The organism is Actinacidiphila alni (assembly GCF_900112845.1).
GTDB classification, from domain to species: domain Bacteria; phylum Actinomycetota; class Actinomycetes; order Streptomycetales; family Streptomycetaceae; genus Actinacidiphila; species Actinacidiphila alni.
In genome coordinates this window covers 170,667-225,873 of record NZ_FONG01000005.1, presented here as the reverse complement: position 1 = coordinate 225,873, position 55,207 = coordinate 170,667, and the positions used below count along the sequence as shown (strand labels likewise).

Annotated in this window: 63 protein-coding genes and 1 tRNA gene (2 of these 64 only partly in view); 8 read left to right on the top strand and 56 right to left on the bottom strand. The window is 69.4% G+C overall.

Annotation, left to right across the window (positions count from 1 at the left end; translation table 11 throughout):
• Both BM076_RS10910 and BM076_RS10905 read right to left on the bottom strand, forming a co-directional pair.
• A protein-coding gene (locus BM076_RS10910; protein ID WP_093713238.1) for an NAD(P)H-hydrate dehydratase crosses the window boundary here: on the bottom strand, positions 1-389 show its 5' portion. Its footprint begins 1,057 nt before the window's first position; the window shows 389 of its 1,446 coding nt (coding positions 1-389); it begins with the start codon at positions 387-389; its stop codon lies beyond the left edge, outside the window.
• 84 nt (positions 390-473) lie between these two features.
• Positions 474-842 (bottom strand): holo-ACP synthase, encoded by a 369-nt coding sequence (locus BM076_RS10905; protein WP_093713237.1) that lies wholly within the window; start codon positions 840-842, stop codon positions 474-476.
• A 134-nt stretch (positions 843-976) separates the two neighbouring features.
• Here BM076_RS10905 and coaA point away from each other — a divergent pair, with 134 nt between their 5' ends.
• Together coaA and BM076_RS10895 are read left to right on the top strand one after the other, a co-directional pair.
• The gene (coaA, locus tag BM076_RS10900; RefSeq protein ID WP_093713236.1) at positions 977-1,954 is read left to right on the top strand and encodes a type I pantothenate kinase; all 978 of its coding nucleotides are present in this window, start codon (positions 977-979) and stop codon (positions 1,952-1,954) included.
• A 42-nt stretch (positions 1,955-1,996) separates the two neighbouring features.
• Positions 1,997-2,932, top strand: coding sequence for a DUF389 domain-containing protein (locus BM076_RS10895; protein ID WP_093713235.1), 936 nt, complete (start codon positions 1,997-1,999; stop codon positions 2,930-2,932).
• Between the two features lie 63 nt (positions 2,933-2,995).
• Here BM076_RS10895 and glmM read toward each other — a convergent pair whose 3' ends face one another.
• The 4 genes from glmM to BM076_RS10875 all read right to left on the bottom strand — a co-directional run bounded on the left by glmM (position 2,996) and on the right by BM076_RS10875 (position 7,512).
• Positions 2,996-4,354, bottom strand: a complete 1,359-nt coding sequence (gene glmM / locus BM076_RS10890) for a phosphoglucosamine mutase (protein ID WP_093713234.1) — start codon at positions 4,352-4,354, stop codon at positions 2,996-2,998.
• Positions 4,355-4,605: 251 nt separating this feature from the next.
• Positions 4,606-5,121: a 30S ribosomal protein S9 gene (rpsI, locus tag BM076_RS10885; RefSeq protein WP_093713233.1), complete on the bottom strand. Its 516-nt coding sequence runs from the start codon at positions 5,119-5,121 to the stop codon at positions 4,606-4,608.
• 40 nt (positions 5,122-5,161) lie between these two features.
• A complete protein-coding gene (gene rplM / locus BM076_RS10880; RefSeq protein WP_093713232.1) occupies positions 5,162-5,605 on the bottom strand; it encodes a 50S ribosomal protein L13 in 444 nt (147 codons plus the stop codon).
• Positions 5,606-5,889: 284 nt separating this feature from the next.
• The gene (locus BM076_RS10875) at positions 5,890-7,512 is read right to left on the bottom strand and encodes an ABC-F family ATP-binding cassette domain-containing protein (RefSeq protein ID WP_177246402.1); all 1,623 of its coding nucleotides are present in this window, start codon (positions 7,510-7,512) and stop codon (positions 5,890-5,892) included.
• Between the two features lie 179 nt (positions 7,513-7,691).
• On the opposite strand from BM076_RS10875, the gene BM076_RS36550 reads away from it, so the two are divergent.
• Entirely contained in the window at positions 7,692-9,176 is a 1,485-nt protein-coding gene (locus tag BM076_RS36550) for a hypothetical protein (RefSeq protein WP_177246401.1), read from the top strand.
• Between the two features lie 3 nt (positions 9,177-9,179).
• On the opposite strand, the gene truA is transcribed toward BM076_RS36550, so the two are convergent.
• The 34 genes from truA to BM076_RS10695 all read right to left on the bottom strand — a co-directional run bounded on the left by truA (position 9,180) and on the right by BM076_RS10695 (position 29,084).
• On the bottom strand, positions 9,180-10,031 hold the full coding sequence (gene truA, locus BM076_RS10865) for a tRNA pseudouridine(38-40) synthase TruA (protein ID WP_177246400.1): 852 nt from the start codon (positions 10,029-10,031) through the stop codon (positions 9,180-9,182).
• A gap of 91 nt (positions 10,032-10,122) precedes the next feature.
• Positions 10,123-10,680 (bottom strand): 50S ribosomal protein L17, encoded by a 558-nt coding sequence (rplQ, locus tag BM076_RS10860; RefSeq protein WP_093713230.1) that lies wholly within the window; start codon positions 10,678-10,680, stop codon positions 10,123-10,125.
• A gap of 175 nt (positions 10,681-10,855) precedes the next feature.
• On the bottom strand, positions 10,856-11,878 hold the full coding sequence (locus BM076_RS10855; RefSeq protein ID WP_033177813.1) for a DNA-directed RNA polymerase subunit alpha: 1,023 nt from the start codon (positions 11,876-11,878) through the stop codon (positions 10,856-10,858).
• Positions 11,879-12,009: 131 nt separating this feature from the next.
• The gene (gene rpsD / locus BM076_RS10850) at positions 12,010-12,636 is read right to left on the bottom strand and encodes a 30S ribosomal protein S4 (RefSeq protein WP_093713229.1); all 627 of its coding nucleotides are present in this window, start codon (positions 12,634-12,636) and stop codon (positions 12,010-12,012) included.
• Between the two features lie 27 nt (positions 12,637-12,663).
• On the bottom strand, positions 12,664-13,068 hold the full coding sequence (gene rpsK / locus BM076_RS10845; protein WP_006376016.1) for a 30S ribosomal protein S11: 405 nt from the start codon (positions 13,066-13,068) through the stop codon (positions 12,664-12,666).
• A gap of 68 nt (positions 13,069-13,136) precedes the next feature.
• On the bottom strand, positions 13,137-13,517 hold the full coding sequence (rpsM, locus tag BM076_RS10840; protein ID WP_093713228.1) for a 30S ribosomal protein S13: 381 nt from the start codon (positions 13,515-13,517) through the stop codon (positions 13,137-13,139).
• Between the two features lie 197 nt (positions 13,518-13,714).
• Positions 13,715-13,828 (bottom strand): 50S ribosomal protein L36, encoded by a 114-nt coding sequence (rpmJ, locus tag BM076_RS10835; RefSeq protein ID WP_003956441.1) that lies wholly within the window; start codon positions 13,826-13,828, stop codon positions 13,715-13,717.
• Between the two features lie 38 nt (positions 13,829-13,866).
• Positions 13,867-14,088 carry a translation initiation factor IF-1 gene (gene infA, locus BM076_RS10830; protein ID WP_003956442.1) on the bottom strand — a complete coding sequence of 74 codons (222 nt, stop codon included), beginning with the start codon at positions 14,086-14,088 and terminating at the stop codon, positions 13,867-13,869.
• Positions 14,089-14,253: 165 nt separating this feature from the next.
• On the bottom strand, positions 14,254-15,090 hold the full coding sequence (map, locus tag BM076_RS10825) for a type I methionyl aminopeptidase (protein ID WP_093713227.1): 837 nt from the start codon (positions 15,088-15,090) through the stop codon (positions 14,254-14,256).
• Positions 15,091-15,194: 104 nt separating this feature from the next.
• Entirely contained in the window at positions 15,195-15,851 is a 657-nt protein-coding gene (locus BM076_RS10820) for an adenylate kinase (RefSeq protein ID WP_093713226.1), read from the bottom strand.
• Complete coding sequence (secY, locus tag BM076_RS10815) at positions 15,851-17,167, bottom strand: preprotein translocase subunit SecY (protein ID WP_093713225.1); 1,317 nt, start codon at positions 17,165-17,167, stop codon at positions 15,851-15,853. The genes BM076_RS10820 and secY overlap by 1 nt, the downstream gene beginning before the upstream one ends.
• A 203-nt stretch (positions 17,168-17,370) precedes the next feature.
• Complete coding sequence (rplO, locus tag BM076_RS10810; protein WP_093713224.1) at positions 17,371-17,826, bottom strand: 50S ribosomal protein L15; 456 nt, start codon at positions 17,824-17,826, stop codon at positions 17,371-17,373.
• Positions 17,827-17,828: 2 nt separating this feature from the next.
• Positions 17,829-18,011 carry a 50S ribosomal protein L30 gene (gene rpmD, locus BM076_RS10805; RefSeq protein WP_093713223.1) on the bottom strand — a complete coding sequence of 61 codons (183 nt, stop codon included), beginning with the start codon at positions 18,009-18,011 and terminating at the stop codon, positions 17,829-17,831.
• Complete coding sequence (gene rpsE, locus BM076_RS10800) at positions 18,011-18,616, bottom strand: 30S ribosomal protein S5 (protein ID WP_093713222.1); 606 nt, start codon at positions 18,614-18,616, stop codon at positions 18,011-18,013. Before rpsE ends, rpmD begins: the two co-directional genes overlap by 1 nt.
• Positions 18,617-18,658: 42 nt before the next feature.
• On the bottom strand, positions 18,659-19,042 hold the full coding sequence (gene rplR, locus BM076_RS10795) for a 50S ribosomal protein L18 (RefSeq protein WP_093713221.1): 384 nt from the start codon (positions 19,040-19,042) through the stop codon (positions 18,659-18,661).
• 2 nt (positions 19,043-19,044) lie between these two features.
• Positions 19,045-19,584 (bottom strand): 50S ribosomal protein L6, encoded by a 540-nt coding sequence (gene rplF / locus BM076_RS10790; RefSeq protein ID WP_093713220.1) that lies wholly within the window; start codon positions 19,582-19,584, stop codon positions 19,045-19,047.
• Positions 19,585-19,605: 21 nt separating this feature from the next.
• Positions 19,606-20,004 (bottom strand): 30S ribosomal protein S8, encoded by a 399-nt coding sequence (gene rpsH, locus BM076_RS10785; protein ID WP_093713219.1) that lies wholly within the window; start codon positions 20,002-20,004, stop codon positions 19,606-19,608.
• Between the two features lie 231 nt (positions 20,005-20,235).
• Positions 20,236-20,421 (bottom strand): type Z 30S ribosomal protein S14, encoded by a 186-nt coding sequence (locus BM076_RS10775; RefSeq protein ID WP_093713218.1) that lies wholly within the window; start codon positions 20,419-20,421, stop codon positions 20,236-20,238.
• A gap of 3 nt (positions 20,422-20,424) precedes the next feature.
• Complete coding sequence (rplE, locus tag BM076_RS10770; RefSeq protein ID WP_093713217.1) at positions 20,425-20,985, bottom strand: 50S ribosomal protein L5; 561 nt, start codon at positions 20,983-20,985, stop codon at positions 20,425-20,427.
• Positions 20,985-21,308: a 50S ribosomal protein L24 gene (rplX, locus tag BM076_RS10765; protein ID WP_093713216.1), complete on the bottom strand. Its 324-nt coding sequence runs from the start codon at positions 21,306-21,308 to the stop codon at positions 20,985-20,987. Before rplX ends, rplE begins: the two co-directional genes overlap by 1 nt.
• Positions 21,309-21,311: 3 nt before the next feature.
• Positions 21,312-21,680, bottom strand: a complete 369-nt coding sequence (gene rplN / locus BM076_RS10760) for a 50S ribosomal protein L14 (RefSeq protein WP_031524788.1) — start codon at positions 21,678-21,680, stop codon at positions 21,312-21,314.
• Between the two features lie 104 nt (positions 21,681-21,784).
• On the bottom strand, positions 21,785-22,072 hold the full coding sequence (gene rpsQ, locus BM076_RS10755) for a 30S ribosomal protein S17 (RefSeq protein ID WP_093713215.1): 288 nt from the start codon (positions 22,070-22,072) through the stop codon (positions 21,785-21,787).
• Positions 22,072-22,305: a 50S ribosomal protein L29 gene (rpmC, locus tag BM076_RS10750; protein WP_093713214.1), complete on the bottom strand. Its 234-nt coding sequence runs from the start codon at positions 22,303-22,305 to the stop codon at positions 22,072-22,074. The genes rpsQ and rpmC overlap by 1 nt, the downstream gene beginning before the upstream one ends.
• Positions 22,305-22,724 (bottom strand): 50S ribosomal protein L16, encoded by a 420-nt coding sequence (rplP, locus tag BM076_RS10745; RefSeq protein WP_093713213.1) that lies wholly within the window; start codon positions 22,722-22,724, stop codon positions 22,305-22,307. Before rplP ends, rpmC begins: the two co-directional genes overlap by 1 nt.
• A gap of 6 nt (positions 22,725-22,730) precedes the next feature.
• The gene (gene rpsC, locus BM076_RS10740) at positions 22,731-23,564 is read right to left on the bottom strand and encodes a 30S ribosomal protein S3 (protein WP_093713212.1); all 834 of its coding nucleotides are present in this window, start codon (positions 23,562-23,564) and stop codon (positions 22,731-22,733) included.
• Entirely contained in the window at positions 23,564-23,911 is a 348-nt protein-coding gene (gene rplV / locus BM076_RS10735; protein WP_093713211.1) for a 50S ribosomal protein L22, read from the bottom strand. Before rplV ends, rpsC begins: the two co-directional genes overlap by 1 nt.
• Positions 23,912-23,956: 45 nt before the next feature.
• Positions 23,957-24,238, bottom strand: coding sequence for a 30S ribosomal protein S19 (gene rpsS, locus BM076_RS10730; protein ID WP_014178772.1), 282 nt, complete (start codon positions 24,236-24,238; stop codon positions 23,957-23,959).
• 12 nt (positions 24,239-24,250) lie between these two features.
• Entirely contained in the window at positions 24,251-25,087 is an 837-nt protein-coding gene (rplB, locus tag BM076_RS10725; protein ID WP_093713210.1) for a 50S ribosomal protein L2, read from the bottom strand.
• 47 nt (positions 25,088-25,134) lie between these two features.
• A complete protein-coding gene (gene rplW / locus BM076_RS10720) occupies positions 25,135-25,476 on the bottom strand; it encodes a 50S ribosomal protein L23 (protein ID WP_093713209.1) in 342 nt (113 codons plus the stop codon).
• Positions 25,476-26,153: a 50S ribosomal protein L4 gene (gene rplD, locus BM076_RS10715; protein ID WP_093713208.1), complete on the bottom strand. Its 678-nt coding sequence runs from the start codon at positions 26,151-26,153 to the stop codon at positions 25,476-25,478. The genes rplW and rplD overlap by 1 nt, the downstream gene beginning before the upstream one ends.
• Positions 26,154-26,158: 5 nt before the next feature.
• On the bottom strand, positions 26,159-26,803 hold the full coding sequence (gene rplC, locus BM076_RS10710; RefSeq protein WP_093713207.1) for a 50S ribosomal protein L3: 645 nt from the start codon (positions 26,801-26,803) through the stop codon (positions 26,159-26,161).
• A 13-nt stretch (positions 26,804-26,816) separates the two neighbouring features.
• Entirely contained in the window at positions 26,817-27,125 is a 309-nt protein-coding gene (rpsJ, locus tag BM076_RS10705) for a 30S ribosomal protein S10 (protein WP_014144312.1), read from the bottom strand.
• A 426-nt stretch (positions 27,126-27,551) separates the two neighbouring features.
• Positions 27,552-28,721 (bottom strand): hypothetical protein, encoded by a 1,170-nt coding sequence (locus BM076_RS10700; RefSeq protein WP_143120550.1) that lies wholly within the window; start codon positions 28,719-28,721, stop codon positions 27,552-27,554.
• 141 nt (positions 28,722-28,862) lie between these two features.
• The gene (locus BM076_RS10695; RefSeq protein ID WP_093713205.1) at positions 28,863-29,084 is read right to left on the bottom strand and encodes a hypothetical protein; all 222 of its coding nucleotides are present in this window, start codon (positions 29,082-29,084) and stop codon (positions 28,863-28,865) included.
• A 202-nt stretch (positions 29,085-29,286) separates the two neighbouring features.
• Between BM076_RS10695 and BM076_RS10690 the strand changes: the two genes are divergently transcribed.
• From BM076_RS10690 to BM076_RS10680, 3 genes are all read left to right on the top strand, one after another.
• Complete coding sequence (locus tag BM076_RS10690) at positions 29,287-29,991, top strand: ABC transporter ATP-binding protein (protein ID WP_093713204.1); 705 nt, start codon at positions 29,287-29,289, stop codon at positions 29,989-29,991.
• Positions 29,988-31,853 (top strand): hypothetical protein, encoded by a 1,866-nt coding sequence (locus BM076_RS10685; protein WP_093713203.1) that lies wholly within the window; start codon positions 29,988-29,990, stop codon positions 31,851-31,853. Before BM076_RS10690 ends, BM076_RS10685 begins: the two co-directional genes overlap by 4 nt.
• Positions 31,854-32,260: 407 nt before the next feature.
• Positions 32,261-33,913, top strand: coding sequence for a PIG-L family deacetylase (locus BM076_RS10680; RefSeq protein ID WP_093713202.1), 1,653 nt, complete (start codon positions 32,261-32,263; stop codon positions 33,911-33,913).
• 117 nt (positions 33,914-34,030) lie between these two features.
• Here the strand turns inward: BM076_RS10680 and tuf are convergent, their stop codons facing one another.
• The 14 genes from tuf to BM076_RS10605 form a co-directional block, all read right to left on the bottom strand.
• Positions 34,031-35,224: an elongation factor Tu gene (gene tuf / locus BM076_RS10675; RefSeq protein WP_093713201.1), complete on the bottom strand. Its 1,194-nt coding sequence runs from the start codon at positions 35,222-35,224 to the stop codon at positions 34,031-34,033.
• Positions 35,225-35,305: 81 nt separating this feature from the next.
• Positions 35,306-37,435 carry an elongation factor G gene (fusA, locus tag BM076_RS10670; protein WP_093713200.1) on the bottom strand — a complete coding sequence of 710 codons (2,130 nt, stop codon included), beginning with the start codon at positions 37,433-37,435 and terminating at the stop codon, positions 35,306-35,308.
• 39 nt (positions 37,436-37,474) lie between these two features.
• Positions 37,475-37,945, bottom strand: a complete 471-nt coding sequence (rpsG, locus tag BM076_RS10665) for a 30S ribosomal protein S7 (RefSeq protein WP_093713199.1) — start codon at positions 37,943-37,945, stop codon at positions 37,475-37,477.
• 2 nt (positions 37,946-37,947) lie between these two features.
• Positions 37,948-38,319 (bottom strand): 30S ribosomal protein S12, encoded by a 372-nt coding sequence (rpsL, locus tag BM076_RS10660; RefSeq protein WP_014144289.1) that lies wholly within the window; start codon positions 38,317-38,319, stop codon positions 37,948-37,950.
• A gap of 261 nt (positions 38,320-38,580) precedes the next feature.
• Positions 38,581-39,072 (bottom strand): DUF1707 and DUF4190 domain-containing protein, encoded by a 492-nt coding sequence (locus BM076_RS10655; protein ID WP_093713198.1) that lies wholly within the window; start codon positions 39,070-39,072, stop codon positions 38,581-38,583.
• Positions 39,073-39,153: 81 nt separating this feature from the next.
• Positions 39,154-43,053, bottom strand: a complete 3,900-nt coding sequence (locus tag BM076_RS10650; RefSeq protein ID WP_093713197.1) for a DNA-directed RNA polymerase subunit beta' — start codon at positions 43,051-43,053, stop codon at positions 39,154-39,156.
• Positions 43,054-43,150: 97 nt separating this feature from the next.
• A complete protein-coding gene (rpoB, locus tag BM076_RS10645; protein ID WP_093713196.1) occupies positions 43,151-46,636 on the bottom strand; it encodes a DNA-directed RNA polymerase subunit beta in 3,486 nt (1,161 codons plus the stop codon).
• A gap of 604 nt (positions 46,637-47,240) precedes the next feature.
• The gene (rplL, locus tag BM076_RS10635) at positions 47,241-47,627 is read right to left on the bottom strand and encodes a 50S ribosomal protein L7/L12 (protein WP_093713195.1); all 387 of its coding nucleotides are present in this window, start codon (positions 47,625-47,627) and stop codon (positions 47,241-47,243) included.
• A gap of 87 nt (positions 47,628-47,714) precedes the next feature.
• Positions 47,715-48,275: a 50S ribosomal protein L10 gene (gene rplJ / locus BM076_RS10630; RefSeq protein WP_093713194.1), complete on the bottom strand. Its 561-nt coding sequence runs from the start codon at positions 48,273-48,275 to the stop codon at positions 47,715-47,717.
• A gap of 333 nt (positions 48,276-48,608) precedes the next feature.
• Positions 48,609-49,334 carry a 50S ribosomal protein L1 gene (gene rplA / locus BM076_RS10625; protein ID WP_093713193.1) on the bottom strand — a complete coding sequence of 242 codons (726 nt, stop codon included), beginning with the start codon at positions 49,332-49,334 and terminating at the stop codon, positions 48,609-48,611.
• A 94-nt stretch (positions 49,335-49,428) separates the two neighbouring features.
• Positions 49,429-49,863, bottom strand: a complete 435-nt coding sequence (gene rplK, locus BM076_RS10620) for a 50S ribosomal protein L11 (RefSeq protein ID WP_093713192.1) — start codon at positions 49,861-49,863, stop codon at positions 49,429-49,431.
• A 163-nt stretch (positions 49,864-50,026) separates the two neighbouring features.
• Positions 50,027-50,875: a transcription termination/antitermination protein NusG gene (nusG, locus tag BM076_RS10615; protein WP_093713191.1), complete on the bottom strand. Its 849-nt coding sequence runs from the start codon at positions 50,873-50,875 to the stop codon at positions 50,027-50,029.
• 77 nt (positions 50,876-50,952) lie between these two features.
• A complete protein-coding gene (secE, locus tag BM076_RS10610) occupies positions 50,953-51,237 on the bottom strand; it encodes a preprotein translocase subunit SecE (RefSeq protein ID WP_093713190.1) in 285 nt (94 codons plus the stop codon).
• A gap of 97 nt (positions 51,238-51,334) precedes the next feature.
• Positions 51,335-51,407, bottom strand: a tRNA-Trp gene (locus tag BM076_RS10605).
• Between the two features lie 244 nt (positions 51,408-51,651).
• On the opposite strand from BM076_RS10605, the gene BM076_RS10600 reads away from it, so the two are divergent.
• On the top strand, positions 51,652-52,890 hold the full coding sequence (locus BM076_RS10600; RefSeq protein ID WP_093713189.1) for a pyridoxal phosphate-dependent aminotransferase: 1,239 nt from the start codon (positions 51,652-51,654) through the stop codon (positions 52,888-52,890).
• 99 nt (positions 52,891-52,989) lie between these two features.
• On the top strand, positions 52,990-54,036 hold the full coding sequence (locus BM076_RS10595; RefSeq protein ID WP_093713188.1) for an adenosine deaminase: 1,047 nt from the start codon (positions 52,990-52,992) through the stop codon (positions 54,034-54,036).
• Here BM076_RS10595 and BM076_RS10590 read toward each other — a convergent pair.
• Together BM076_RS10590 and BM076_RS10585 are read right to left on the bottom strand one after the other, a co-directional pair.
• Positions 54,026-55,093, bottom strand: a complete 1,068-nt coding sequence (locus tag BM076_RS10590) for a UDP-N-acetylmuramate dehydrogenase (RefSeq protein ID WP_093713187.1) — start codon at positions 55,091-55,093, stop codon at positions 54,026-54,028. The genes BM076_RS10595 and BM076_RS10590 overlap by 11 nt on opposite strands.
• Before the next feature lie 28 nt (positions 55,094-55,121).
• Positions 55,122-55,207, bottom strand: partial view of a TetR/AcrR family transcriptional regulator gene (locus BM076_RS10585; protein ID WP_177246399.1) — the 3' portion only. It continues 478 nt past the right edge of the window; the window shows 86 of its 564 coding nt (coding positions 479-564); its start codon lies off the right edge, out of view; its stop codon occupies positions 55,122-55,124.

Below are 55,207 nucleotides of genomic sequence, written 5' to 3'. Positions count from 1 at the left end.
CCGCCCTTGCCGCCGATGCCGACGATCCCGTCGAGCACGAGGTCGGCGCGGCCGATGAGCGCCGCGGCCCGGTCCTCGTCGGCGACGCGTCCCCCGGCGGCGAGCAGCGCGGCGAGGCCGCCGCGGTGGGCGCGTTCGGGGGCGAGCAGGACGGCGGTGACGGCGGCGCCGCGCCCGGCGAGCCGGGCGCCGGCGTAGAGCGCGTCGCCGCCGTTGTCGCCGCTGCCGGCCAGGACGACGACGCGCGCCCCGTAGGTGCGGCCGAGCAGGTCGCGGCAGGCGGCGGCGAGTCCGGCCGCGGCGCGCTGCATGAGCGCGCCTTCGGGCAGCCGGGCCATCAGTTCGCCCTCGGCGGCCCGTACGGTCTCCACTGCGTGCGCGTACCTCATGGGATGTGTCCTCCGGCCGGGTCGTGGGCGGGGCGGACGCCCGGTGTGTGGGTGGCGCCGTGCTGCCCGTACTCCAAGCCTGCCCTACCCCTCGGCGATCACGACGGCCGACGCCACGCCCGCGTCGTGGCTGAGCGAGACGTGCCAGGAGCGGACGCCGAGGGCCGCGGCGCGGGCCGCGACGGTGCCGCTGACCACCAGCCGGGGCTGTCCGGAGGGTTCGGCGATGACCTCGGCGTCGAGCCAGTGCAGGTCGCCGGGGGCACCGAGCGCCTTGGCGAGGGCTTCCTTGGCGGCGAAGCGGGCGGCCAGCGAGGCGATGCCGCGGCGTTCGCCGGTGGGCAGCAGCAGTTCGGCGGGGAGGAAGAGCCGGTCGGCCATGCCGGGGGTGCGGTCCAGGGCGGCGGCGAACCGGTCGATGGCGGCGACGTCGATGCCGACCCCGACGATCACCGGTCGCCGCCTCGTCGGCCGGCGGCGCGCGTCGCTGCGTTCATGGCCGTCAGCTTAGGGCGTACGGCGGTGCGGACCGGGCGTACGGCCGCCCCGCCCGCGCCGCCCGTACGCCCTGCCGGGACAATGGAGGGGTGCCGACCACCCCCACCGCTCCCGCCACGGCGAGCCCGTACGTCGATCTGACCCGGGAGGAGTGGAGCGCGCTGCGCGAGCGCACCCCGCTGCCCCTGACCGCCGGGGAAGTGGAGCGGCTGCGCGGCCTCGGCGACGTCATCGACCTGGACGAGGTGGTGGACGTCTATCTGCCGCTGTCCCGGCTGCTGAATCTGTACGTGGGCGCGCACAGCGGGCTGCGCGGCGCGCTGAACACCTTCCTCGGCGACGCGGGCGGGGGGCACGGCGCGCAGCCGGGGACGCCGTTCGTGATCGGGGTGGCGGGCAGTGTGGCGGTCGGCAAGTCCACGACGGCCCGGCTGCTCCAGGCACTGCTGGCCCGGTGGCCCGAGCACCCGCGGGTGGAGCTGGTCACCACCGACGGCTTCCTGTATCCCAACGCGGAGCTGCACCGCCGCGGCCTGATGTCCCGCAAGGGCTTCCCGGAGTCGTACGACCGGCGGGCGCTGACCCGTTTCGTGGCGGACGTGAAGGCGGGCCGCGACGAGGTGACCGCGCCGGTCTACTCGCACCTGATCTACGACATCGTGCCCGGCGAGACGCTGACGGTGCGCCGCCCGGACATCCTGATCGTGGAGGGCCTGAACGTCCTCCAGCCGGCGCTGCCCGGCAAGGACGGCCGCACCCGGATCGGCCTGGCCGACCACTTCGACTTCAGCGTGTACGTGGACGCCCGGACCGAGGACATCGAGCAGTGGTACCTCGGGCGGTTCAGGAAGCTGCGCGAGACCGCGTTCCAGGACCCGCACTCGTACTTCCGCAAGTACACCCAGGTCTCCGAGGAGGAGGCCCTCGACTACGCCCGCCTGATGTGGCGCACCGTCAACCGCCCCAATTTGCAGCAGAATGTGCTGCCGACACGCAGCCGCGCCACCCTGGTCCTCCGCAAGGGCCCGCGCCACAAGGTCCAGCGGCTGTCACTGCGCAAGCTGTGACCCCGCCCGGGGTCGCCCGACCCCGACGACGGGAGCCACCCCGTGCTGCACCTGCGGATGATCGTGCCGGCCGACCGCACCGAGGAGGTCACCCGGCTGGTCTGCTCGACCGTGGGCGCCACGCATCTGACGGTGCTGCGCGGCGCCGCGTACGACCCGCTCGGCGACGTGGTGACCTGTGACGTGGCACGGGAGGCGGCGGACGGGCTGCTGACGGGGCTGCGGGGGCTGGGCGTGGCGGACGCCGGTTCGATCGCGGTGGAGAACATCGATCTGACGCTGTCGACCAGCGCCGACAAGGCGGAGGACGACGCGCCGGGCGAGGGCGCGGACGCGGTGCTGTGGGAGTCGCTGGTCGAGGAGACCCACGAGGAGTCGACGCTCACCATCACCTATCTGGCGTTCCTGACGGTGGCCACGATGCTCGCCGCGTACGGCGTGATGCTGGACAGCTCGATCCTGATCGTGGGGGCGATGGTGGTCGGCCCGGAGTTCGGTCCGCTGGCGGGGATCTGTACGGGGCTGGTACGGCGGCGGCGCGGCCTGGTGGCGCGGTCGTCGGTGGCGCTGCTGATCGGTTTCCCGGTGGCGATGCTGCTGACCGGCGGGTTCAGCGCGCTGATGAGCGTGTTCGGGCTGTTCACGCAGGGGCGGTTCGACGCGCCGCATCCGGCGACGCAGTTCATCTGGCAGCCGAGCTGGGACTCGTTCGTGGTGGCGTTCCTGGCCGGGATCGCGGGGATCCTGTCGCTGACCTCGTCCAAGTCCGGTGCGCTGGTCGGGGTGGCGATCTCGGTGACGACGGTGCCGGCGGCGGCCAACGCGGCGCTGGCGATCAGCTACGCGGACTGGGGCGAGGCGTGGGGCTCCACGGTGCAGCTGGTGGTCAACCTGGCGGGGATCGCGGTGGCGGGCACGCTGACGCTGCTCGCCCAGAAGTGGCTCTGGGCGAAGCAGCGGCGGACGGTCTCGATCTGACGCGACGTCACCGCCCGTACGGCGTCGGCCCCTTGACCGGGAACCGGCGCCGTGTCAGGAGGCTCAGCCCAAAGTGGACTTGACCACGTCGGCCAGCCGGCTCGCGACCGCGCGGGCGTGGTCGATGTCGGCGGCCTCGACCATGACGCGCACCAGTGGCTCGGTGCCGGAGGGGCGGAGCAGGACGCGGCCGGTGGTGCCGAGTTCGGTCTCGGCGTCGGCGACGGCGGCCAGCAGTTCCGGGGTGGTGGCGACGCGGCTCTTGTCGACGTCGGGGACGTTGACGAGGACCTGCGGCAGCCGCCGCATCACGCCGGCGAGGTCGGCCAGCGAGCGGCCGGTGGCGGCGACGCGGGCGGCCAGCAGCAGGCCGGTGAGGGTGCCGTCTCCGGTGGTGGCGTGGTCGAGGACGATGACGTGTCCTGACTGCTCGCCGCCGAGCGCGTAGCCGCGCTCCTTCATCGACTCCAACACATAGCGGTCGCCGACCGCGGTCTGCACCAGCTCGATGCCTTCGCGTTCCATCGCCAGCTTGAAGCCGAGGTTGGACATCACGGTGCCGACGACGGTGTTCTGCCGCAGCGCGCCGCGCTCGCGCAGGGCGAGGGCGAGGATCGCCAGGATCTGGTCGCCGTCGACCTCCTCGCCGGCCGCGTCCACGGCCAGGCAGCGGTCGGCGTCGCCGTCGTGCGCGATGCCGAGGTCGGCGCCGTGCTCGACGACGGCGGCCTTGAGCAGGCCGAGGTGGGTGGAGCCGCAGCCGTCGTTGATGTTGAGGCCGTCGGGCTGGGCGCCGATGGTGATCACTTCGGCGCCGGCCCGGGAGAACGCCTCGGGCGAGACGTGGGAGGCGGCGCCGTGCGCCTCGTCCAGCACGATCTTCAGGCCGTCGAGCCGGTTGGGCAGGACGCCGATGAGGTGGGCGACGTACTGGTCGAAGCCCTCGTCGTAGTCGCGGACCCGCCCGACGCCGCCGCCGGTGGGGCGCTGCCAGGGGGCGCCGGTGCGGTGCTCGGCGTAGACCTCCTCGATCCGCTCCTCCAGCTCGTCGTCGAGCTTGTGGCCGCCGCGGGCCAGGATCTTGATCCCGTTGTCCGGCATCGCGTTGTGGCTGGCGGACAGCATCACGCCGAGGTCGGCACCCAGCGCGCCGGTGAGATACGCCACCGCCGGGGTGGGCAGCACACCGACCCGCAGGACGTCCACGCCCGCGCTGGCGAGGCCCGCCACGACGGCGGCCTCCAGGAATTCGCCCGAGGCCCGCGGATCGCGTCCGACGACCGCCACCGGCCGGTGTCCGGCGAAGGTGCCGGCTTCGCCGAGCACGTGCGCCGCCGCGACCGAAAGGCCCAGAGCCAGCTCGGCGGTGAGGTCGGCGTTCGCCATACCCCGCACCCCGTCGGTGCCGAAGAGTCGTCCCACTGTTTTCCTCCGATGATCCGTGCGGTCGTGCGGGTGCGCGATGGTGCGGTGCGCGAGACCGTGGGGTCGCGCGATGGCGCGGTGGTGCGGCCGGGCGAGGGTGGTGGTGCGGCTCAGTGCCCGGCGCCCAGTGTCATATCAACAGACATTTGCGCCGATTCCCAGTAATGCGAACGCCTCGGAGGCACAAGAGTGTCTCCGAGGCGTTCGATGCGCCCGGCGCGGCATTGGTTCCCGCGCCGTAGGGCGTTTTAGCGCTTGCTGAACTGCGGCGCCTTGCGGGCCTTCTTCAGACCGGCCTTCTTCCGCTCGACCGCGCGGTCGTCACGGGTCAGGAAGCCGGCCTTCTTCAGCGGGCCGCGGTTGTTGTCCACGTCCGCCTCGTTGAGCGCGCGGGCGACGCCCAGGCGCAGCGCACCGGCCTGGCCGGAGATGCCGCCGCCGCTGATGCGGGCCACGACGTCGTACCGGTTGTCCAGTTCGAGCACCTTGAAGGGCTCGTTGACTTCCTGCTGGTGCACCTTGTTCGGGAAGTAGCCCTCGAGGGTGCGGCCGTTGATCTTCCACTTCCCGGTGCCCGGAACGATCCGGACGCGGGCGATGGACTGCTTGCGGCGGCCGGTGCCGGCGGCCGGCTGCGGGTCGCCGAAGCGCGAGGCGAGCGACTCGGAGGTGTACTCCGACTCGGGGGTCTCGGACTCGAAGGTCGTGATCTCGTCGAAGGTCTCTTCGCCCTCGACGGGGGTCTCGGCAGTGGTCTCAGCCACGATTCTCCTCAGATTTCTTTCTGGTAGCTGGTGGCCGGGACTACTGCGCGACCTGGGTGATCTCGAACGGCACCGGCTGCTGAGCGCCGTGCGGGTGCTGGTCGCCCGCGTAGACCTTCAGCTTGCCGAGCATCTGACGGCCCAGGGAGTTCTTCGGGAGCATGCCCTTGATGGCCTTCTCGACAGCCTTCTCCGGGCTCTTGGCGAGCAGCTCGTCGTAGCGCACGGAGCGCAGACCGCCCGGGTACCCGGAGTGGCGGTAGGCCATCTTCTGGGTCTTCTTGTTGCCCGACAGGTGCACCTTGTCGGCGTTGATGATGATGACGAAATCGCCGGTGTCGACGTGCGGGGCGTAGATGGGCTTGTGCTTGCCCCGCAGGAGGGTCGCGGCCTGGGTCGCCAGACGGCCCAGGACCACGTCCTGCGCGTCGATTACGTGCCACTGGCGGGTGACATCGCCGGGCTTGGGGCTGAACGTACGCACGGTCGCCTTCGCTTCTTCAGTGATGGTGTCTCCGCGGGCCCGTGGGAGGGCCGGGAGACGGGTCCTTGTACAAGGCCACCCGGACGATCAGACCAGCCCTGGCGGCACCCGGGGACGCAACCCGTCTGCCTGCCGCTGGTCATCGGCCCGGTGGACCGGCGTAAGGGCCCCTCACGTGAGATGGAGCAAGCCAATACGCATAACGACATCGAAGAATACCCGGGCGCCCCCGTACGGGTCAAAACGCCGTCGGTCCCGACCCCGGGCCCGCCCTGCCCCGCCGGTCAGCGTTCGCGCTCCACCCGCCGCTCGTCCCACACCGGCTCGGACGTCTCCCGGACCAGACCGTCGCTGCCGAAGACCAGATAGCGGTCGAAGGTGCGGGCGAACCAGCGGTCGTGGGTGACGGCGAGCACCGTCCCGTCGTACGACTCCAGGCCCTCCTGGAGGGCCTCGGCGCTCTCCAGGTCCAGGTTGTCGGTCGGTTCGTCGAGCAGCAGCGCGGTCGTGCCCGCCAGTTCCATCAGCAGGATCTGGAAGCGGGCCTGCTGGCCGCCGGACAGCTTGTCGAAGGGCTGGTCGCCCTGCCGCTCCAGTTCGTAGCGGCGCAGCACCGACATGGCGCGGCCCCGGTCGCGGGCGTGCTCGGTCCACAGGATGTCCACCAGGGTGCGGCCGAGCAGTTCGGGGTGCGCGTGCGTCTGCGCGAAGTGCCCGGGCACCACCCGGGCGCCGAGCTTGTACGTGCCGGTGTGCGCCACGCCCGTGTCGCCCGCCAGCAGCCGCAGGAAGTGCGACTTGCCGGAGCCGTTGGAGCCGAGGACCGCGACCCGCTCGCCGTAGAAGACCTCCAGGTCGAACGGCTTCATCAGGCCGGTCAGTTCCAGTTTCTCGCAGGTCACGGCGCGTACGCCGGTACGGCCGCCCTTGAGCCGCATCTTGATGTCCTGCTCGCGCGGCGGTTCCTGCGGGGCGCCGGCGACCTCGAACCGCTTCAGCCGGGTCTGCGCCGCGTGGTAGCGGGAGGCCATGTCGGGGCTGTTGGCGGCCTGCTGGCGCAGCCGCAGCACCATCGCCTTGAGCTTGGCGTGCTCCTCGTCCCAGCGCCGGCGCAGCTCCTCGAAGCGGGCGAAGCGTTCCTTGCGGGCCTCGTGGAAGGTGCCGAAGCCGCCGCCGTGCACCCACACCGTGGAGCCGGCCGGCCCGGTCTCGACGGCGACGATCTTCTGCGCACTGCGGGCCAGCAGCTCCCGGTCGTGGCTGACGAACAGCACCGTCTTGCGGGTCTGCTCCAGCTGCTCCTCCAGCCAGCGCTTGCCGGGCACGTCCAGATAGTTGTCCGGCTCGTCCAGCAGCAGCGTCTCGTCCGGGCCGCGCAGCAGCGCCTCCAGTACGAGCCTCTTCTGCTCGCCGCCGGAGAGCGTCTTGACCTCGCGCCACTGCGCCCGCTCGTACGGCACACCGAGCGCGGCCGTCGTGCACATGTCCCACAGGGTCTCGGCCTCGTAGCCGCGGGCCTCGGCCCATTCGGCGAGCGCGTGCGCGTACGCCATCTGCGCGGGCTCGTCGTCCTGCGCCATGATCGCCAGCTCGGCCGCGTCGACCGCCTTGGCGGCGGCCTGGATCCGCGGGTGCGCCACCGATACCAGCAGGTCGCGTACGGTCCGGTCGTCGCGGACGCTGCCGACGAACTGGCGCATCACGCCGAGGCCGCCGCTGACCGTGACGGTGCCGCCGTGCGGGGCGATCTCGCCGGAGATCAGCCGCAGCAGCGTCGTCTTGCCCGCGCCGTTGGCGCCGACCAGGGCGACGACCGCGCCGTCGCCGACCCGGAACGAGACGTCGCCGAGCAGCGCCCGCCCGTCCGGCAGGTAGTACTCGAGGTGCGCCGCTTCCACATGTCCCATGACCTGGATTCTCCCTGTGCGGGGCGATCCGCCCCAACCTGTTTTCCCGCGGTCCGGCATCCGGACCACCGCGCCCGGCCGGGGCCCGGATCCGGTCTGACCTGGTGCGGGCCCGGCCCGGCCCGGTGGCCCGATGATCGGAATATGTACGGGGCCGGACCGGCAATATGATGCGCGGCATGACTGATGGGCCCGGGCAGCAGCCGCAGCCTCCACAGGAACCCCCCACGAGCGCCCCCGAGGGCGAGCGCGAGGTCCTTGAGGGACGTGTCATCCCGTCCCGTTCGCAGCCGCGCCACGCCGCCGCGCAGCCGCCACAGCCTCCGCGGCAGCAGTCGCCGTACGACGCGGCGCCGGGCGCGATGCCGTCGCCCGCGACGGCGGACGACCCGCGGCGCCCGTTCCGCCAGGACGCCGGCTCCGACGTCGGCTCCGGAGGCAGCGCGCCGCAGGCGCCGTCCGCGGGCCCGGCCTGGTCTCCGCCGGCGCAGGGCGAGCAGGGCGCGTACCAGATCCGGCCCGGCGTCCCGGAGCGGCCCGCGCCGCAACCGCACCCGTCGCTGCCGCCGGGGGGCGCCGCTCCCCAAAGTCCGCAGGCCCCAACCGGACAAGCCCCCGGACAAGCCCCGGCCGGGCAGGCCGCGCCCGCGGGCCCCGGTACGGCACCCGCAGCCACCGCGAGCCCCGCCGCCGGCCCCACCGCCCCCGCGGCCCCCGGCCGGGACGACGCGCCCCAAGGCGCGCCCGGCATGGGCACCCACCGCCAGCCCTTCCCCCGCCGGCCGCGCCAGCAGGCCGGCGGCGCGCACAGCGCGAGCCGGGCGGGCGGGCGTCCGCCCGGCGCCGGGCAGGGCCCGGAGACCTCGGCCGGCACCCCCGACTGGAACGCGCTCGCCGACGAGCAGACCGCGCGCGGCGCCCGCCGCCGCAAGCTGATGCTGCTCGGCGGCGGCATCCTGGCCGTCGTGGTGATCGCGGGCGCGGTCGCCGCGGCCGTCGTGAAGTCCGGCGGCTCCGACGACGACAAGTCGATCGCCGGGCCGAGCTCGTCGGCCTCGGCCACCGGCACACCGTCGCCACTGCCGCCCACCCCGACGTTCTCCTCGGTCGCTCCCCCGCCGCCGCCCAATCCGCTGGACTTCATCTCCACGGCGGCCAAGGACACCGCGCCGATCAATCCGACGGCCTTCTTCCCGTCCCTGATCCTCAAGGCCAAAACCGCACAGTACGACCGGGTCACCACCGCGATGACCGACCAGTGCGACACCGGCGCCCGCAGCGACCTCGCGACAGCGCTCAAGGCCGACGGCTGCAAGCAGCTGGTCCGCGCGACCTTCACCCGCGGCGGTGTCGCCGTCACGGTCGGCGTCGCCGTCTTCGACGACGCGGCGCACGCGGTGAAGGTGCAGAAGACCGCCCACTACCTGGCCCCGCTCTACGGCGGCGGCGTCAAGGACTTCTGCCGCGGCGTCTCCTGCCAGATGACGTCCAACGCGGTCGGCCGCTACGCCTACTTCACCATCGCCGGCTTCAAGAACGGCAAGACCCTCACGAAGGCCGACAAGACCGCCCGCCAGGCGGCCAACGACGCCTCCGACTACGCCTTCCAGCGCATCATCCAGCGCGGCCGCGACGCCGCCGCGAAGTCCACGGCGACGCCGTAAGGATCACTCGGCAGGGACGCACGGCAGCGACCTTTTGTTGCGGGCCTCCTCCGCGCGGGCGGCCAGGAGGTGGTCGGCGGGGTAGCCGACCTCCTCCAGGGTGAGGCCGTGGGGGCGCAGGACCTTGACGGCGGAGTGGCGTTCGCGGCCGGCCAGGACTTCCGCGGGGAAGCCGGGCGGGCGGTGGCCGTCGCCGACCAGGATCATCGCGCCGATCAGGGCCCGCACCATGTTGTGGCAGAAGGCGTCGGCCCGCACGGTCGCGACCGCGAGCCCGTCGGCGGTGCGCTCCCAGCGCAGGTCGAGCAGGGTGCGGATGGTCGTGGCGCCCTCGCGCTTCTTGCAGTAGGCCGCGAAGTCGTGCTCGCCGAGCAGGAGTTCGGCCGCCGCGTTCATCCGGTCCACGTCCACCGGGCGGTCGTGCCACAGCACATGGCCGCGCAGCAGCGGGTCGACACCGCCGGGGTGGTCGCCGACCCGGTACGCGTACCGCCGCCAGACCGCCGAGAAGCGCGCGTTGAAGCCGGGCGGGGCCTGCGACACCTGCCACACCCGTACGTCCCAGGGCAGCCGTCCGGCCAGCCGGCGGCGCAGATTGCCGCCCTCGGCGGCCCACACGTCGGCCGGCAGGTCCACGTGCGCCACCTGGCCGCGCGCGTGCACCCCCGCGTCGGTGCGCCCGGCGACGGTCAGTTCCACCGGCTCGCTCATCCGCAGCACCGTGGGGATCGCCGCCTCCAGCTCGCCCTGCACGGTCCGCCGGGTGCGCTGCTTGGCCCACCCGGAGAAGTCGGCACCGTCATAGGCCAGATCGAGCCGTACCCGTACGAGCCCGGCCGGCACCTCGTCGCTCACCCGCATACTCCCTGTCAGAACGGCTGGAACAGCGGAACGGGCCCGCACCCCCGAGGGGGTACGGGCCCGTCCGTCGGTCGTCGGAACGCGCTCAGGCGTCCTTGGACTCCCCGGACTCCTCGTCCGCGGCGGGAGCGGCGTCCTCGACCGCGTCCTCCGCGGCCTCGGGCTTCGCGTCCTCGACGGGCTCGGCGTCCTTCTTGAGGTCGGCCAGGGCCTCGTCACCGGCGCGCTCCTTGGCGGAACGCTTGGTGGCGGCCTCGGCCTCGCCCGTGGCCTGCTGGGCCACGGTCAGCGCCTCGACCAGCTCGATGACGGCCATCGGCGCGTTGTCGCCGCGGCGGTTGCCGACCTTGGTGATGCGGGTGTAGCCACCCGGGCGGTTCTCGTACCGCGGCGCGATCTCGGTGAAGAGCGTGTGGACGACGCTCTTGTCCGTGATCGTCTGAAGAACCTGGCGACGGTTGTGGATGTCGCCCTTCTTCGCCTTGGTGATCAGCCGCTCCGCGACCGGACGCAGCCGGCGCGCCTTGGCCTCGGTGGTCTTGATCCGGCCGTGCTCGAAGAGCGACTTCGCGAGGTTCGCGAGGAGCAGCTTCTCGTGCGCGGCACCGCCGCCGAGACGGGCACCCTTTGCGGGCTGAGGCATGGTCTTTCTCCTTCTCCGCTGCACCGGCCGTGTCAGGTACCGGTGTCAGTGCGAACTGGCGGGTGCCAGCTCGATGGGGTCCGGGGCTTCGCCCCGGAACCTCCCCGGCCCGTCGGGGCCGGAGAGGCGTCCGGCGCGGGCCGGGACCGTCGGCCCCGATCCGCGCTGGAAGCGATCAGTACTGCTCGGTCTCCACGAAACCGGCGTCCACGTCGTCGTCGGCGCCGAAGGCGTCGGCGGCGGCGGTGGGGTCGAATCCGGGCGGGCTGTCCTTGAGGGCCAGGCCCATGCCGGCCAGCTTCGCCTTGACCTCGTCGATCGACTTCGCACCGAAGTTGCGGATGTCGAGCAGGTCGGCCTCGGAGCGGGCGACGAGCTCACCCACGGAGTGGATGCCCTCGCGCTTGAGGCAGTTGTAGGAGCGGACGGTGAGTTCCAGCTCCTCGATCGGCAGCGCCAGGTCCGCGGCCAGGGCGGCGTCCGTCGGGGACGGGCCCATGTCGATGCCCTCGGCGTCGACGTTCAGCTCGCGGGCCAGGCCGAACAGCTCGACCAGGGTCTTGCCCGCGGACGCCATGGCGTCGCGCGGCCGCATGGCCTGCTTGGTCTCGACGTCGACGATCAGCTTGTCGAAGTCGGTGCGCTGCTCGACACGGGTCGCCTCGACCTTGTAGGTGACCTTGAGCACCGGGCTGTAGATGGAGTCGACCGGGATACGGCCGATCTCCTGGCCCTGCTGCTTGTTCTGCACCGCGGAGACGTAGCCGCGACCGCGCTCGACGGTCAGCTCCATCTCCAGCTTGCCCTTGGCGTTCAGCGTCGCCAGGACCAGGTCGGGGTTGTGCACCTCGACACCGGCCGGGGGCGCGATGTCGGCGGCGGTGACGACACCCGGGCCCTGCTTGCGCAGGTACATCACGACCGGCTCGTCGTGCTCCGAGGAGACGACGAGCTGCTTGATGTTGAGGATGACGTCGGTCACGTCCTCCTTGACGCCCGGCACGGTGGTGAACTCGTGCAGGACACCGTCGACCCGGATGCTGGTGACAGCGGCACCGGGGATCGAGGAGAGGAGCGTACGGCGGAGGGAGTTGCCGAGGGTGTAGCCGAAGCCCGGCTCCAGCGGCTCGATCACGAACCGGGAGCGGAATTCGTCGACGACCTCTTCGGTCAACGAGGGACGCTGAGCGATCAGCATGAGTGTCGGTCCTTCTTTCGTGGGCGCCCGCTATTTGACGCCCCCTGTACTACGAGGGTACGGGCGGACCGCCGGTTTCCCGGCGGACCGCCCGACATCGACCGCAGTCGTACCCGCGAGTAAGCGGTCGCTTACTTCGAGTACAGCTCGACGATGAGCTGCTCCTGCACCTGGGTGTCGATCACCTGGCGCTCGGGCAGGCTGTGCACGAGGATCCGCAGCTTGCCCGCGTTGGCTTCCAGCCACGCCGGCACGGTCTTGTCGCCGGCCTCGCCCTGGGCCACCGCGAACGGGGTCAGGTTGCGGGACGACTCGCGGACCTCGACGATGTCGCTCACGGCCACGCGGGCCGACGGGATGTCGGTCTTGCGGCCGTTGACGGTGATGTGTCCGTGACGGACCAGCTGACGGGCGTGGTCGCGGGACTTGGCGAAGCCGGCCCGGTACACCACGTTGTCGAGACGGGTCTCAAGGATGCGCAGAAGGTTCTCACCGGTCTTGCCGGTCTTCTGGTTCGCTTCCTTGTAGTAGTTCACGAACTGCTTCTCGAGGACACCGTAGATCCGCGCGCACTTCTGCTTCTCACGCAGCTGAAGCAGGTACTCGCTGTCCTTGGTGCGCCCGCGTCCGTGCTCACCCGGGGGGTAAGGACGGATCTCGATCGGGCACTTCGCGCTCTCGCACTTGCTCCCCTTGAGGAAGAGCTTCTGCTTCTCCCGACGGCAACGCTTGCAGTCGGCCCCGGTGTAACGCGCCATATGTCTCGTGTCTCCTGTTGTCGCGGGTCAGACGCGGCGGCGCTTGGGCGGGCGGCAGCCGTTGTGCGGGGTCGGGGTGACGTCCTGGATCGAGCCGACCTCGAGGCCGGTGGCCTGGAGGGAGCGGATCGCGGTCTCCCGGCCGGAGCCGGGACCCTTCACGAAGACGTCCACCTTGCGCATGCCGTGCTCCTGCGCGCGGCGGGCGGCCGACTCGGCGGCCATCTGCGCGGCGAAGGGGGTGGACTTGCGCGAGCCCTTGAAGCCGACGTGGCCGGCGGAGGCCCAGGAGATCACGTTGCCCGCGGGGTCGGTGATCGAGACGATCGTGTTGTTGAACGTGCTCTTGATGTGGGCGTGCCCGTGAGCGACGTTCTTCTTTTCCTTGCGGCGCACCTTCTTGGCTGCGCCCTGACGGCCCTTAGGAGGCATGTGTCAATTTCTCCCGGTGGAGGTGGTCGGTCCTACAGCGAAGACCGCTGATGAGCGTCCGCTGAGGACTACTTCTTGCCCGGCTTCTTCTTACCGGCGATGGCGCGACGCGGACCCTTGCGGGTACGGGCGTTGGTGTGAGTGCGCTGACCGTGGACCGGCAGGCCACGACGGTGGCGCAGGCCCTGGTAGCAGCCGATCTCGACCTTGCGGCGGATGTCGGCCTGAACCTCGCGACGGAGGTCACCCTCGGTCTTGAAGTTCGCGTCCACGTACTCGCGGAGCTTGACGAGGTCTTCCTCGGCAAGGTCGCGGACGCGGGTGTCGGGGTTCACACCGGTTTCCTTCAGCACCTGCTTCGAGAGCGAGCGGCCGATGCCGAAGACGTAGGTGAGGGCGATCTCCACGCGCTTCTCGCGCGGGAGGTCAACGCCTGAAAGGCGTGCCATTTTCTTGGCTCCTGATGGTTTCGGAGGTCTTCCGCAGTGCCGGATCCCGCCCGCCGACCGTTCCGTGCCGGAACAGTGGTACGTCCGGGTCTCCGGCCTCCGCCGGAGGTGTCGTCACCTTGAAGCAGGAGACGGGCACTGCGTATGTACTGATGTGCGTCGCGCGAAGTTCTGCGGATGCAGGGGGTCGGCGTGCGTCAGCCCTGGCGCTGCTTGTGGCGCAGGTTGTCGCAGATGACCATGACCCGGCCGTGACGGCGGATCACCTTGCACTTGTCGCAGATCTTCTTGACGCTCGGCTTGACCTTCATGAGGTGAGGTTCTCCGGGTCTTGAGATCTACTCGGTTGCTACTTGTATCGGTAGACGATCCGTCCGCGCGTCAGGTCGTAGGGAGACAGCTCCACCACGACCCGGTCATCCGGGAGGATACGGATGTAGTGCATCCGCATCTTGCCGCTGATGTGCGCGAGGACCTTGTGACCGTTCTGCAGCTCCACCTTGAACATCGCGTTCGGCAGAGACTCGATCACGGTGCCCTCGATTTCGATGGCGCCTTGCTTTTTGGCCATGTCCTGCTTTCGGGATCGGCTACCTTGGTCGACCCCCGGACATGCCAAAGGACACGCGGGAGCCGACGTGTCAGTCTACGTCACGCCACCCGGAAAGACGAATCAGGGATGTATGCCCGGCCCCGAAGATCATTAAGCCACGGCACATACGTACGCCCCGCGCCCTCAACCCAGCGGATCGGGGGCGGCCGTCACGCCGTATTCCGCCAGCTTCGCCTTGCCGCCGTCCTCGGCGGTGAGGACCAGGGGGCCCTGGTCGGTGAGGGCGATGGAGTGCTCCCAGTGGGAGGACCAGGAGCCGTCGTCGGACTTGACCGTCCACTCGTCCTCGAGGACGTGGGTGCGCGGGGTGCCGAGGGTCACCATGGGCTCGATGGCCAGGCAGACGCCGGGGACCAGCTTGATGCCCCGGCCGCGCTTCTTGGTGACGTAGTTCAGCAGGTGCGGGTCCATGTGCATCTCGGTGCCGATGCCGTGGCCGCCGTAGTCCTCGACGATGCCGTACTTGCCGGAGGCGGGCCGCGGCTGGCGGCGGATGTAGCCCTCGATCGCCCGGGAGATGTCCTCCAGGCGGTTGCCCTTGCGGAAGGCGGCGATCCCCGCCCACATGGACTCCTCGGTGACCCGGCTCAGCTCGACCAGCTCCGGCGCGTGCCCGCCGCCCACGAAGCAGGTGAAGGCCGCGTCGCCGTGCCAGCCGTCCACGATGGCGCCGGCGTCGATGGAGATGATGTCGCCGTCCTTGAGGACCGTCTCCCGGTCCGGGATGCCGTGCACCACCACGTCGTTGACCGACGTGCAGATGTTGCCGGGGAAGCCGCCGTAGCCGAGGAAGTTGGGCTTGGCACCGTGGTCCGCGATCACCTTCGCGGCGACCTCGTCGAGGTCCTTGGTCGTCGCCCCGGGCACCGCCGCGGCACGGGTCGCCCGATGGATCGCCGCCACGACCAGCCCGGCCTCACGCATCTTGGCGATCTGATCGGGGGTCTTGATCTCCACCATCGCGGCTGGCGCCTTCCTCGTGTCGCGGTTGTACCTGTTCAACCATACGGCCGTGGTGCCCGTCGGGGCACCACGGCCGTATGCCGTGCTCAGTGGGGCGCGGGCTACGCGTTGCCCGCCCGCAGGGCGTCCATCGCCCGCTGGGTGACCTCGGCCACCGGGCCGAGCGCCGAGATCGTCACCACAAGGTCCTGCTGCTTGTAGTAGTCGATGATCGGCTCGGTCTCGCGGTGGTAGACCTCCAGGCGGGTCCGCACCTTGTCCTCCGCGTCGTCGCTGCGCTGGTACAGCTCGCCGCCGCACTCGTCGCAGACGCCCTCGGTCTTGGGCTGCTTGTACTCGACGTGGAAGACGTGCGCGCTGTTGTTGCGGCAGACCCGGCGGCCGGCGATCCGCTTGACGACCTCGTCCTCGGGGACCTCCAGGTCCAGCACGCCGTCGAGCGCGATGCCGTGCCGGGCGAGGTAGGTGTCCAGCGCCCGCGCCTGGAACTCGTTGCGCGGGAAGCCGTCGAGCAGGAAGCCGTCGGTGGCGTCGGCCTGGTCCAGGCGGTCCTCGGCCATGCCGATGGTGACCTCGTCCGGGACCAGATTGCCGGCGTCCATGTACGCCTTCGCCTGCTTGCCCAGGTCGGTCCCCTGGCTGATGTTGGCGCGGAACAGGTCGCCCGTGGAGATGTGCGGGATCGACAGGTTCTTGGCGAGGAACGCGGCCTGCGTACCCTTGCCGGCGCCGGGGGGCCCGACCAGGACGATTCGCATCAGCGGAGGAACCCTTCGTAGTTACGCTGCTGGAGCTGGCTCTCGATCTGCTTCACCGTCTCGAGACCGACACCCACGATGATGAGGATGCTCGTACCGCCCAGCGGGAAGCTGCCGTTGCTCCCGTTGAAGACCGCGATGGCGACCGTCGGCACGAGAGCGATGAGACCCAGATACAGCGATCCCGGCCACGTGATGCGGTTCAGCACGTAACTCAGGTACTCCGCGGTGGGGCGGCCGGCCCGGATACCCGGGATGAAGCCACCATACTTCTTCATATTATCCGCCACTTCCTCGGGGTTAAACGAGATAGCGACGTAGAAGAAGGCGAAGAACACGATCAGCAGGAAGTAGGCGGCCATGTAGATCGGGTGGTCGCCCTTGGTCATGTTGCGGCTGATCCACTGCGCCCAGCCCGCGGTCGAACCGGAGAACTGGACGATCAGCGCCGGGATGTAGAGCAGCGACGACGCGAAGATGACCGGGATCACACCCGCCTGATTGACCTTCAGCGGGATGTACGTCGACGTGCCGCCGTACGACCGGCGGCCGATCATGCGCTTCGCGTACTGCACCGGGATGCGGCGCTGGGCCTGTTCCACGAAGACCACCAGGCCGACCATCGCGAGGCCGACGGCGATCACCGCGAGGAACTCCACCCAGCCGCCGGCGATCTTGCCGGAGACCTTGATCGCCCACAGCGAGCCGGGGAAGCCGGCCGCGATGGCGACGAACATCAGGATCGACATGCCGTTGCCGATGCCCTTGTCGGTGATCAGCTCACCGAGCCACATGATCATCACGGTGCCGGCGGTCATGGTGGTGACCATCGTCACGGTGGTGAAGATCGACTGGTTCGGCACGATGTCGAACTTGTTCTGGCAGCTGGAGAAGAGGCTGCCGGAACGGGCGGTGGCCACCAGGCCGGTGCCCTGCAGGACCGCCAGCGCGACGGTCAGGTAGCGGGTGTACTGCGTGATCTTCGTCGTGCCCGCCTGGCCCTCCTTCTTGAGGGCCTCCAGACGCGGGATCACCACGGTCAGCAGCTGCAGGATGATGCTCGCCGTGATGTACGGCATGATCCCGAGCGCGAAGATCGTGAGCTGGAGCAGAGCGCCGCCGCTGAACATGTTCACCAGGCCGAAGAGGCTGTTGCTGCTCTTCGTGTCCTTGATGCACTGGTTGACCACCGAGTAGTCGATCCCCGGCACCGGCACGTGCGCGCCGAGTCGGTAGATCACCACGATGCCCAACGTGAACAGCAGCTTCTTCCGCAGGTCGGGCGTCCTGAACGCCCGTGCGAACGCGGTGAGCACGGTGCCTCCTGCACCCCCCGCGCACGGCGGAAGGACGGTCTGATGAGGTGCTGACTGAATACTTGGCCGTACGGGAACCTTGGCCACCCTACCCGCGAGGCAGGCTCCCTAGGAATGACCAATCGGCCAAGGAAATACACAGGAAAGAACGACCGGGGATGCCCCTAGGTGCTGGGCATCCCCGGTCGGGTGTGACATGGGACTCAGATGAGTTCGGTCACGGTACCGCCGGCGGCGGTGATCTTCTGCTGGGCGGACCCGGAAACCGCGTCCACGGTCACCTGGAGCGCCACGGTCACCTCGCCGGTGCCGAGCACCTTGACGAGCTGGTTCTTGCGCACCGCGCCCTTGGCGACCAGATCGGCCACCGTGACCTCGCCACCCTCGGGGTAGAGGGCCGCGAGCTTGTCCAGGTTGACGACCTGGTACTCGGTGCGGAACGGGTTCTTGAAGCCCTTGAGCTTCGGGAGCCGCATGTGGAGGGGCATCTGCCCGCCCTCGAAGCGCTCCGGAACCTGGTAGCGGGCCTTGGTGCCCTTGGTGCCACGACCGGCCGTCTTGCCCTTGGACGCCTCACCACGACCCACGCGGGTCTTGGCGGTCTTGGCGCCCGGAGCCGGACGGAGGTTGTGGATCTTGATCGGGTTGTCGTTACCCATGATCAGTCGACCTCCTCGACCGTGACGAGGTGGCGGACGGTCCGGACCATGCCGCGGATCTCCGGGCGGTCCTCCTTGACCACCACGTCGTTCAGCCGCTTCAGGCCGAGCGAACGCAGGGTGTCACGGTGGTTCTGCTTGCTGCCGATGTAGGACTTGGTCTGGGTGACCTTCAGGCGGGCCATTACGCACCCACCCCGGCACGCGCACGCAGCAGGGCGGCGGGCGCGACGTCCTCGATCGGCAGACCGCGGCGGGCGGCGATCTCCTCGGGGCGCTGCAGCCCCTGGAGCGCGGCCACCGTGGCGTGCACGATGTTGATCGCGTTGTCCGAGCCGAGGCTCTTGGACAGCACGTCGTGGATACCGGCGCACTCCAGGACGGCGCGCACCGGGCCACCGGCGATCACACCGGTACCGGGGGAAGCAGGCTTGAGCAGGACGACGCCCGCGGCCTTCTCGCCCTGGATCGGGTGCGGGATGGTGCCCTGGATACGGGGGACCTTGAAGAAGTGCTTCTTGGCCTCCTCCACACCCTTGGCGATGGCGGCCGGCACCTCCTTGGCCTTGCCGTAGCCGACACCGACGGTGCCGTCACCGTCGCCCACCACGACCAGCGCGGTGAAGCTGAAGCGACGACCACCCTTCACAACCTTGGCGACGCGGTTGATCGCGACGACCCGCTCGACATAGGCGGTCTTCTCGGCCTGCTGGCCGCCGTCCCGCCGGTCCTTACGGTCCCGTCGCTCGCCGCCACCGGCACCGCTTCCGCGGCGCTGGGGTCCAGCCATTGGAATTACCTCTCTTCGTTTTCCGCTAGCTACGGAACCGGATCAGAACTTCAGTCCGGCTTCGCGGGCGGCGTCCGCCAGGGCGGCGATGCGCCCCGCGTACTGGTTGCCGCCACGGTCGAACACGACAGCCTCGACGCCCTTGGCCTTCGCACGCTCGGCCACGAGCTGGCCGACCTGCTTGGCCTTGGCGCTCTTGTCGCCTTCGCCGCCGCGGATGGACGCGTCGAGGGTCGACGCCGACGCGAGCGTGTGGCCCGCGAGGTCGTCGATGACCTGCGCCACGATGCCCCGGTTGGACCGGGTCACGACCAGGCGCGGACGCTCCTGCGTACCGGAGATCCGCTTGCGGACCCGGATGTGCCGGCGCTTGAGCGCCGCACCCTTGTACGCCTTGCCCTTGGCGATCTTCACACCGTATGCCATGGCTACTTACCAGCCTTTCCGACCTTGCGGCGGATGACCTCGCCGGCGTACTTGACGCCCTTGGCCTTGTACGGGTCGGGCTTCCGCAGCTTGCGGATGTTGGCGGCCACCTCGCCGACCTTCTGCTTGTCGATGCCCTCGACGGAGAACTTCGTCGGGGACTCGACCTTGAAGGAGATCCCCTCGGGGGCCTCGACGAGAATGGGGTGGCTGTAGCCCAGCGCGAACTCCAGGTTGGAGCCCTTCGCCTGGACGCGGTAGCCGACACCGCTGATCTCGAGTGCCTTGCTGTAGCCCGCGGTCACGCCGGTGATCATGTTCGCCACCAGCGTGCGGGACAGGCCGTGCAGGGCCTTCGAGACACGCTCGTCGTTGGGACGCGTGACGTGCAGCGTGCCGTCCTCGCCCTTAGCGATCTCGATCGGCGCGGCGATGGTGTGCGACAGGGAACCCTTGGGGCCCTTGACACCGACCGTACGGCCGTCGATGGTGACGTCCACTCCGGCGGGAACCGAGATGGGCAGCTTGCCGATGCGCGACATTGCTCTACCTCGCTTTCCCGGTTACCAGACGTAGGCGAGGACTTCCCCACCCACGCCCTTCTTCTGCGCCTGCTGGCCGGTGAGCAGACCGTGGGACGTGGAGATGATCGCCACGCCCAGGCCGCCGAGCACCTTCGGCAGGTTGGTGGACTTTGCGTAGACCCGCAGGCCCGGCTTGCTGATGCGCTTGATGCCGGCGATCGAGCGCTCGCGGTTCGGGCCGAACTTCAGCTCGAGGACGAGGTTCTTGCCGACCTCGGCGTCCTCGACCTTCCAGCCGGTGATGTAGCCCTCCTGCTGGAGGATCTCCGCGATGTGCGACTTGATCTTGCTGAACGGCATCACGACATCGTCGTGGTACGCCGAGTTCGCGTTACGCAGACGGGTCAGCATGTCTGCGATGGGGTCGGTCATGGTCATGAGTTGGCCCTGGGCCTCTCTCGCCGGGGTTTCCTATCTGTGCCATCCCTCTCCCCGAGAGGTGCTCCGCTCGGTGGCGGGCACGTCGGGACGGGTGCGGCACGGGGACCTACGGCGTAGTAAGTCGAATCGGGCGGCGGGCGCCCAACCCTTCTACCTTACGGTAAAAAGGTCGGGCTCCCGACCGTCCTGATGCTTACCGAGAGTTCCTGGTGGTCCGGTCGCCCGGAACTACCAGGAGCTCTTGGTCACGCCCGGCAGCTCGCCGCGGTGGGCCATCTCACGAAGGCACACACGGCACAGGCCGAACTTGCGGTAGACGGAGTGCGGCCGGCCGCAGCGCTGGCAGCGGTTGTACGCGCGCACAGCGAACTTCGGCTTACGGGCGGACTTGGCAATGAGAGCCTTCTTCGCCACGGCTCACGCCTCCTTGAACGGGAAGCCGAGGTGACGCAGGAGGGCGCGGCCCTCGTCGTCGTTGGTCGCCGTGGTGACCACGGTGATGTCCATACCCCGGACGCGGTCGATCTTGTCCTGGTCGATCTCGTGGAACATGACCTGCTCCGTGAGACCGAAGGTGTAGTTGCCCCGGCCGTCGAACTGCTTCGGCGACAGGCCGCGGAAGTCGCGGATGCGCGGCAGCGCGAGCGACAGCAGCCGGTCCAGGAACTCCCACATGCGGTCACCGCGGAGGGTGACGTGGGCGCCGATCGGCTGGCCCTCACGCAGCTTGAACTGCGCGATGGACTTGCGGGCCTTGGTGACCTGCGGCTTCTGGCCGGTGATCGTGGCGAGGTCGCGGATGGCGCCCTCGATCAGCTTGGAGTCGCGGGCGGCGTCGCCCACACCCATGTTGACCACGATCTTGGTGAGACCGGGGATCTGCATGACGTTCTCGTAGGAGAACTGCTCCTGCAGCTTGCCCGTGATCTCCTCGCGGTAGCGCGTCTTCAGGCGGGGGGCAGTGGTGGTGGCAGTCATCAGATGTCCTCACCGGTCCGCTTGGCGACGCGGATCTTGTTGCCCTCGTCGTCGAACCGGTAGCCGACGCGGGTCACGACCTTCTTGCCGTCCTTCTCAACAACCAGCTGCACGTTGCTGACGTGGATGGGCGCCTCGGTGGTGATGATGCCGCCGGTCTTGGAGCCACGGTCGGTCTGGCCGGCCTTGGTGTGCTTCTTGACCCGGTTGACACCCTCGACGAGGACACGGTCCTGGGCGGGGTAGGCCACGATGACCTTGCCCTGCTTGCCCTTGTCCTTGCCGGTGATGACCTGGACCAGGTCGCCCTTCTTGATCTTCATCGGTTACAGCACCTCCGGCGCGAGCGAGACGATCTTCATGAACTTCTTCTCGCGCAGCTCACGGCCGACGGGGCCGAAGATACGGGTGCCGCGGGGGTCGCCGTCGTTCTTGAGGATGACGGCGGCGTTCTCGTCGAACCGGATGTACGAGCCGTCGGCGCGACGGCGCTCCTTGACGGTCCGGACGATGACCGCCTTGACGACCTCGCCCTTCTTCACGTTGCCACCGGGGATCGCGTCCTTGACGGTGGCGACGATGACGTCACCGATTCCCGCGTAGCGGCGACCCGAGCCACCGAGAACACGGATGCAAAGGATCTCCTTGGCACCAGTGTTGTCGGCGACACGAAGTCGCGACTCCTGCTGGATCACGTCTATCTCCTGATTGTCGCGTCGGTTCCCGGCGGGGCCCGCTCTGTGCGAGCGGGCCGCCGCCGAGCCTGACGGAACGGTCCTGAGGGAGTGCCCTCAGGTGATTACTTGGCCTTCTCGAGGATCTCGACGACGCGCCACCGCTTGGTCGCGGAGGTCGGCCGGGTCTCCATGAGGAGGACCCGGTCGCCGATGCCCGCGGCGTTCTGCTCGTCGTGCGCCTTGAGCTTGTTGGTGCGGCGGATGACCTTGCCGTACAGGGCGTGCTTCACACGGTCCTCGACGGCGACCACGACGGTCTTGTCCATCTTGTCGCTGACCACCAGACCCTCACGGGTCTTGCGGAAGCCGCGCTGCGCTTCGGTCGTCTCAGTCACATTCTTCTCGCTCATCAGGCGCTCTCCACCGTCTCCACCGTCTCGATGCCCAGCTCACGCTCGTGCATCAACGTGTAGATCCGGGCGATGTCCTTGCGGACCACCTTGAGCCGGCTGTTGTTCTCGAGCTGCCCGGTGGCTCCTTGGAAGCGGAGGTTGAACAGCTCCTCCTTCGCCTCGCGCAGCTTGTTGACGAGTTCCTCGTCGCCCAGCTGGCGCAGCTCGGAAGCCTTGGTACCGGCCGCCATTACAGCTCACCTGCCTCGCGCCGCACGATGCGGCACTTCATCGGAAGCTTGTGCGCGGCGCGGGTCAGCGCCTCACGAGCAACCTTCTCGTTCGGGAAAGACAGCTCGAACATCACCCGACCGGGCTTGACGTTCGCGATCCACCACTCGGGAGAACCCTTACCGGAACCCATGCGGGTCTCGGCCGGCTTCTTGGTGAGCGGGCGGTCCGGGTAGATGTTGATCCAGACCTTGCCGCCGCGCTTGATGTGACGGGTGATGGAGATACGAGCGGACTCGATCTGCCGGTTGGTCACGTAGGCGGGCGTGACGGCCTGCAGGCCGTACTCGCCGAACGCCAGCTCCGTGCCGCCCTTGGCCATGCCGTCACGGCCGGGGTGGTGCTGCTTGCGGTGCTTGACCCTGCGGGGGATCAGCATGGTGACTCAGCCTTCCGTTCCGGGGGTCTCCGGCGTCGCCGCCGGGGCCTCAGTCGCGGGAGCGTCGGCGGCCTTGGGGGCCCCGCCGTCGGTCTGCGGACGGCGGCCACGGCCACCGCGCTCGCCACCGCGACGCTGCGGACGCTCGTTGCCGCCGCCGCGGGCCGGGCGGTTGCCGGCGCGGGCCGCGGCGTTGTCGGCGCGGACCTCGGCGATGTTCTTGACGTCGCCCTTGTAGATCCAGACCTTCACACCGATCCGGCCGAAGGTGGTCTTGGCCTCGAAGAAGCCGTAGTCCACGTTGGCGCGCAGGGTGTGCAGCGGGACCCGGCCCTCGCGGTAGAACTCGGAGCGGGACATCTCGGCGCCGCCGAGACGGCCGCCGCACTGGATCTTGATGCCCTTGGCGCCGGCCTTCATGGTGCCCTGCATGCTCTTGCGCATGGCACGGCGGAAGGAGACGCGGGAGGACAGCTGCTCGGCGACGGCCTGGGCCACCAGCTGAGCGTCCATCTCCGGGTTCTTGACCTCGAGGATGTTGAGCTGGACCTGCTTGCCGGTCAGCTTCTCCAGGTCGCCGCGGATACGGTCGGCCTCCGCGCCGCGGCGGCCGATGACGATGCCCGGCCGGGCGGTGTGGATGTCGACGCGGACACGGTCACGGGTGCGCTCGATCTCCACCTTGGAGATGCCCGCCCGCTCCATGCCCTGCGTCATCATCTTGCGGATGGCGACGTCTTCCTTGACGTAGTCCTTGTACAGCTTGTCGGCGTACCACCGGGACTTGAAGTCCGTGGTGATGCCGAGCCGGAACCCGTACGGGTTTACCTTCTGGCCCATTACCGGGTTCCTTCCTTGCTGCTGACGACCACGGTGATGTGGCTGGTCCGCTTGCGGATCCGGTACGCACGGCCCTGGGCGCGCGGCCGGAACCGCTTCAGGGTCGGGCCCTCGTCCACGTACGCCTCGCTGACGAACAGCGACTCGGCGTCGGTGTGGTCGTAGTTGTGCGCGGCGTTGGCGATGGCGCTGTCCAGCACCTTGCCGACCGGCACGCTCGCGGCCTGCGGGGTGAAACGCAGGACCGCCTGAGCCTCCGTGGCGTCCATGCCACGGATGAGGTCCACCACGCGGCGGGCCTTCATGGGCGTGACGCGGATGTACCGCGCCTGGGCCCTGGCTTCCATGGTTGTCCCTTCAGTGTCTGTCTTCGTCGTCACGGTTCAGCCCGCTCAGCGACGCCGCGACTTGCGGTCGTCCTTCTCGTGCCCGCGGAAGGTGCGGGTCGGTGCGAACTCGCCGAGCTTGTGGCCGACCATCGACTCAGTGACGAACACCGGGACGTGCTTACGGCCGTCGTGCACCGCGATCGTGTGACCCAGCATCGCCGGGACGATCATCGAGCGGCGGGACCAGGTCTTGATGACGTTCTTGGTGCCTGCCTCGTTCTGCACGTCCACCTTTTTGATCAGGTGGTCGTCGACGAAGGGCCCCTTCTTGAGACTGCGCGGCATCTACACCCGCTCCTAGCGCTTCTTGTTCGTCTTGCGGCGGCGGACGATGTACTTGTTGCTCGCCTTCTTGGGAGAACGAGTACGACCCTCCTTCTGACCCCACGGGGAGACCGGGTGGCGACCACCGGAGGTCTTGCCCTCACCACCACCGTGCGGGTGGTCCACCGGGTTCATGGCGACACCGCGGACGGTCGGGCGGACGCCCTTCCACCGCATGCGGCCGGCCTTGCCCCAGTTGATGTTCGACTGCTCGGCGTTGCCGACCTCGCCGATCGTGGCGCGGCAGCGGACGTCGACCATCCGGACCTCGCCGGACGGCATGCGAAGGGTGGCCATGGTGCCTTCCTTCGCCAGCAGCTGCACGGAAGCGCCCGCGGAACGGGAGATCTTCGCGCCGCCACCGGGCCGCAGCTCGATCGCGTGGATCGTCGTACCGACCGGGATGTTGCGCAGCGGCAGGTTGTTGCCCGGCTTGATGTCAGCGTTGGGGCCGTTCTCGATCCGGTCGCCCTGCTGGAGCCGCGCGGGGGCGAGGATGTAGCGCTTCTCGCCGTCCGCGTAGTGCAGCAGCGCGATGCGCGCGGTGCGGTTGGGGTCGTACTCGATGTGCGCGACCTTGGCGGGCACGCCGTCCTTGTCATGGCGACGGAAGTCGATGACTCGGTAGGCGCGCTTGTGGCCACCGCCCTGGTGGCGGACGGTCACACGACCGGCGTTGTTACGGCCGCCCTTGCTGTGCAGCGGGCGGACCAGCGACTTCTCCGGCGTGGACCGCGTGATCTCGACAAAGTCGGCGACGCTGGAGCCACGACGGCCCGGAGTCGTCGGCTTGTACTTGCGGATACCCATTTCTCAGTCCTCGGTGAATTCAGGACTTCGACACGATCCGGTCCCCGTTAGGAGACCGGGCCGCCGAAGATGTCGATTCGGTCGCCCTCGGCAAGGGTCACGATGGCGCGCTTGGTGTTGGCACGCTTGCCGAAACCGGTGCGGGTGCGCTTGCGCTTGCCCTGCCGGTTGATCGTGTTGACCCCGATGACCTTGACCTGGAAGACCGCCTCGACGGCCTGCCGGATCTGGGTCTTGTTCGCGCGCGGGTCGACGACGAACGTGTACTTGTTCTCGTCCAGCAGCGCGTAGCTCTTCTCGGACACCACCGGCTTGATCAGCAGGTCACGCGGGTCCGTGTAGGTCTTGCTGGTGACGACCGCGCCGTTGGCGGCAGTTGCCTCGCTCATCAGGCTTCGCTCCCTTCGAGCTCATCCTCGGAGGCAACGGCCTTGCCGGAGGCGGCGGGCCCGGCCACGAAACGCTCGAAGGCGTCCTTGGTGAAGACCACGTCGTCGGAGACGAGCACGTCGTACGTGTTCAGCTGACCGGCCTCCAGGATGTGCACCTGGGGCAGGTTGCGGGCGGACAGCCACGCGGTCTCGTCGGCGCGCTCGACGACCAGGAGCACGTTCTTGCGCTCGCTGATCTTGGCGAGCAGGCTCTTGGCGGCCTTCGTCGACGGCGCGGAGCCCTCGACGACGCCGGAGACGACGTGGATGCGGTTGTGCCGCGCACGGTCGGTCAGGGCACCGCGGAGGGCGGCCTTGACCATCTTCTTCGGGGTGCGCTGCGAGTAGTCGCGCGGCACGGGACCGTGGACGACGCCACCGCCGGCGAACTGCGGGGCGCGGGTCGAACCCTGACGGGCGCGGCCGGTGCCCTTCTGGCGGTACGGCTTGCGGCCACCACCGCGGACCTCGCCACGCGTCTTCACCTTGTGCGTGCCCTGGCGGGCGGCGGCGAGCTGCGCGACGACGACCTGGTGGATCAGCGGGATGCTGACCTTGGCGTCGAAGATCTCGGCCGGGAGCTCTACGGTCCCGGCGGTGTCGCCCGACGGCGACAGGACGTTAATGGTGCTCATATCCTTCAGGCCCCCTTGGCCGCGGTGCGGACCAGGACGAGGCCGCCGTTCGGACCAGGAACCGCGCCCTTGATGAGCAGCAGGCCCTTCTCCGCGTCAACGGCGTGGACGGTCAGGTTCTGGGTGGTGACCCGCTCGTTGCCCATGCGGCCCGCCATGCGCAGGCCCTTGAACACACGGCCCGGGGTGGCGCAGCCACCGATGGAGCCGGGAGAGCGGTGCTTGCGCTGGACACCGTGTCCGGCGCCGAGGCCCTTGAAGTTGTGACGCTTCATGACACCGGCGAAGCCCTTGCCCTTGCTCTTGCCGGTCACGTCGACCTTGATGCCGGCCTCGAACACCTCGGCGGTGATCTCCTGGCCGAGCGCGTACTCCGCGGCGTCCGCGGTGCGCAGCTCCACCAGGTGGCGGCGGGGGGTGACGTCGGCCTTCGCGAAGTGGCCCTTGAGGGGCTTGTTCACCTTGCGCGGGTCGATCTCGCCGAAGGCGAGCTGGACCGACTCGTAGCCGTCGGCGTCGTTCGTACGGACCTGGGTGACGACGTTCGGTCCGGCCTTGACGACAGTGACTGGGACGACACGGTTGTTCTCGTCCCAGACCTGGGTCATGCCGAGCTTCTCGCCCAGGATGCCCTTGATCTGCTTGGTCATCTCTCCGCGCCTCTCAGAGCTTGATCTCGATGTCGACGCCGGCCGGAAGGTCCAGGCGCATCAGCGAGTCAACGGTCTTGGGCGTCGGGTCGAGGATGTCGATCAGGCGCTTGTGCGTGCGCATCTCGAAGTGCTCGCGCGAGTCCTTGTACTTGTGCGGCGACTTGATGACGCAGTACACGTTCTTCTCAGTGGGCAGCGGCACCGGGCCCGCGACCTGCGCACCAGTACGGGTCACCGTCTCGACGATCTTCTTCGCCGAGGAGTCGATGACCTCGTGGTCGTAGGCCTTGAGCCGGATGCGGATCTTCTGTCCCGCCATGGCTACTCCGTAGTCCTTGTCTCATTTACGCTCTGGCATCCGCTACTCCGACCCACGCGGTCGGGCGTGTCGCGCCCCTTCCGTGAATTTCCGCATGCGGAAATCCCTTGGCAGGGGGTTGCGTGGGAGATAACACCCACCGGATGCCTGGCCGGAACCGCACTGACGCTTCCCGGAAGATTCCCGTACGTCCGCCCCAGTGCTGCCCCGAGGGGCAGGTAGGGCGACGAGTACTGTGGGACTCGCTTCCGGTCCCCCCGACGGGAGGCGCGCAGCATCGGCGCTCGACCGAGCAACTTGGACAGTGTGCCATATGGGGCATGGCCGTGGCCAATCGAGCCGGAGAGCTTACCCCTCCGCGTCCGATCGCCAAACCTGGGGCGCGCGGGGGCCGCGTACAGGCTGCCCAATGACCCGCGCGGCGGGCTAGCTGCGGGGGTCGCGGTGCGTGACCCGTCCCGTCTCGTCCGCGGTCAGGGTGGCGTCGCCGTTGCCGTCCCGGACGGTCACCACGATCCGCACGGCCTTGGTCTTCGCATCGCGGGTGACGTCGATCTGCCAGTCGCCGGCGCCGTTCACATGGAGCGTCGTCCTCGCCTCGCGCACCAGCGCGGGCATCTTCTCGTACGGCAGGGTGCTCAGCGGGACCGGCAGCCGGTCCGCGGTCCACTCGGCGGGCGTGGTGCCGCGCGCGGTCATCCGGTGCTCGCTGATCGTGAGGCGGATCGCGGTGGGCGCGCCCGCGGTGACCATCGAGTTCGCGGTCGTCCGCAGCAGCCCGCCGGTCAGGATCGAGCCGCTGACGTCGGCGGTCGTGATGCTGTCGGTGACGGTGGTGGTGGTCGACGACGAGTCCGACGTCGCATCCGACGACGCGGAGACCGAGGGTGCGGGGTGCGCGCCGGAGTCGGCGCCGTCGTCCTTGAACAGGTCGCCGCGGAAGAGGACGACGATCACGGCGGCCCCGGCCAGCAGCCCGAAGAACGCCATCAGGCAGCCGAGCCCGACCTTCTGCGCGGTGTCCTTCTCCCGGGACGACTCCGGCGCCGAGTCGAGCACCGCCTCCGCCCGCCGCCGCGACCACTCGGCGTCCGGCTCGGCGACGAGGGCGACTTCCCACGGTTTGTCGACGCGGTACTCCACCACCACGATCCCGCGCACCTTGTAGTCGGGGATGTCCACCAGATTGATGGTCTCGTCGGTGTTCACCCGGTACGCGGGCCGCTCGTCGGGCGCCACCGTCAGATCGAAGGCGACGGGGATGTCCGCGGATTCGCCGGTGCTGGTGGCGCGCCGGCTCTCGATCATGGCCAGCGCCTTGCGCCGTTCCACGACCGGCTTGTCCGTCCTCCGCTCGAAGACGCCGGTCCCGGCCAGCAGGAACAGCGCCGTGACCCCGGCGCCCGGGCCCCACAGGGCGGGCCTGCCGATGACGAGCCCGCACACCAGGGCGGCGATCGTGGCGCCCAGCAGCAGGCCGAGGATCAGCGACCGCAGCGGGCTGCCGTCGTCCTCGCCGCTGCCGCCGGCCACGGCAGGTTCGGCCGGTGCGTGCTCCGTGTCCCGCGTCTCCCCCGGTCCCCCCATAGCTGTCACACCGGGAATTGTGGCCCGGCCGGGGCACCGGCGGAAGGCGGCCGGGCGTCCTGCGGGTGATCGGGTGTCACAAGGCCGTCACGGCGGTCGCCGGGCCGGGGGCGGGCCTGCCGCCCCCGGTGGCGCACGGTGCCGGTGGGGTCAGTGGGTGTAGAGGTAGAAGTACTGGCCGACGCCCTGGCAGAGGAAGACCGGACCCCACAGGTCGTGGCCCGCGACGCCGGCCGCCTGGCACTGCTCCTGCGTGGTGTAGATGCCCGCCAGGTGCGGGAATTCCTGCGACGCGTGCGCGGAGGTCGCGGCGCCGAGCGGGATCAGGGCGGCGACCGCGGCGGCGGCGAACAGTCCGATGCGTTGTCTCACGTTCCGACTCCTCAAAGTGACAGATTTCCTGACAGACAGTCAGGGACCGTGCGGAGTGGTGCGATTGCGCTCGCATGCTATCGGGATGACGCCCTATAGGTCTATACCAATAGGGCAGTGATGTGGCGCTGATGTGGCGGCGGACGGCACAGCGCGGCGTATTAGGGTCTCGGCATATCCACCCACGGCACGGAGGGCCCGCATGAAGGCGACCAAGGGTGCGGGCGCGCTGCTGCGGCTGCGCAAGGTGAGCCGCAGCTACGGCGAGCGCAAGGCGCTGCTGCCGCTGGACCTGGACCTGGTGCCGGGCGGGTGCACCGCCCTGTTCGGGCACAACGGATCCGGCAAGTCGACGCTGCTGCGGATCGCTGCGGGCCGGGACGCCCCGACGTCCGGCGAGGCGCTGTTCGCGGGCCGCGCGGTCAGCGAGGACGACCCGCAGGTACGCGCCCGGGTCGCGGTCGTCGGCGACGCCGTCGCCTGCTACCCGGACCTCACCGTCCGCGAGCACCTGGAACTGGTCACCGTCGCGCACGCGGTGGACGACGCCGACGCCTGGATCGACCAGGTGCTGGCCGACCGGCGGCTGTCCGACCACGCCGACGCGTTGCCCGGCTCGCTGTCCTCGGGCCAGATGCAGTCGCTGCTGCTCGCCGCCGCCCTCGTCCGGCCGCGCGACCTGCTGATCCTGGACGAGCCGGAACAGCGGCTCGACCCCGACGCCCGGCAGCGCCTGGCCGAACTCCTCGCCGCCGAGAAGGCCGACGGCGTCGCCGTCCTGCTCGCCACCCACCAGACCGACCTCGCCGAGGCCGTCGCCGACCGCATGATCGCCCTGGAGGACGGCCGCGTCATCGCCTCCGGCGCGCCCGCCGCGGTCCTGCGCGAGCTGGGCCTGCGGCCGTGACGCGGGAAACGACGGCGGCGGCCGGCCGCGGCGCCGACCCGGACCGCGATGCCGACGCGGAGGCGGACGCTGTCGCGGGCCTGGACACGGACGCGCGTGCCGTCGCGGACACCGGCCCGGACGCGGACGCGGCTGCGGGCCTGGACACGGACCCGGGCGCGGATCGCGATGACGTCGCGGAGGCGGATTCCGTCGAGGACGCGGACGACGAGGTCTGGAGTGAGGCGGAGGACGACAGGACCGCCGAGACGCTGGCGTGGCTGAGGCGGAAGAGGCGGGCGCACCGCAGGGAGCAGGGGAAGGACCTGGCGGTCCTGCTCTACTGCGTGCTGCTCGGCGTCATCGGCTACGGCAGCGGCCTGGCGGTGCACTTCCTGCGCGAGCTGGAGCACGGCGCCGACTACGCCGGGGTCGGCCGCGATCTGCAACGCGGGCTGCCCGCGCTGTTCACCACCGTCACCGTCGCGCTCGCGCTGCTCGCCGCGCGCGACGCCCTGTGGCGCGGTCCGGTCGTCGTACCGGGGCCGACCGTCGGCTGGCTGCTGACCCAGCCGGTACGGCGGGCCGCGGTGCTGCGCCCGTGGTTCCGGCTGTCGGCCGGCCTCGCGCTGCTGCCCGGCCTGCTGGCCGGAGTCGCGGCCGGCGTCGTCCTGCGGGTCACCGGCCGCGCCGCCATCGGGCCCGCCCTGCTCGGCATGCTCCCGGCCGCGCTGTGCCTGCCGCTGCTCGCCGTCGCGCTCGGCATGGCCGTCGAACGGCGGCCCCGGCTGACCCGCGCCGTCCGGCGGTGGACCGCGCCCGCCGTCCTGCTGCTGGGCGCCCTGGTCGCCCAGAGCGCGCTGGCGGCGGCCGGCCACCGGGCGCGCGTCCTGGAGTGGGCCGAGCTGTGGTCGGGGCCGTGGGGCTGGGCCGCGCAGCCGGTGATCCGCGCGACCGGCGGCTCGGTGCCCGGCTGGCCGGCCGCGGTCGTACTGCTCGCCGCGGCCACCGCGGCGGCCGTGTACCGCGCGTACGGCGACGCCGCCCTGGTGCCGACGGGCCGGCTCAGGGAGCGGGCCGCCACCGCGACCACCGTCTCCTCGGTGATGTGGTCCATGGAACTGCGCGCCGCCAAGCTCGCGATCATGGAGGCGGGCGGTGGCAGCACCGCCCGCGGGCTGCGGCTGCCGCCGCCGCGCGGCCGGCTCGGCCGGCACCTCGTGGTCGAGTGGCGCGACCTGCTGGCCCTGCTGCGGGCGCCCGGCCGGCTCGGCCGGGCCGCCGTGTGGACGGCGTGCGGCACCGCGACCGCCGCGCTCGGCGTGGACCTCGGCGGTGAGCGGCGGGTGGTCGGGCTCGTCGTCGGCCTGCTCTTCGGTTACGCGGCGGTCGGCGCGCTCGCCGAGACGGCGCGGCTGGAGACCGACGACGTGCGCAGGGGCGCCTGGGCGCCCTTCCGCTTCCGCACGCTGATGCTGCGGCACGCCGTCGTGCCCGCTGTGCTCGGCGTCCTCCTCGGCCTGCTGGCCGCGGTGCCGCTCGCCGTCGCGGGTACGCCGGCCGCCCTTCTTCTCGTGCCGCTGTGCGCGCCGCCCTTCACCGCGGCCTCGCTCTTCTCCGCCTGCCGCGGGCCGGCCCGCACCCATCTGCTCTTCCTCGGCGGCAACACCCCGGCGGGCGGGCCGGGCCCGCTTCTGTTCGTCGCCTGGTACGCGGCCGGGCCCCTCATCTCCGTCACGGCCCTCGCTCTCGCCCTCAACGGGCCCCTCCACCACACCTTCTCCGGCTCCGCCGCGGCCCAACTCCTCCTCCTCGCCACCCTCCTCACCGCCTTCCTTCTCCTCCTCACCACCCGCGCCGCCGACCGCCTCATCCGCCCATAAGCCCGCGCCAGCGGAGTAGGGCGCCCCGTCAGGGGCGCGGCCCCTGTACCCGCGCGTGCGGAAGACGTTCACCCTCAGGGGCGCGGGGAACTGCGCGCCCAGCCCGCGCGCGCCTACAGACAAAAACCGCCCCCAGTGGGGCAGACGCTGTTGTTTTTGCGACCACCGGGCCGGTGGGGGCTGAGCGCGCAGTTCCCCGCGCCCCTAACTGAACGCACTCCGCAGGAGGGGACCGTCCTCCGCGGTGGCGAGGCAACCTGATCGCCACGCGTCGGCTCTTACCGGGCGTGAAGGACGATCACACCCCACAACCCCCGTCGCGCCGCGCGCTCCTGGCAACCCTCGGGGCCGCCGCCGCGACACTGAGCGGGTGCACGACGACGGTGCGGACGGCGGCGCCCGAGAGGATGGCGGCGCCGCCCGACCCACTGGCGACGCAGCCGTACGGCGAAATGGGCACCCCTTTGGTGATGCAGGTGCTGGCGCACCCGGACGACGACCTGTTCTTCATGAACCCGGACACCGTCCACTCGCTCCAGGCCGGCACCCCCGTGGTCTCGGTGTACGTGACGGCCGGCGAGTCGACCGGTGTGAACCACGAACCGTTCGGCCCGCGCCACCACCACCGGCACGACCGCGCCGCGTACTCCTCGGCGCGGCACCAGGGCCTGCGGCAGGCGTACGCGACGATGCTCGGCCTGCCGCACTTCACGCCGTGGACGACCGAGGTGCTCGACCTCGGCGGCGGGCTGCGCGCGGAGATGGACGCGCTGCGGCACGGCGACCGCCACGCCCGCCTGGTGTTCCTCCAGGTGTCGATGCACGAGCCCGCGCCGGGCGCGAGCCTGCCGCTGATGTGGTCGCGACCGGGCATCGCGCTGCCGTACGTCGACGCGCGGGACGCGCCCGCCGCCGACGACCGGCACAGCGTCTACACCCACCAGCGGCTGCTGGACGTCCTCGCGGGCCTGATGGAACGCTTCCGGCCGACGGAGATCAGGACCCTCGACCCGGACCCGGACATCCAGGCGCACACCGTCGGCGCCGAGCAGCCCGGCTTCTCCGACCACCGCGACCACACGGCGGCGGCGCTGTTCACCTGGAAGGCGATGGCGCAGTGGGTGTCACGGTCGGCGGCGGGCGCCGCCGGCGTGGTGCCCGCCTTCACCACCACTGCCTACCGCGGCTACTACGCCCACCACTGGCCGTACAACCTGCCGCCCGCCACGGTCGCGCTGAAGGCCCGCTTCCTGTTCCAGTACGGCGGCAACGCGGCCTGGCAGTGCGGCAACAAGGCGGGCTGCGGCGACTACGGCCAGGGCGAGAACGAGCCGCTGGCCAACCGCAAGGGCTGGATCCGCTCCACCCACCGCCGCTATTCGGGCGCGCACCGGATCGTGGCGGGGCCGTACGCGTACGAGGTGCTCGGCAACCGGGCGGTGCGGCGGGCGGAGACCCGGCCGGGCAGCGGGGTGTGGGGCGAACCGCAGGACTTGGGCGGCGGGACGCTCGCGCCGGCCCTGTCGTGCGTGCGCACCCGCGACGGCGAGACCCTGCTGTTCGCGCTGCGCTTCGCGGTCCTGGAGGGGCACGGCGGCCCGAACACCCGGGACATCGTCATGTGGCGCGGCGGCGGCTGGTCCTCGCTCGGCAGCCCGGAGACCGACCAGGACCGTACGCGGCGGACGGGTGTGCCGGTCGCGGTCACCGCGCCGGACGGCAGTGTGCACCTGTTCGCCCGCAACGCCGCCAAGGGTGTCAGCACCCGGGTGCTGACCGCCGGGGTGTGGAGCCCGTGGCGCGATCTCGGCGGCGGCGAGGTCCAGGACGGGCTCGCCGTCGTCACCGACGGGCGCGGCCGTATCCACGTCTTCGGCTCGGGCCACACCACCGTCCACCACTGGACCCAGCCCTCCCCCGCCGCCCCCGTCGCGTACGCCCCGCTGAAGCACCTCCCCACCCCGGGCGACATCCCGACCGCGGCCGGATCCCCAACGGGCACGATCACGCTGACGTATCCCCTCCCCGCAAGTTCGACGGAGTACAGCGCCCGTTTTTAAAGGGGCGCGGGGAACTGCGCGACAAGCCCCCACTCGCCCGCAGCGCAAAGCAAAGGGTGCCCCGTAACGCCGAAGCGTTACGGGGCACCCTTTTGAGGCTCTGCGAGCCGCAGGCGGTTACTTATTGATCTTCGTAACCTGGCCGGCGCCCACCGTCCGGCCACCCTCACGGATGGCGAACTTCAGGCCCTCTTCCATGGCGATCGGCTGGATGAGCTGGACGCTCATGGCCGTGTTGTCGCCCGGCATGACCATCTCGGTGCCCTCGGGGAGGGTCACGACGCCGGTCACGTCCGTGGTGCGGAAGTAGAACTGCGGACGGTAGTTGTTGAAGAAGGGGGTGTGACGGCCACCCTCGTCCTTCGACAGGATGTAGGCCTGGGCCTCGAACTCGGTGTGCGGGGTGACCGAACCGGGCTTGATGATGACCTGGCCGCGCTCGACGTCCTCGCGCTTGATGCCGCGGAGCAGCAGACCGACGTTCTCACCGGCCTGGCCCTCGTCGAGCAGCTTGCGGAACATCTCGATGCCGGTGACCGTGGTGGTGGTCTTCTCCTGCTTGATGCCGATGATGTCAACGGTCTCGTTGACCTTCAGGACACCACGCTCGATGCGGCCGGTGACGACGGTGCCACGACCGGTGATCGTGAAGACGTCCTCGATCGGCATCAGGAACGGCTTGTCGACGTCACGCTCGGGGGTCGGGATGGCCTCGTCGACGGCGTGCATGAGGCCGAGGAGCTTCTCGCCCCACTCCTTGTCGCCCTCGAGCGCCTTGAGCGCGGAGACGCGCACGACCGGCAGGTCGTCGCCCGGGAACTCGTACTCGGAGAGCAGCTCGCGGACCTCGAGCTCGACGAGCTCCAGGATCTCCTCGTCGTCCACCATGTCGGCCTTGTTCAGCGCGACGACGATGTACGGCACGCCGACCTGGCGGGCCAGGAGCACGTGCTCCTTGGTCTGCGGCATCGGGCCGTCGGTCGCGGCGACCACCAGGATGGCGCCGTCCATCTGCGCCGCACCGGTGATCATGTTCTTGATGTAGTCCGCGTGACCGGGGCAGTCGACGTGCGCGTAGTGACGCGACTCGGTCTGGTACTCGACGTGCGCGATGGAGATGGTGATACCGCGCTGGCGCTCCTCGGGAGCCTTGTCGATCTGGTCGAACGCCGAGGCCTCGTTGAGGTTCGGGTACGCGTCGTGCAGCACCTTGGTGATCGCCGCGGTAAGGGTCGTCTTACCGTGGTCGATGTGACCGATGGTGCCGATGTTGACGTGCGGCTTAGTCCGCTCGAACTTCGCCTTCGCCACTGGGGTCCTCCTGGGAGTGGATCTGTACGCCTTGCTTCATCGGCGCCAGGTGATCTTTGCTGGATGCAAGCCTAGAGCGACTTATTCGCCCTTGGCCTTCGCGATGATCTCCTCGGCGACGTTCCGCGGAACCTCGGCGTAGGAGTCGAACTGCATGGAGTAGCTGGCCCGGCCCGAGGTCTTGGACCGGAGGTCGCCGACGTAGCCGAACATCTCCGACAGCGGAACCAGGCCCTTGACGACCCGGGCACCGCTGCGCTCCTCCATGGCCTGGATCTGGCCACGGCGGGAGTTGAGGTCGCCGATGACGTCGCCCATGTAGTCCTCGGGCGTGGTGACCTCGACGGCCATCATCGGTTCGAGGAGCACGGGGCTCGCCTTGCGGGCACCCTCCTTGAACGCCTGCGAACCGGCGATCTTGAACGCCAGCTCGGAGGAGTCGACCTCGTGGTAGCCGCCGTCGATCAGGGTGACGCGGACGCCCACCATCTCGTAGCCGGCCAGGATGCCGAACTTCATGGCCTCCTGCGCACCGGCGTCCACCGACGGGATGTACTCGCGGGGGATGCGGCCACCGGTGACCTTGTTGACGAACTCGTAGGTCGCGTCGCCGCCTTCCAGCGGCTCCAGCATGATCTGCACCTTGGCGAACTGACCGGTACCACCGGTCTGCTTCTTGTGGGTGTAGTCGATGCGCTCGACCGTCTTGCGAATGGTCTCGCGGTACGCGACCTGCGGCTTGCCGACGTTGGCCTCGACCCGGAACTCGCGCCGCATACGGTCGACCAGCACCTCGAGGTGCAGTTCGCCCATACCGCCGATGATGGTCTGGCCGGTCTCCTCGTCCGAGTGAACCTGGAAGGAGGGGTCCTCCTCCGAGAGCCGCTGGATGGCGACACCCAGCTTCTCCTGGTCACCCTTGGACTTGGGCTCGATCGCGACCTGGATCACCGGCGCCGGGAAGTCCATGGACTCCAGGATCACCGGGTTCTTGTCGTCGCACAGCGTCTCACCGGTGGTGGTCTGCTTCAGGCCCATGACGGCGATGATGTCGCCGGCGCCCACCGACTCGATCTCCTCACGCTTGTTCGCGTGCATGCGGTAGATCTTGCCGATGCGCTCCTTCTTGCCCTTGACCGAGTTCAGCACGGCGGAACCCGACTCCAGGCGGCCCGAGTAGACCCGGACGAAGGTGAGCTTGCCCAGGTGGGGGTCGCTCATGATCTTGAACGCGAGACCGGAGAACGGCTCGTCGTCCGACGGCTTGCGCTTGATGATCTCTTCCGCGTTGCCGACGGCGTGGCCCTCGATGGCCTCGACGTCCAGCGGCGACGGAAGGTAGCGCACGACCGCGTCGAGCAGGGGCTGGACGCCCTTGTTCTTGAACGCGGTGCCGCAGAACACGGGGGTGACGGTGACGGAGCCCGCGCCGCCCTTGGAGGCGAGGGTGATCCGGCGGATCGCCGCGATGAGCTGCTCCTGGTCGGGCTCCTGGCCCTCCAGGTACAGCTCCATCATGGCGTCGTCGTGCTCGGCGACGGCTTCGAGCAACTTGCCGCGCCACTCGTCGGCCGCCTCGACGTGGGTGTCGGGGATGTCGACGGTGTCGTACATCTCGCCCTTGGTCGCCTCGGCGGACCAGACCAGCGCCTTCATCTGGACGAGGTCGACCACGCCCTTGAAGTCGGCCTCGGCGCCGATCGGCAGCTGCATGACCAGCGGCACCGCACCGAGGCGGTCCACGATCATGTCGACGCAGCGGTGGAACTCGGCGCCGGTGCGGTCGAGCTTGTTGACGAAGCAGATGCGGGGCACGCCGTAACGGTCGGCCTGACGCCACACCGTCTCGGACTGCGGCTCCACACCGGCGACGCCGTCGAACACCGTGACGGCGCCGTCGAGGACGCGGAGCGAACGCTCCACCTCGACGGTGAAGTCGACGTGACCGGGGGTGTCGATGATGTTGATGGTGTGGTCGACATCATCGAGCGGCCAGTGACAGGTCGTCGCGGCGGACGTGATCGTGATGCCGCGCTCCTGCTCCTGCTCCATCCAGTCCATGGTGGCTGCGCCGTCGTGGACTTCACCGATCTTGTACGAAACACCGGTGTAGAACAGGATCCGCTCGGTGGTCGTCGTCTTGCCCGCGTCGATGTGGGCCATGATCCCGATGTTGCGGACCCTGGCCAGGTCAAGCGAAGTGGTGGCCATGTGGCTCAGTCTTCTCTCGGTTCTCGATGGGGGTGGTGACTACCAGCGGTAGTGCGCGAAGGCCTTGTTGGACTCGGCCATCTTGTGCGTGTCCTCGCGGCGCTTCACGGAAGCACCCAGGCCATTGCTGGCGTCGAGGATCTCGTTCATCAGGCGCTCGGTCATGGTCTTCTCGCGCCGGGCGCGGGAGTAGCCGACCAGCCAGCGCAGCGCCAGCGTGTTCTGACGGCCGGGGCGGACCTCGACCGGGACCTGGTAGGTCGCACCGCCGACGCGGCGGGACTTGACCTCCAGGGTGGGCTTGATGTTCTCCAGCGCGCGCTTGAGCGTGATGACCGGGTCGTTGCCCGACTTCTCACGCAGGCCCTCGAGGGCGCCGTACACGATGCGCTCGGCGGTGGAGCGCTTGCCGTGCAGGAGGATCTTGTTGACGAGGGACGTCACCAGCGGGGAGCCGTAAACCGGGTCGATGATGACCGGGCGCTTCGGGGCGGGGCCCTTACGAGGCATTCTTACTTCTCCTTCTTGGCGCCGTAGCGGCTGCGAGCCTGCTTACGGTTCTTGACGCCCTGCGTGTCGAGCGAACCGCGGATGATCTTGTAGCGAACACCCGGAAGGTCCTTCACACGACCACCGCGCACGAGCACGATCGAGTGCTCCTGCAGGTTGTGGCCCTCACCCGGGATGTAAGCGGTGACCTCGATGCCGCTGGTCAGGCGCACACGGGCGACCTTACGCAGGGCCGAGTTCGGCTTCTTGGGGGTGGTCGTGTACACACGCGTGCAAACGCCACGACGCTGGGGGGAACCCTTCAGCGCGGGCGTCTTGTTCTTCTCGACCTTGTCCTGCCGGCCCTTTCGGACCAGCTGCTGGATCGTAGGCACCGTTTCTCCGGTTTCTGTGTGCCGATCTCGATACATCTAACCTGGGGCCCGACCCACGCGGTCGGGTGTGTCGCGGACCCCACACGTATCCGAACAAACGGAGAAGTGCGTATTTCGGGTGACGCGGCCTCGGTGGCCTCACGCGGTCGCATGGCACGCGCGAGGACCCGGGCACACCCCAGGCACAAGGTCAGAGCGTACCTACCGCATCGGCTGTGGTCAAAACAAATGCAAACGCGCAGATCAGCCGCTTCGGTCCGGTCAGCTGCCGACGGCGCTCAGCACCCAGACCAGGATCCAGAAGGCCAGACCGAGATAGCCGATCACCAGTCCGGCCGTCGCCATCCCGTCGCCCTGGTCGCCGCGCTCCTTGATCTGCTTCTTGGCCACGTGCCCGAGCGCGATGGCGCCGGCCGACCCCAGCCCGAAGCTGAACGAGCCCACCAGCGAGCAGACCAGCGCGCCGATCGCGGCCCCGTTGGTCTTCGGCGGCGGCGGATAACCGTACGGGTACGGCTGCGGATACGGCGGCATCGGCCGCGGCAGCGGCTTGAACGTGGCCGGCACCGGATACGGCTGCGCCGGCCCGGACCGCGGGATGTCCGCGGTCAGCTCGTCCAACTCGCTGTACGTACGCGCCGCGTAGGCCCGGCCGATCCGCTCCTCGTACTCCCCCTGCCGCAAACGGCCCTCGGTGAACGCGTCCTTCAGTACGTTCACCGCACGTTCCCGATCCGCATCCCCGGCCAGCATGCTTCCATAATGCCGCAGAGCGGCCGCCCCCGAGAGGGACGGCCGCTCTGTGACAGCACTGCGACGACGGGACGACGCCGACTAGCCGTTGTACGGGCCGTAGTCGTAGTCCTCCAGCGGGACGGCCTGGCCGGAGCCGGTGCCGAACGGGCTGTAGTCGATGTCGTCGTAGCCGACGGCCGAGTACATCGCGGCCTTGGCCTCCTCGGTCGGCTCCACCCGGATGTTGCGGTAGCGGGCGAGGCCCGTACCGGCCGGGATCAGCTTGCCGATGATGACGTTCTCCTTCAGGCCCAGCAGCGAGTCCGACTTGGCGTGGATCGCCGCGTCGGTCAGCACCCGGGTCGTCTCCTGGAAGGAGGCGGCCGACAGCCAGGACTCCGTGGCCAGCGACGCCTTGGTGATACCCATCAACTGCGGACGGCCGGAGGCCGGGTGACCGCCCTCGGACACCACACGGCGGTTCTCGGTCTCGAACCGGCCGCGCTCGACCAGCTCGCCGGGCAGCAGCTCCGCGTCGCCGGACTCGATGATCGTCACCCGGCGCAGCATCTGCCGGATGATGATCTCGATGTGCTTGTCGTGGATCGACACACCCTGCGAGTTGTAGACCTTCTGCACTTCCTGCACCAGGTGGATCTGCACCTGGCGCTGGCCGAGGATCCGCAGCACGTCGTGCGGGTTGGTGGCACCGAAGGTCAGCTTCTCGCCGACCTCGACGTGGTCGCCCTCGCCCACCATCAGCTTGGCGCGCTTGGAGATCGGGTAGGCGATCTCCTCGGCACCGTCGTCCGGGGTGACGACGAGCTTCTTCGTCTTCTCGGTCTCCTCGATCCGGACCCGGCCGGACGCCTCGGAGATCGGGGCGACACCCTTCGGGACCCGGGCCTCGAACAGCTCGACGACACGCGGCAGACCCTGCGTGATGTCGTCACCGGCCACACCACCGGTGTGGAAGGTACGCATCGTCAGCTGGGTGCCGGGCTCACCGATCGACTGGGCGGCGATGATGCCGACCGCCTCGCCGATGTCGACCAGCTTGCCGGTGGCCAGCGAACGGCCGTAGCAGTACGCGCAGGTGCCGACGGTCGACTCGCAGGTCAGGATCGAACGGGTCTTGACCTCCTCGACGCCGTGCCGCACCAGCTGGTCGATCAGCACGTCACCGAGGTCGACGTTGGCCGGCGCGATGACCTTGCCGTCCACCACGACGTCCTCGGCGAGCATGCGGGCGTAGACGCTGGTCTCGACGTCGTCCGTCTTGCGCAGCGTGCCGTCCGCGGCGCGCTCGGCGATCCGCAGCTTCAGACCGCGCTCGGTGCCGCAGTCCTCCTCGCGGATGATCACGTCCTGCGACACGTCCACCAGACGACGGGTCAGGTAACCCGAGTCGGCGGTGCGCAGCGCGGTGTCGGCCAGACCCTTACGGGCACCGTGGGTGGAGATGAAGTACTCCAGCACGGACAGGCCCTCACGGAAGGACGCCTTGATCGGACGGGCGATCGTCTCGTTCTTGGCGTTCGACACCAGACCTCGCATACCCGCGATCTGACGCATCTGCATCATGTTTCCGCGGGCCCCGGAGTCCACCATCATGAAGATGGGGTTGGTCTTCGGGAAGTTCGCGTTCATCGCCACGGCCACCTCGTTGGTCGCCTTGGTCCAGATCGCGATGAGTTCCTGGGTGCGCTCGTCCTTGGTGATCAGACCGCGCTCGTACTGCTTCTGGACCTTCTCGTCCTGGGCCTCGTACGACGCGATGATCGCCTTCTTGGCCTCCGGCACCACGATGTCGGTGACGGCCACGGTCACGCCGGACCGGGTCGCCCAGTGGAAGCCCGCCGCCTTCAGGTTGTCGAGCGTCGCCGCCACGATCACCTTCGGGTAGCGCTCGGCGAGGTCGTTGACGATCTCGGAGAGCTGCTTCTTGCCGACCGCGTAGTCCACGAACGGGTAGTCCTCGGGCAGCAGCTCGTTGAAGAGCGCCCGGCCCATGGTCGTGCGCAGCCGGAAGCTGTCGCCGACCTGGTACGGCTCCTCGCCCTCCACCGGCTCCGGCGGGGTCCAGCCGCGCGGCGGGACGGTGCCCACCGGGAAGCGGATGTCGACCTTCGCCTGCATGGACAGCTCGCGCGCGTCGAAGGCCATGATGGCCTCGGCGGTCGAACCGAACGCCCGGCCCTCGCCCTTGACCTCGCGCTCCTCGGAGTCCGTGGTCAGGAAGAACAGGCCCAGCACCATGTCCTGGGTCGGCATGGTGACCGGCCGGCCGTCGGCCGGCTTGAGGATGTTGTTCGAGGACAGCATCAGGATGCGGGCCTCGGCCTGCGCCTCCGCGGACAGCGGCAGGTGCACGGCCATCTGGTCGCCGTCGAAGTCCGCGTTGAACGCGGTGCAGACCAGCGGGTGGATCTGGATGGCCTTGCCCTCGACCAGCTGCGGCTCGAAGGCCTGGATGCCCAGGCGGTGCAGGGTCGGCGCGCGGTTCAGCAGCACCGGGTGCTCGGCGATGACCTCTTCGAGCACGTCGTACACGACCGTGCGGCCGCGCTCGACCATGCGCTTGGCCGACTTGATGTTCTGCGCGTGGTTGAGGTCCACCAGGCGCTTCATCACGAACGGCTTGAAGAGCTCCAGCGCCATGGCCTTGGGCAGGCCGCACTGGTGCAGCTTGAGCTGCGGGCCGACGACGATCACCGAACGGGCGGAGTAGTCGACGCGCTTGCCGAGCAGGTTCTGCCGGAAGCGGCCCTGCTTGCCCTTGAGCATGTCGGACAGCGACTTCAGCGGACGGTTGCCGGGGCCCGTGACCGGGCGGCCGCGGCGGCCGTTGTCGAAGAGCGCGTCCACGGCCTCCTGGAGCATGCGCTTCTCGTTGTTCACGATGATCTCGGGGGCACCGAGGTCGAGAAGCCGCTTCAGGCGGTTGTTGCGGTTGATCACGCGGCGGTACAGGTCGTTGAGGTCGGAGGTCGCGAAGCGGCCACCGTCCAGCTGCACCATCGGACGCAGGTCCGGCGGGATCACCGGGACGCAGTCCAGCACCATGCCGTTGGGCTTGTTGGTGGTCTGCAGGAACGCGGAGACGACCTTGAGGCGCTTGAGCGCACGGGTCTTCTTCTGGCCCTTGCCGGTGCGGATGATCTCGCGGAGGCGCTCGGCCTCCTCCTCCAGGTCGAAGGACTCCAGGCGCTTCTGCAGCGCCGCGGCACCCATCGAGCCCTGGAAGTACGTGCCGAAGCGGTCGCGCAGCTCGCGGTAGAGCAGCTCGTCGCCCTCCAGGTCCTGGACCTTGAGGTTCTTGAAGCGCGCCCACACCTCGTCGAGCCGGTCGATCTCGCGCTGCGCGCGGTCGCGCAGCTGCTTCATCTCGCGCTCGGCGCCCTCGCGGACCTTGCGGCGGACGTCGGCCTTGGCGCCTTCGTTCTCCAGCTCGGCCAGGTCGGCTTCCAGCTTCTTCTGCCGGCCCTCGACGTCGGCGTCACGGCGCTGCTCGACCTGCTGGCGCTCGACGGAGACCTGGGCCTCCAGCGACGGCAGGTCGCGGGTGCGGCGCTCGTCGTCCACCCACGTGATCATGTACGCCGCGAAGTAGATGACCTTCTCCAGGTCCTTCGGGGCGAGGTCGAGCAGGTAGCCCAGGCGCGAGGGAACGCCCTTGAAGTACCAGATGTGCGTGACGGGCGCGGCCAGCTCGATGTGGCCCATCCGCTCGCGCCGCACCTTGGCGCGAGTGACCTCGACGCCGCAGCGCTCACAGATGATGCCCTTGAAGCGGACCCGCTTGTACTTGCCGCAGTAGCACTCCCAGTCCCGGGTGGGGCCGAAGATCTTCTCGCAGAAGAGCCCGTCCTTTTCCGGCTTGAGGGTGCGGTAGTTGATGGTCTCCGGCTTCTTCACTTCGCCGTGCGACCAGGTACGAATGTCGTCCGCGGTGGCGAGGCCGATCCGCAGCTCGTCGAAGAAGTTGACGTCGAGCACTGTGTCGTCAATCCCTCTCAGGGTTGATTCTCAAATGGTCTGAACGGGTCGTGGGGGCCGCCCGGCTCCTCTTCCAAGGGGGCCGGGCGGCAACCCGTCAGACCTCTTCGACGCTGCTCGGCTCGCGCCGGGACAGGTCGATACCGAGCTCTTCCGCGGCGCGGAACACGTCCTCGTCGGTGTCCCGCATCTCGATGGACATGCCGTCCGAGGACAGCACCTCCACGTTGAGGCAGAGCGACTGCATTTCCTTGATGAGCACCTTGAAGGACTCGGGAATGCCCGGCTCGGGGATGTTCTCGCCCTTGACGATGGCCTCGTAGACCTTCACGCGGCCGAGCACGTCGTCGGACTTGATGGTGAGCAGCTCTTGGAGGGCGTAGGCAGCGCCGTACGCCTCCAGCGCCCACACCTCCATCTCGCCGAATCGCTGACCGCCGAACTGCGCCTTACCACCGAGCGGCTGCTGGGTGATCATCGAGTACGGGCCGGTGGACCGGGCGTGCAGCTTGTCGTCCACCAGGTGGTGCAGCTTGAGGATGTACATGTAGCCGATCGAGATCGGCTCCGGGAACGGCTCGCCGGAGCGGCCGTCGAAGAGCCGGGCCTTGCCGGACGGCAGGACCATGCGGTCGCCGTCGCGGTTCGGGATCGTCGACTCGAACAGGCCGCGGATCTCGTCCTCGCGGGCGCCGTCGAAGACCGGGGTGGCCACGTTGGTGCCGGGCGCGACCTGGTCGGCGTCGATCGCCTGGAGGCGGCGGGCCCACTCCTCGCCGATGCCGGAGACGTCCCAGCCCTGCTTGGCGAGCCAGCCGAGGTGGATCTCCAGCACCTGTCCCGGGTTCATCCGGGACGGGACGCCGAGCGGGTTGAGGATGATGTCGACCGGGGTGCCGTCCTCGGTGAACGGCATGTCCTCGACGGGCAGGATCTTGGAGATGACGCCCTTGTTGCCGTGCCGGCCGGCCAGCTTGTCGCCGTCGGTGATCTTCCGCTTCTGCGCCACGTACACGCGCACCAGCTGGTTGACACCGGGGGGCAGCTCGTCGCCCTCCTCGCGGTCGAAGACGCGGACGCCGATGACCTTGCCGGTCTCGCCGTGCGGCACCTTCAGCGAGGTGTCACGGACCTCACGGGCCTTCTCGCCGAAGATCGCGCGCAGCAGCCGCTCCTCCGGGGTCAGCTCCGTCTCGCCCTTGGGCGTGACCTTGCCGACCAGGATGTCGCCGGCCACCACGTCGGCGCCGATCCGGATGATCCCGCGCTCGTCGAGGTCGGCGAGGACCTCCTCGGAGACGTTGGGGATGTCCCGGGTGATCTCCTCCGGGCCGAGCTTGGTGTCCCGGGCGTCGACCTCGTGCTCCTCGATGTGGATCGAGGAGAGGACGTCGTCCTGGACCAGCCGCTGGCTGAGGATGATCGCGTCTTCGTAGTTGTGGCCCTCCCAGGGCATGAACGCCACCAGGAGGTTCTTGCCGAGGGCCATCTCGCCCTCGTCGGTGGACGGGCCGTCGGCCAGCACCTGGCCGACCACGACCCGGTCGCCCTCGTCCACGACGACCTTCTGGTTGAAGGAGGTGCCCTGGTTGGAGCGGGAGAACTTGGCGACCCGGTACGTGGTGTACGTGCCGTCGTCGTTGGTGATGGTGACGTAGTCCGCGGAGACCTCCTGGACCACACCGTCCTTCTCGGCCTTGATGACGTCGCCGGCGTCGACCGCGCAGCGGTACTCCATGCCGGTGCCGACCAGCGGCGCCTCGGCCTTGATCAGCGGTACGGCCTGGCGCATCATGTTCGATCCCATGAGCGCGCGGTTGGCGTCGTCGTGCTCCAGGAACGGGATCATCGCGGTGGCGACCGACACCATCTGGCGCGGCGAGACGTCCATGTAGTCGACGTCGTCGCCGGGGATGTAGTCGATCTCGCCGCCACGTCGGCGGACCAGCACGCGGGACTCGGCGAACCGCAGGTTCTCGTCGAGCGGCGCGTTGGCCTGCGCGATCACGAAGCGGTCTTCCTCGTCCGCGGTCAGGTAGTCGACGTCGTCGGTGACGACGCCCTCGACGACCTTGCGGTACGGGGTCTCGACGAAGCCGAACGCGTTGACCCGGCCGTAGGAGGCGAGCGAGCCGATCAGGCCGATGTTCGGGCCTTCGGGGGTCTCGATCGGGCACATCCGGCCGTAGTGCGACGGGTGCACGTCGCGGACCTCGAAGCCGGCCCGCTCACGGGACAGACCGCCGGGGCCCAGCGCCGACAGGCGGCGCTTGTGGGTCAGGCCGGACAGCGGGTTCGTCTGGTCCATGAACTGCGAGAGCTGGCTGGTGCCGAAGAACTCCTTGATGGAGGCGACGACCGGCCGGATGTTGATCAGGGTCTGCGGCGTGATCGCCTCGACGTCCTGGGTCGTCATCCGCTCGCGGACCACGCGCTCCATACGGGCCAGACCCGTACGGACCTGGTTCTGGATCAGCTCGCCGACGTTGCGCAGGCGGCGGTTGCCGAAGTGGTCGATGTCGTCGACCTCGACCACGATCTGCGAACCGTTGTCGCCACTGGTCTCGGTCTCACCGGCGTGCAGCTTCACCAGGTACTTGATGGTGGCGATGATGTCGTCGGTGGTGAGGACGCCGGCGTCCAGGGGCGCGTCGCTGCCGAGCTTCTTGTTCACCTTGTAGCGGCCGACCTTGGCGAGGTCGTAGCGCTTGGGGTTGAAGTAGAGGTTCTCCAGCAGGGTCTGCGCGGCCTCCTTGGTCGGCGGCTCGCCCGGACGCAGCTTGCGGTAGATGTCGAGCAGCGCGTCGTCCTGGCCCTGGGTGTGGTCCTTCTCCAGGGTGGCGCGCATCGACTCGTAGTCGCCGAACTCGTCCAGGATCTGCTCGGTGCTCCAGCCGAGCGCCTTGAGCAGCACGGTGACCGACTGCTTGCGCTTGCGGTCGATGCGGACACCGACCATGTCGCGCTTGTCGATCTCCATCTCCAGCCAGGCACCCCGGGACGGGATGATCTTGGCGGAGAAGATGTCCTTGTCGGACGTCTTGTCGATCTGGCTGTCGAAGTAGACACCCGGCGAGCGGACCAGCTGCGAGACGACGACACGCTCGGTGCCGTTGATGCAGAAGGTGCCCTTGGAGGTCATCAGGGGGAAGTCGCCCATGAAGACCGTCTGGGACTTGATCTCGCCGGTCTCGTTGTTGGTGAACTCGGCGGTGACGAAGAGCGGGGCGCCGTAGGTGAAGTCGCGCTCCTTGCACTCGTCGAGCGAGTTCTTCGGCGGCTCGAAGCGGTGGTCACGGAACGTGAGGGACATCGACCCGGAGAAGTCCTCGATCGGGGAGATCTCCTCGAAGATCTCCTCCAGACCGGACTTCCTGGGGACGTCCTGCCCACTGTCCAGGGCCGCCTCGACGCGGGCCTTCCACGCGGCGTTGCCGAGCAGCCAGTCAAAGCTCTCGGTCTGGAGCGCGAGGAGGTTCGGAACTTCGAGCGGTTCACGGATCTTCGCGAATGAGATGCGCAGCGGGGCGGTGCTTGCGCCGTTGTTCGAATTGGTGGTCGAGGCGTTGCGCGAGGCGGCCAAGAGGGGGTCCTTCCGAGGGCTCGGACTCACTACGCGCATACCGGTCCGCCCCTGAGCGTACGAAGAAAGCCCTGATGGGAGACTTCTTCAGCAGTGCTCAGACGTGGGCATGCCGCTGGTGACGGGCCAGGCAGCAGCTAACAGGCAGCGCAAAGGGTCAGTGTAGCCACTCGGCACACTGATGTCCAGGCAGAGATTCGGAGTACCGAATCATCGCCCCCTCGCCCGTCGTGCGGATCCCGCCTCGGAACCGGATCCGCGCCTGCGCCATGCATTCCCGCATCTCCCCCGATCCATGCATCCAACCCGGATCGAAGTCTCGACGCGTCCTGAGAATTGCGCGCCGCGTGCGGTTCGTCAAGGCCCTGGCCTGCCGGACATGCTCACAGCCCCGCCGGCAGCCCCGCCCGTGACCAGGCGTCCGTAGGCGTTCGGGTGCCGGTCCCGTGCGGGAACGATCACCTTAACCGCACGCCCGTACCGGACCGCGGCAAGGACGCGGGAACGACCGAGGGCGGCCACCCGGATGGGTGACCGCCCTGCGGCTGTCCGGCCCCCTGGGGGCCCGGACGGGGTACTGCGGCGCTGCGGGTGCAGCGGGGTGTTACTTGACCTCGACCGAGGCGCCGGCGCCCTTGAGGGACTCGGCGGCCTTGTCCGCGGCGTCCTTGGCGACCTTCTCCAGGACGGGCTTGGGGGCGCCGTCCACGAGGTCCTTGGCCTCCTTCAGGCCGAGCGAGGTCAGCTCACGCACGACCTTGATGACCTGGATCTTCTTGTCACCGGCGGCGGTCAGGATGACGTCGAACTCGTCCTGCTCCGGGGCGGCCTCGACGGCGGCGGCAGCGCCACCACCGGCGACGGCGGCGGCGACGGGGGCGGCCGCGGTGACGTCGAACTTCTCCTCGAAGGCCTTCACGAACTCGGAGAGCTCGATGAGGGTGAGGGTCTCGAACTGCTCGAGCAGCTCGGCCTGGCTGAGCTTCGCCATGATGGCGGTCCTTCCACTAATTCGGCTGGTGCCGGGTGTACACGAATCGGCGGGCGTACTCGGTGCCCGCTGGGCTGCGGGAGCGTCTTACTCCGCGGCCTCGGCGGGAGCCGGCGTACCGGCACCGCCCTGCTCGGCCTCCTGCTTGGCACGAAGCGCTTCCGCGGTGCGGACGAACTTCGACGGGAGCGCCTGGAAGAGCGCGGCAGCCTGCGACTGCTTGGCCTTCATGGCGCCCGCCAGCTTGGCGAGCAGCACCTCGCGGGACTCGAGGTCCGCGAGCTTCTTGATCTCGTCGGCGGACAGCGCCTTGCCGTCAAGGACACCGCCCTTGATGACGAGAGCGGGGTTGTCCTTGGCGAAGTCGCGCAGACCCTTCGCCGCCTCGACCGGGTCACCGGTCACGAAGGCGACGGCCGACGGACCCGCGAACAGGTCGTCGAGCGTGCTGATCCCGGCCTCGTTGGCCGCGATCTTGGTCAGCGTGTTCTTCACCACGGCGTACGTGGCGTTCTCACCGAGCGAACGGCGCAGCGTCTTGAGCTGCGCCACGGTGAGACCGCGGTACTCGGTCAGCACTGCGGCGTTCGAGGCGCGGAACTGATCCGTCAACTCGGCAACCGCGGCAGCCTTGTCGGGCCTCGCCATGAGTCTCGGCCTCCTTCCGGGTGATTGCGGACCGCACGGAATGAAGGGGACTTGGCAAAATACGAACGCCCCGGCGCAGGCGCACGGGGCGTGACTCGACGGAAAGAACTTCCGCGCGGCGGAAATCTCTTCCGGAGTCCATCCACGATCACCTGCGCGGGTCGTCCGCAGTGAGCGGATCCTTCGGCCGCCACGCCCCTTCGGGGCACGGCAACGACCAGCGGTCTTTGGCTTCTCCGCAAGCGTACGGGAGGGGCCGGGGGAAAACCAAATCCGGCCCCCGTGCGCGGAGCACGGGGGCCGGATGCGGTCACTCGGAGACCGGGGTCGTCATCAGACGGACGCCGGGTCCTCCTCGACGAGGAGGTTGCGGGTGCGGTTGGGGTCGACCTGGATGCCGGGGCCCATGGTGGTGCTCACGGCGGCCTTCTTGATGTAACGGCCCTTGGCCGCGGACGGCTTGAGCCGCAGGATCTCGTCCAGCGCCGCCGCGTAGTTCTCCACCAGCTTGGTCTCGTCGAAGGAGACCTTGCCGATGATGAAGTGCAGGTTCGAGTGCTTGTCGACGCGGAACTCGATCTTGCCGCCCTTGATGTCCGTGACAGCCTTCGCCACGTCCGGGGTGACCGTGCCGGTCTTCGGGTTCGGCATCAGGCCACGCGGGCCGAGCACGCGGCCGAGGCGGCCGACCTTGCCCATGAGGTCCGGGGTGGCGACGACGGCGTCGAAGTCCAGCCGGCCCTTGGAGACCTCGTCGATCAGTTCGTCGGAGCCGACGATGTCGGCTCCCGCGGCTTCCGCGGCCGCAGCACGGTCACCGGTCGCGAAGACCAGGACCCGGGCGGTCTTGCCGGTGCCGTGCGGAAGGTTCACGGTGCCGCGGACCATCTGGTCGGCCTTGCGCGGGTCCACACCCAGGCGGAAGGCGACCTCGACGGTCGAGTCGAACTTGGTGGTCGCGGTGTCCTTGGCGATGCGGACGGCCTCGAGCGGGGCGTACAGGCGCTCCGCGTCGATCTTGGTGTCCGCAGCGCGGAGAGACTTGCTGCGCTTGCTCACTTGCTGCTCCTGATTACTCGTGTTGGGAGTCGTGGTGCGGGCCGAGCAGGCCCTGCCACAGAGGGGTTGCCACCCCTCGACGCGCTGGGGGCTGTCAGCCCTCGACCGTGATGCCCATGGAGCGGGCGGTGCCGGCGATGATCTTCTCGGCGGCGTCCAGGTCGTTGGCGTTCAGGTCGGGGAGCTTCGTCGTGGCGATCTCCCGCACCTGGTCGCGGGTGAGCTTGGCGACCTTCTTCACGTGCGGCTCGCCGGAGCCCTTGTCGACGCCCGCGGCCTTCAGGATCAGCTTGGCCGCCGGCGGGGTCTTGGTGATGAAGGTGAAGGAACGGTCCTCGTAGACCGTGATCTCCACCGGGATCACCATGCCGCGCTGCGACTCGGTCGCCGCGTTGTAGGCCTTGCAGAACTCCATGATGTTCACGCCGTGCTGGCCCAGCGCGGGGCCGACCGGCGGGGCCGGGTTGGCCGCACCGGCGTTGATCTGGAGCTTGATCAGCCCCGTGACCTTCTTCTTCTTGGGAGGCATTGCTCTCTCCGGGTCCTGTTGAGAGTGTTCGTGCCTGCGTACAGGCATACCGCACCACTTTAGCGGGTATTACGCCGCATCCTGAAACCGGCCGGTGGCCGGGGTACGCGAGCGGCCCCCGTACGACGGAAACCGCCGGACGGGGGCCGCTGGGAAGACCGTGTCAGTTCTTCTGGATCTGGTCGAAGCTCAGCTCGACCGGGGTCTCGCGGCCGAAGATCTCGACGAGTCCCTTGACCTTCTTCGAGTCCGGGTTGATCTCGTTGATCGTCGCCTGGAGGGTGGCGAAGGGGCCGTCGGTGACGGTGACCGAGTCGCCGACCTCGAAGTCCAGCACCTGGACCTCGACCTTGCGGGGCTGGGCGGTGCCCTCCGCGATGGCGGCGGCCTCGGCCGCGGCCTCGACCTCGGGGGCGAGCATCTTGACGATCTCGTCCAGCGTCAGCGGGTACGGGTCGTACGCGTTGCCGACGAAGCCGGTGACACCGGGGGTGTTGCGGACGACGCCCCAGGACTCGTTCGTCAGGTCCATGCGCACCAGCACGTAGCCGGGGAGCTTGTTCTGCCGAATAGTCTTGCGGTCGCCGTTCTTGATCTGGACGACTTCTTCCTGGGGGACTTCCGCCTGGTAGATGTAGTCCTCGACGTTGAGCGAGACGGCGCGCTGCTCCAGGTTGGACTTCACGCGGTTCTCGTAGCCGGCGTAGGTGTGGATCACGTACCACTCGCCGGGCAGGGTGCGCAGCTCCTCGCGGAAGGCGGCGACCGCGTCCACGACCGGCTCGGCGGGCGCCTCCGCGGTGTCGGCAGCCTCGTCGTCCGCGGCCTCGTCGCCGTCCGCGTCGTCCGCTTCGGTGACATCGGCTTCCGCGTCGGCTTCTGCGGTCTCCGCGGCCTCGGCCGCTTCCTCCGTGGGCCCGTCGGTCTCGCCGTCGGCGGCCTCGACGAGGTCGAGCGCGGTGTCGTCGCCCTCAACGGTTTCGTCGGCGTCGTACACGTTCGGGTCAGACACGGTGACTGCTTCTTCCTGACTTCAAGGGGTGGAACATGCGGACGGGCGCTGCGTTGACCGGCGGCGCCCCCGCGGGATCAGCCGAAGACGTACGAGACGAGCTTCGAGAATCCCCAGTCAACCACGCTGACGAAGGCGATGACGGTCACAACGAAGACAATCACCACTGTGGTGTACGTGATCAGGTCGTTGCGATTCGGCCAGACCACCTTGCGGAGTTCCGCGACGACCTGCCGGTAGAAGAGCGCCAGCCGGCCGAGGGGGCCCTTCTTGCCGCGCTTGCCACCGCGACGGGGCTTCTTGGCCTCGTCCTCGGACGTGTCAGGCTCGGGGGCCTCGACGGAGTCCGTGATCTCAGTCACTACGTCCTCACCTGACTCCGGGTCGTGGCCGTGTCGCGCCCGTCGCGCGGTACGGCGAGTGCTTTACCTGCCCACGTCCGTCGGGTGACGTGTGGAGCAGGGTCGGAGGGACTCGAACCCACAACCGCTGGTTTTGGAGACCAGTGCTCTACCAATTGAGCTACGACCCTTTGCGACTCCCCCAACGTACCGCAGGAACGTGCCCCAGCGGTGCCGGTGGGAAGGCCATCGACGGATGAGTGTACGTGTTCGTCGCCGGTCCGTCGAACGGCTTGCGCCCGATCAGGTTCCGGCGGCGCCCCGTTCGGCATTTCGTCCGGTTGCCGGCGCCGTCACGTCCACGTTTCGGGAGGGCCCGGGTCCACCTGTCAAACCCGGGTGCCGGGCGTCCGCGGGTTCTGGGAGCATGCAGTCATGAGCGCAGCTACTCCTCCCGTACAGTCCCCCACCGACCGTCGGGTCTCGGCCCGCGTCGGGTCGATCTCCGAGTCCGCGACGCTGGCCGTCGACGCCAAGGCCAAGGCCCTCAAGGCCGCCGGGCGTCCGGTCATCGGGTTCGGCGCGGGAGAGCCCGATTTCCCGACGCCCGGCTACATCGTCGAAGCCGCGGTGGAGGCGTGCCGCAACCCGAAGTACCACCGCTACACCCCGGCCGGCGGTCTGCCGGAGCTGAAGCAGGCGATCGCCGACAAGACGCTCCGCGACTCCGGCTACGCGGTCGAGGCCGCCAACGTGCTGGTCACCAACGGTGGCAAGCAGGCCATCTACGAGGCGTTCGCCGCGATCCTCGACCCGGGTGACGAGGTCATCGTGCCCGCCCCGTACTGGACCACCTACCCCGAGTCGATCCGGCTCGCGGGCGGCGTCCCGGTCGAGGTCGTCGCCGACGAGACGACCGGCTACCGGGTCTCGGTCGAGCAGCTGGAGGCGGCCCGCACCGAGCGCACCAAGGTCGTGCTGTTCGTCTCGCCGTCCAACCCGACCGGCGCCGTCTACAGCCCCGCCGACACCGAGGCGATCGGCCGCTGGGCCGTCGAGCACGGCCTGTGGGTGCTGACCGACGAGATCTACGAGCACCTGGTGTACGGCGACGCGGCCTTCACCTCGCTGCCCACGGTGGTGCCCGAGCTGCGCGACAAGTGCATCGTCGTCAACGGGGTGGCGAAGACGTACGCCATGACCGGCTGGCGGGTCGGGTGGATCGTCGGCCCCAAGGACGTGATCAAGGCCGCGACGAACCTCCAGTCGCACGCCACCTCCAACGTCTCCAACGTGGCGCAGGTCGCCGCGCTGGCCGCCGTCTCCGGCGACCTGGACGCGGTCGCCGAGATGCGGGCCGCCTTCGACCGGCGCCGGCAGACCATCGTGCGGATGCTCAACGAGATCGACGGCGTCGTCTGCCCGACCCCGGAGGGCGCGTTCTACGCCTACCCGTCGGTGAAGGCGCTGCTCGGCAAGGAGATCCGCGGCAAGCGCCCGGCCGACTCCGTGGAGCTGGCCGCGCTGATCCTGGACGAGGCCGAGGTCGCGGTCGTCCCCGGCGAGGCGTTCGGCACCCCGGGCTATCTGCGGCTGTCCTACGCGCTCGGCGACGAGGACCTGGTCGAGGGCGTCTCGCGGCTGCAGAAGCTGCTGGGCGAGGCCACGGACTGACGGTCCTCCCTTCGGGAATCCTTCGGTTGTGATTTCGAGCAAGCCCCCGTTCGGAGAAAGTGGTACCGGACGGGGGCTGTCGTATAGCAGGATCTTGGAATGGCACGCGAAGTCCGTCGGCTCCCCAAAGCACATCTGCACCTGCACTTCACCGGCTCCATGCGCCCGAGCACCCTGCTGGAGCTGGCGGACAAGCACGGCGTCCACCTGCCCGAGGCGCTGACCTCGGGCGAACCGCCCAAATTGCGGGCCACCGACGAGCGCGGCTGGTTCCGCTTCCAGCGGCTGTACGACATCGCCCGCTCGTGCCTGCGCACCCCGGAGGACATCCAGCGGCTGGTCCGCGAGGCCGCCGAGGAGGACGCGGCCGACGGCTCCGGCTGGCTGGAGATCCAGGTCGACCCGACGTCGTACGCGCCGCGGCTCGGCGGGCTGATCCCCACCATGGAGATCGTGCTGGACGCGGTGGACAGCGCCTCGCGGGAGACCGGGGTCGGGATGGCCGTGGTGATCGCCGCGAACCGTATGAAGCACCCGCTGGACGCCCGTACGCTGGCCCGGCTCGCGGTCAGGTACGCCGACCGGGGCGTGGTCGGTTTCGGGCTGTCCAACGACGAACGGCGCGGTCTGGCGCGGGACTTCGACCGGGCCTTCGCGATCGCCCGGGACGGCGGGCTGCTCGCCGCCCCGCACGGCGGCGAGCTGGCGGGCCCCTCCAGCGTCCGGGACTGCCTGGACGACCTGCACGCGGGCCGGATCGGGCACGGGGTGCGCGCCGCCGAGGACCCGCGGCTGCTGCGCAGGCTCGCCGACAAGGGCGTCACCTGCGAGGTCTGCCCCGCCTCCAATGTCGCGCTCGGCGTCTACGACAAGGCCGAGGACGTACCGCTGCGCACCCTGTACGAGGCCGGGGTGCCGATGGCGCTCGGCGCGGACGACCCGCTGCTGTTCGGCTCCCGGCTGGCGGCGCAGTACGACATCGCCCGCGACGCGCACGCCTTCACCGACGCCGAACTGGCCGAGCTGGCACGGCAGTCGGTACGGGCGTCGCGGGCGCCGGAGGAGGTACGGGACCGGCTGCTGGCCGGGATCGCGGAGTGGGAGGCCGAGCCCGCGGACGCCGCTGCCGGAGGCTCTACAGGCTGACGCCCACCAGCACGGGCTCGTTGACCAGGGTCACCCCGAAGGCGGCGCGCACGCCGTCGCGCACCTCGCGGGCGAGCGCGAGCAGGTCCTCGGTGCTGGCGCCGCCGCGGTTGGTGAGCGCCAGGGTGTGCTTGGTGGAGATCCGGGCCGGGCCGCTGCCGTACCCCTTGGTGAAGCCCGCCTTGTCGATCAGCCACGCCGCCGGGACCTTCACCAGGTCCTGGCCGCCGTCCTCGCCCGCCGGGAAGGACGGCGGCGCGGTGTCCGGGCCGAGCCTGTCCTTGGCGCGCTCGACGAAGGCGGCGTGCTCGGGGGCGGTCAGCACGGGGTTGGTGAAGAAGGAGCCGGCCGACCAGGTGTCGTGGTCGGCCTCGTCCAGCACCATGCCCTTGCCGGCGCGCAGCGCGAGCACCGTGTCCCGCGCCTTGTCCAGCGGCACCCGGTCGCCGGGCTCCACGCCCAGTACCCGCGCGGTCTCCGCGTACTTCACCGGCGCCGACAGCCCGTCCGCGTCCTCCAGGCCGAAGCGGACCCGCAGCACGACGAAGCGGTCCGGCTCCGCCTTGAAGCGGCTGTTGCGGTACGAGAAGGCGCACGCGTCATTGGTGAGGGTGACGGTCTCGCGCGCCTTCCGGTCGTACGCGACGACCTCGGTGATGGTGCTGGAGACCTCCTGGCCGTACGCGCCCACGTTCTGGATCGGGGTCGCGCCCGCCGAGCCGGGGATGCCGGCCAGGCACTCCACGCCCGCCAGGCCCGCCTCGACCGTCCGCGCGACGACCGCGCTCCAGGTCTCGCCGGCGGCGGCCTCCAGGGCGGTGCCCGTCAGGGTCACACCGCGGGTAGCGATCCGCAGCGCCGTCCCGGCGAAACCGCGGTCGGCGACGACGAGATTGCTCCCGCCGCCGATCACCAGCAGCGGCTCCCCCGCCGCGTCGGCGGCGGCCACCGCGGCCACGACGTCCTCGTCCGTCCGCGCCGTGACCAGCCGGTCCGCGTCCCCGCCGAGCCGGAAGGTCGTCAACGGCGCGAGCGGGGCCTTCTCGTATACGTCCACCGGATCAGCCTAGGGCCTGTCCGCCGGGTCACTTGGGCCTGGCCGCCTGGTAGAAGCCCTCCCAGATGCGGTGCTCGGCCGGAAAGCCCAGCGACACCAGGGTGTTGACGAGCA

Bases quoted from the DNA above. Each gene is read 5' to 3' on its own strand.
- BM076_RS10875 (WP_177246402.1), bottom strand. From the start codon at position 7,512: ATGGGACATGTGGAAGCGGCGCACCTCGAGTACTACCTGCCGGACGGG.
- BM076_RS36550 (WP_177246401.1), top strand. From the start codon at position 7,692: ATGACTGATGGGCCCGGGCAGCAGCCGCAGCCTCCACAGGAACCCCCC.
- rplQ (WP_093713230.1), bottom strand. From the start codon at position 10,680: ATGCCTCAGCCCGCAAAGGGTGCCCGTCTCGGCGGCGGTGCCGCGCAC.
- BM076_RS10855 (WP_033177813.1), bottom strand. From the start codon at position 11,878: ATGCTGATCGCTCAGCGTCCCTCGTTGACCGAAGAGGTCGTCGACGAA.
- rpsD (WP_093713229.1), bottom strand. From the start codon at position 12,636: ATGGCGCGTTACACCGGGGCCGACTGCAAGCGTTGCCGTCGGGAGAAG.
- rpsK (WP_006376016.1), bottom strand. From the start codon at position 13,068: ATGCCTCCTAAGGGCCGTCAGGGCGCAGCCAAGAAGGTGCGCCGCAAG.
- rpsM (WP_093713228.1), bottom strand. From the start codon at position 13,517: ATGGCACGCCTTTCAGGCGTTGACCTCCCGCGCGAGAAGCGCGTGGAG.
- rpmJ (WP_003956441.1), bottom strand. From the start codon at position 13,828: ATGAAGGTCAAGCCGAGCGTCAAGAAGATCTGCGACAAGTGCAAGGTG.
- infA (WP_003956442.1), bottom strand. From the start codon at position 14,088: ATGGCCAAAAAGCAAGGCGCCATCGAAATCGAGGGCACCGTGATCGAG.
- map (WP_093713227.1), bottom strand. From the start codon at position 15,090: ATGGTGGAGATCAAGACCCCCGATCAGATCGCCAAGATGCGTGAGGCC.
- BM076_RS10820 (WP_093713226.1), bottom strand. From the start codon at position 15,851: ATGCGAATCGTCCTGGTCGGGCCCCCCGGCGCCGGCAAGGGTACGCAG.
- rplO (WP_093713224.1), bottom strand. From the start codon at position 17,826: ATGGGTAACGACAACCCGATCAAGATCCACAACCTCCGTCCGGCTCCG.
- rpmD (WP_093713223.1), bottom strand. From the start codon at position 18,011: ATGGCCCGCCTGAAGGTCACCCAGACCAAGTCCTACATCGGCAGCAAG.
- rpsE (WP_093713222.1), bottom strand. From the start codon at position 18,616: ATGGCTGGACCCCAGCGCCGCGGAAGCGGTGCCGGTGGCGGCGAGCGA.
- rplR (WP_093713221.1), bottom strand. From the start codon at position 19,042: ATGGCATACGGTGTGAAGATCGCCAAGGGCAAGGCGTACAAGGGTGCG.
- rplF (WP_093713220.1), bottom strand. From the start codon at position 19,584: ATGTCGCGCATCGGCAAGCTGCCCATCTCGGTTCCCGCCGGAGTGGAC.
- rpsH (WP_093713219.1), bottom strand. From the start codon at position 20,004: ATGACCATGACCGACCCCATCGCAGACATGCTGACCCGTCTGCGTAAC.
- rplE (WP_093713217.1), bottom strand. From the start codon at position 20,985: ATGACTGCCACCACCACTGCCCCCCGCCTGAAGACGCGCTACCGCGAG.
- rplX (WP_093713216.1), bottom strand. From the start codon at position 21,308: ATGAAGATCAAGAAGGGCGACCTGGTCCAGGTCATCACCGGCAAGGAC.
- rpsQ (WP_093713215.1), bottom strand. From the start codon at position 22,072: ATGAGCGAGAAGAATGTGACTGAGACGACCGAAGCGCAGCGCGGCTTC.
- rpmC (WP_093713214.1), bottom strand. From the start codon at position 22,305: ATGGCGGCCGGTACCAAGGCTTCCGAGCTGCGCCAGCTGGGCGACGAG.
- rplP (WP_093713213.1), bottom strand. From the start codon at position 22,724: ATGCTGATCCCCCGCAGGGTCAAGCACCGCAAGCAGCACCACCCCGGC.
- rpsC (WP_093713212.1), bottom strand. From the start codon at position 23,564: ATGGGCCAGAAGGTAAACCCGTACGGGTTCCGGCTCGGCATCACCACG.
- rplV (WP_093713211.1), bottom strand. From the start codon at position 23,911: ATGGAAGCCAGGGCCCAGGCGCGGTACATCCGCGTCACGCCCATGAAG.
- rpsS (WP_014178772.1), bottom strand. From the start codon at position 24,238: ATGCCGCGCAGTCTCAAGAAGGGGCCCTTCGTCGACGACCACCTGATC.
- rplB (WP_093713210.1), bottom strand. From the start codon at position 25,087: ATGGGTATCCGCAAGTACAAGCCGACGACTCCGGGCCGTCGTGGCTCC.
- rplW (WP_093713209.1), bottom strand. From the start codon at position 25,476: ATGAGCGAGGCAACTGCCGCCAACGGCGCGGTCGTCACCAGCAAGACC.
- rplD (WP_093713208.1), bottom strand. From the start codon at position 26,153: ATGAGCACCATTAACGTCCTGTCGCCGTCGGGCGACACCGCCGGGACC.
- rplC (WP_093713207.1), bottom strand. From the start codon at position 26,803: ATGACCAAGCAGATCAAGGGCATCCTGGGCGAGAAGCTCGGCATGACC.
- rpsJ (WP_014144312.1), bottom strand. From the start codon at position 27,125: ATGGCGGGACAGAAGATCCGCATCCGGCTCAAGGCCTACGACCACGAG.
- BM076_RS10690 (WP_093713204.1), top strand. From the start codon at position 29,287: ATGAAGGCGACCAAGGGTGCGGGCGCGCTGCTGCGGCTGCGCAAGGTG.
- BM076_RS10680 (WP_093713202.1), top strand. From the start codon at position 32,261: ATGGCGGCGCCGCCCGACCCACTGGCGACGCAGCCGTACGGCGAAATG.
- fusA (WP_093713200.1), bottom strand. From the start codon at position 37,435: ATGGCCACCACTTCGCTTGACCTGGCCAGGGTCCGCAACATCGGGATC.
- rpsG (WP_093713199.1), bottom strand. From the start codon at position 37,945: ATGCCTCGTAAGGGCCCCGCCCCGAAGCGCCCGGTCATCATCGACCCG.
- BM076_RS10655 (WP_093713198.1), bottom strand. From the start codon at position 39,072: ATGCTGGCCGGGGATGCGGATCGGGAACGTGCGGTGAACGTACTGAAG.
- rplL (WP_093713195.1), bottom strand. From the start codon at position 47,627: ATGGCGAAGCTCAGCCAGGCCGAGCTGCTCGAGCAGTTCGAGACCCTC.
- rplJ (WP_093713194.1), bottom strand. From the start codon at position 48,275: ATGGCGAGGCCCGACAAGGCTGCCGCGGTTGCCGAGTTGACGGATCAG.
- rplK (WP_093713192.1), bottom strand. From the start codon at position 49,863: ATGCCTCCCAAGAAGAAGAAGGTCACGGGGCTGATCAAGCTCCAGATC.
- BM076_RS10600 (WP_093713189.1), top strand. From the start codon at position 51,652: ATGAGCGCAGCTACTCCTCCCGTACAGTCCCCCACCGACCGTCGGGTC.
- BM076_RS10595 (WP_093713188.1), top strand. From the start codon at position 52,990: ATGGCACGCGAAGTCCGTCGGCTCCCCAAAGCACATCTGCACCTGCAC.